Source organism: Vibrio sp. 10N.286.55.E10, from assembly GCF_002872555.1.
GTDB classification, from domain to species: domain Bacteria; phylum Pseudomonadota; class Gammaproteobacteria; order Enterobacterales; family Vibrionaceae; genus Vibrio; species Vibrio crassostreae.
Genome location: NZ_MCSD01000060.1, coordinates 1 through 57,671 on the forward strand (window position 1 = coordinate 1; position 57,671 = coordinate 57,671).

General features: G+C 43.9%; 50 protein-coding genes, 1 tRNA gene and 1 riboswitch. Of the genes, 29 read left to right on the forward strand and 22 right to left on the reverse strand.

What is annotated here, in order from left to right; all coding sequences use genetic code 11:
* Positions 1–60: 60 nt before the first annotated feature.
* Both BCV39_RS21180 and rnt read right to left on the reverse strand, forming a co-directional pair.
* Positions 61–1,386, reverse strand: coding sequence for a Na+/H+ antiporter family protein (locus tag BCV39_RS21180; protein WP_048659751.1), 1,326 nt, complete (start codon positions 1,384–1,386; stop codon positions 61–63).
* Between the two features lie 65 nt (positions 1,387–1,451).
* Entirely contained in the window at positions 1,452–2,096 is a 645-nt protein-coding gene (gene rnt / locus BCV39_RS21185; protein ID WP_017061178.1) for a ribonuclease T, read from the reverse strand.
* 188 nt (positions 2,097–2,284) lie between these two features.
* Between rnt and BCV39_RS21190 the strand changes: the two genes are divergently transcribed.
* A complete protein-coding gene (locus BCV39_RS21190; RefSeq protein ID WP_004734048.1) occupies positions 2,285–3,166 on the forward strand; it encodes an OmpA family protein in 882 nt (293 codons plus the stop codon).
* Between the two features lie 95 nt (positions 3,167–3,261).
* On the opposite strand, the gene BCV39_RS21195 is transcribed toward BCV39_RS21190, so the two are convergent.
* The 9 genes from BCV39_RS21195 to rsxA form a co-directional block, all read right to left on the reverse strand.
* Entirely contained in the window at positions 3,262–3,696 is a 435-nt protein-coding gene (locus BCV39_RS21195) for a DUF2753 domain-containing protein (protein WP_004734047.1), read from the reverse strand.
* A gap of 201 nt (positions 3,697–3,897) precedes the next feature.
* Positions 3,898–4,314: a lactoylglutathione lyase gene (gloA, locus tag BCV39_RS21200; protein WP_004734046.1), complete on the reverse strand. Its 417-nt coding sequence runs from the start codon at positions 4,312–4,314 to the stop codon at positions 3,898–3,900.
* A gap of 127 nt (positions 4,315–4,441) precedes the next feature.
* A complete protein-coding gene (gene nth, locus BCV39_RS21205; RefSeq protein ID WP_010437137.1) occupies positions 4,442–5,077 on the reverse strand; it encodes an endonuclease III in 636 nt (211 codons plus the stop codon).
* 164 nt (positions 5,078–5,241) lie between these two features.
* On the reverse strand, positions 5,242–5,934 hold the full coding sequence (locus BCV39_RS21210; RefSeq protein ID WP_012603531.1) for an electron transport complex subunit E: 693 nt from the start codon (positions 5,932–5,934) through the stop codon (positions 5,242–5,244).
* Complete coding sequence (gene rsxG / locus BCV39_RS21215; RefSeq protein WP_048662060.1) at positions 5,934–6,563, reverse strand: electron transport complex subunit RsxG; 630 nt, start codon at positions 6,561–6,563, stop codon at positions 5,934–5,936. The genes BCV39_RS21210 and rsxG overlap by 1 nt, the downstream gene beginning before the upstream one ends.
* A gap of 12 nt (positions 6,564–6,575) precedes the next feature.
* Entirely contained in the window at positions 6,576–7,622 is a 1,047-nt protein-coding gene (rsxD, locus tag BCV39_RS21220) for an electron transport complex subunit RsxD (RefSeq protein ID WP_102431663.1), read from the reverse strand.
* On the reverse strand, positions 7,622–10,192 hold the full coding sequence (gene rsxC / locus BCV39_RS21225) for an electron transport complex subunit RsxC (RefSeq protein ID WP_102431662.1): 2,571 nt from the start codon (positions 10,190–10,192) through the stop codon (positions 7,622–7,624). The genes rsxD and rsxC overlap by 1 nt, the downstream gene beginning before the upstream one ends.
* Positions 10,193–10,199: 7 nt before the next feature.
* The gene (rsxB, locus tag BCV39_RS21230; RefSeq protein WP_017103577.1) at positions 10,200–10,793 is read right to left on the reverse strand and encodes an electron transport complex subunit RsxB; all 594 of its coding nucleotides are present in this window, start codon (positions 10,791–10,793) and stop codon (positions 10,200–10,202) included.
* 2 nt (positions 10,794–10,795) lie between these two features.
* Entirely contained in the window at positions 10,796–11,374 is a 579-nt protein-coding gene (gene rsxA / locus BCV39_RS21235) for an electron transport complex subunit RsxA (protein ID WP_004734039.1), read from the reverse strand.
* An 874-nt stretch (positions 11,375–12,248) separates the two neighbouring features.
* Here rsxA and BCV39_RS21240 point away from each other — a divergent pair.
* The 5 genes from BCV39_RS21240 (at position 12,249) to BCV39_RS21265 (ending at position 17,587) form a co-directional block, all read left to right on the forward strand.
* Positions 12,249–13,016, forward strand: coding sequence for a winged helix-turn-helix domain-containing protein (locus tag BCV39_RS21240; protein ID WP_240699189.1), 768 nt, complete (start codon positions 12,249–12,251; stop codon positions 13,014–13,016).
* A 145-nt stretch (positions 13,017–13,161) separates the two neighbouring features.
* Complete coding sequence (locus tag BCV39_RS21245) at positions 13,162–13,527, forward strand: hypothetical protein (RefSeq protein WP_241902320.1); 366 nt, start codon at positions 13,162–13,164, stop codon at positions 13,525–13,527.
* Positions 13,528–13,629: 102 nt separating this feature from the next.
* On the forward strand, positions 13,630–15,117 hold the full coding sequence (gene sph / locus BCV39_RS21250) for a sphingomyelin phosphodiesterase (protein WP_241902319.1): 1,488 nt from the start codon (positions 13,630–13,632) through the stop codon (positions 15,115–15,117).
* Between the two features lie 678 nt (positions 15,118–15,795).
* Positions 15,796–17,127 carry an excinuclease ABC subunit B gene (locus BCV39_RS21260; protein ID WP_102433500.1) on the forward strand — a complete coding sequence of 444 codons (1,332 nt, stop codon included), beginning with the start codon at positions 15,796–15,798 and terminating at the stop codon, positions 17,125–17,127.
* A 19-nt stretch (positions 17,128–17,146) separates the two neighbouring features.
* Positions 17,147–17,587: a hypothetical protein gene (locus BCV39_RS21265; protein WP_102286074.1), complete on the forward strand. Its 441-nt coding sequence runs from the start codon at positions 17,147–17,149 to the stop codon at positions 17,585–17,587.
* Positions 17,588–17,792: 205 nt separating this feature from the next.
* Here the strand turns inward: BCV39_RS21265 and BCV39_RS21270 are convergent.
* Positions 17,793–17,868, reverse strand: a tRNA-Asn gene (locus BCV39_RS21270).
* A 509-nt stretch (positions 17,869–18,377) separates the two neighbouring features.
* Here BCV39_RS21270 and uvrB point away from each other — a divergent pair.
* The 3 genes from uvrB (at position 18,378) to luxU (ending at position 22,468) form a co-directional block, all read left to right on the forward strand.
* The gene (uvrB, locus tag BCV39_RS21275; protein ID WP_055319718.1) at positions 18,378–20,408 is read left to right on the forward strand and encodes an excinuclease ABC subunit UvrB; all 2,031 of its coding nucleotides are present in this window, start codon (positions 18,378–18,380) and stop codon (positions 20,406–20,408) included.
* 302 nt (positions 20,409–20,710) lie between these two features.
* Entirely contained in the window at positions 20,711–22,099 is a 1,389-nt protein-coding gene (gene luxO / locus BCV39_RS21280) for a quorum-sensing sigma-54 dependent transcriptional regulator LuxO (protein ID WP_004734031.1), read from the forward strand.
* A 24-nt stretch (positions 22,100–22,123) separates the two neighbouring features.
* Complete coding sequence (gene luxU / locus BCV39_RS21285) at positions 22,124–22,468, forward strand: quorum-sensing phosphorelay protein LuxU (RefSeq protein ID WP_102433499.1); 345 nt, start codon at positions 22,124–22,126, stop codon at positions 22,466–22,468.
* A 108-nt stretch (positions 22,469–22,576) separates the two neighbouring features.
* On the opposite strand, the gene BCV39_RS21290 is transcribed toward luxU, so the two are convergent.
* Positions 22,577–23,464 (reverse strand): YvcK family protein, encoded by an 888-nt coding sequence (locus BCV39_RS21290; protein ID WP_102433498.1) that lies wholly within the window; start codon positions 23,462–23,464, stop codon positions 22,577–22,579.
* Positions 23,465–23,658: 194 nt separating this feature from the next.
* A riboswitch (molybdenum cofactor riboswitch) is annotated at positions 23,659–23,811 on the forward strand.
* On the opposite strand from BCV39_RS21290, the gene moaA reads away from it, so the two are divergent.
* The 11 genes from moaA (at position 23,800) to BCV39_RS21350 (ending at position 34,249) form a co-directional block, all read left to right on the forward strand.
* The gene (moaA, locus tag BCV39_RS21295) at positions 23,800–24,789 is read left to right on the forward strand and encodes a GTP 3',8-cyclase MoaA (RefSeq protein ID WP_017632500.1); all 990 of its coding nucleotides are present in this window, start codon (positions 23,800–23,802) and stop codon (positions 24,787–24,789) included. It overlaps the preceding riboswitch by 12 nt.
* Before the next feature lie 356 nt (positions 24,790–25,145).
* Entirely contained in the window at positions 25,146–25,658 is a 513-nt protein-coding gene (gene moaB / locus BCV39_RS21305; protein WP_004734027.1) for a molybdenum cofactor biosynthesis protein B, read from the forward strand.
* 12 nt (positions 25,659–25,670) lie between these two features.
* Positions 25,671–26,150, forward strand: coding sequence for a cyclic pyranopterin monophosphate synthase MoaC (gene moaC, locus BCV39_RS21310; RefSeq protein ID WP_017093480.1), 480 nt, complete (start codon positions 25,671–25,673; stop codon positions 26,148–26,150).
* The gene (gene moaD / locus BCV39_RS21315) at positions 26,147–26,392 is read left to right on the forward strand and encodes a molybdopterin synthase sulfur carrier subunit (protein ID WP_048662065.1); all 246 of its coding nucleotides are present in this window, start codon (positions 26,147–26,149) and stop codon (positions 26,390–26,392) included. Before moaC ends, moaD begins: the two co-directional genes overlap by 4 nt.
* 2 nt (positions 26,393–26,394) lie before the next feature.
* Entirely contained in the window at positions 26,395–26,868 is a 474-nt protein-coding gene (gene moaE / locus BCV39_RS21320) for a molybdopterin synthase catalytic subunit MoaE (protein WP_102433497.1), read from the forward strand.
* 650 nt (positions 26,869–27,518) lie between these two features.
* A complete protein-coding gene (locus tag BCV39_RS21325) occupies positions 27,519–29,150 on the forward strand; it encodes an ABC transporter substrate-binding protein (protein WP_102433496.1) in 1,632 nt (543 codons plus the stop codon).
* 114 nt (positions 29,151–29,264) lie between these two features.
* Positions 29,265–30,185 (forward strand): oligopeptide ABC transporter permease OppB, encoded by a 921-nt coding sequence (gene oppB, locus BCV39_RS21330; protein ID WP_017062174.1) that lies wholly within the window; start codon positions 29,265–29,267, stop codon positions 30,183–30,185.
* A gap of 12 nt (positions 30,186–30,197) precedes the next feature.
* A complete protein-coding gene (gene oppC / locus BCV39_RS21335; RefSeq protein WP_048662067.1) occupies positions 30,198–31,100 on the forward strand; it encodes an oligopeptide ABC transporter permease OppC in 903 nt (300 codons plus the stop codon).
* Between the two features lie 42 nt (positions 31,101–31,142).
* The gene (locus BCV39_RS21340) at positions 31,143–32,114 is read left to right on the forward strand and encodes an ABC transporter ATP-binding protein (RefSeq protein WP_048659733.1); all 972 of its coding nucleotides are present in this window, start codon (positions 31,143–31,145) and stop codon (positions 32,112–32,114) included.
* Positions 32,111–33,103, forward strand: coding sequence for a murein tripeptide/oligopeptide ABC transporter ATP binding protein OppF (gene oppF / locus BCV39_RS21345; RefSeq protein WP_017632507.1), 993 nt, complete (start codon positions 32,111–32,113; stop codon positions 33,101–33,103). Before BCV39_RS21340 ends, oppF begins: the two co-directional genes overlap by 4 nt.
* Before the next feature lie 198 nt (positions 33,104–33,301).
* Positions 33,302–34,249, forward strand: a complete 948-nt coding sequence (locus BCV39_RS21350) for a glutathione S-transferase family protein (RefSeq protein ID WP_102433495.1) — start codon at positions 33,302–33,304, stop codon at positions 34,247–34,249.
* A gap of 103 nt (positions 34,250–34,352) precedes the next feature.
* Here BCV39_RS21350 and pta read toward each other — a convergent pair whose 3' ends face one another.
* Together pta and BCV39_RS21360 are read right to left on the reverse strand one after the other, a co-directional pair.
* Positions 34,353–36,518 carry a phosphate acetyltransferase gene (pta, locus tag BCV39_RS21355; protein ID WP_048659731.1) on the reverse strand — a complete coding sequence of 722 codons (2,166 nt, stop codon included), beginning with the start codon at positions 36,516–36,518 and terminating at the stop codon, positions 34,353–34,355.
* 147 nt (positions 36,519–36,665) lie between these two features.
* Positions 36,666–37,862: an acetate kinase gene (locus tag BCV39_RS21360; protein ID WP_017107306.1), complete on the reverse strand. Its 1,197-nt coding sequence runs from the start codon at positions 37,860–37,862 to the stop codon at positions 36,666–36,668.
* 343 nt (positions 37,863–38,205) lie between these two features.
* Between BCV39_RS21360 and yfbV the strand changes: the two genes are divergently transcribed.
* From yfbV to BCV39_RS21375, 3 genes are all read left to right on the forward strand, one after another.
* Positions 38,206–38,658, forward strand: coding sequence for a terminus macrodomain insulation protein YfbV (gene yfbV / locus BCV39_RS21365; protein WP_017062168.1), 453 nt, complete (start codon positions 38,206–38,208; stop codon positions 38,656–38,658).
* A gap of 317 nt (positions 38,659–38,975) precedes the next feature.
* Entirely contained in the window at positions 38,976–39,941 is a 966-nt protein-coding gene (locus BCV39_RS21370; RefSeq protein WP_102433494.1) for an ABC transporter substrate binding protein, read from the forward strand.
* 253 nt (positions 39,942–40,194) lie between these two features.
* A complete protein-coding gene (locus BCV39_RS21375; RefSeq protein WP_102433493.1) occupies positions 40,195–41,661 on the forward strand; it encodes a sensor domain-containing diguanylate cyclase in 1,467 nt (488 codons plus the stop codon).
* Between the two features lie 30 nt (positions 41,662–41,691).
* On the opposite strand, the gene dusC is transcribed toward BCV39_RS21375, so the two are convergent.
* Positions 41,692–42,648 (reverse strand): tRNA dihydrouridine(16) synthase DusC, encoded by a 957-nt coding sequence (gene dusC, locus BCV39_RS21380; protein WP_048659728.1) that lies wholly within the window; start codon positions 42,646–42,648, stop codon positions 41,692–41,694.
* Positions 42,649–42,826: 178 nt separating this feature from the next.
* Between dusC and BCV39_RS21385 the strand changes: the two genes are divergently transcribed.
* The gene (locus BCV39_RS21385; RefSeq protein ID WP_102433492.1) at positions 42,827–43,447 is read left to right on the forward strand and encodes an SEC-C metal-binding domain-containing protein; all 621 of its coding nucleotides are present in this window, start codon (positions 42,827–42,829) and stop codon (positions 43,445–43,447) included.
* A 107-nt stretch (positions 43,448–43,554) separates the two neighbouring features.
* Here the strand turns inward: BCV39_RS21385 and dsbB are convergent, their stop codons facing one another.
* Both dsbB and nhaB read right to left on the reverse strand, forming a co-directional pair.
* A complete protein-coding gene (gene dsbB, locus BCV39_RS21390; protein WP_230682264.1) occupies positions 43,555–44,079 on the reverse strand; it encodes a disulfide bond formation protein DsbB in 525 nt (174 codons plus the stop codon).
* Positions 44,080–44,211: 132 nt separating this feature from the next.
* Complete coding sequence (gene nhaB / locus BCV39_RS21395) at positions 44,212–45,804, reverse strand: Na(+)/H(+) antiporter NhaB (protein WP_048659726.1); 1,593 nt, start codon at positions 45,802–45,804, stop codon at positions 44,212–44,214.
* A 640-nt stretch (positions 45,805–46,444) separates the two neighbouring features.
* Here nhaB and fadR point away from each other — a divergent pair.
* Positions 46,445–47,284 carry a fatty acid metabolism transcriptional regulator FadR gene (fadR, locus tag BCV39_RS21400; protein WP_017062161.1) on the forward strand — a complete coding sequence of 280 codons (840 nt, stop codon included), beginning with the start codon at positions 46,445–46,447 and terminating at the stop codon, positions 47,282–47,284.
* Between the two features lie 187 nt (positions 47,285–47,471).
* Here the strand turns inward: fadR and BCV39_RS21405 are convergent, their stop codons facing one another.
* Together BCV39_RS21405 and metG are read right to left on the reverse strand one after the other, a co-directional pair.
* Positions 47,472–47,951 (reverse strand): DUF1456 family protein, encoded by a 480-nt coding sequence (locus BCV39_RS21405; RefSeq protein ID WP_010437231.1) that lies wholly within the window; start codon positions 47,949–47,951, stop codon positions 47,472–47,474.
* 220 nt (positions 47,952–48,171) lie between these two features.
* Positions 48,172–50,232 carry a methionine--tRNA ligase gene (gene metG / locus BCV39_RS21410; protein ID WP_102432561.1) on the reverse strand — a complete coding sequence of 687 codons (2,061 nt, stop codon included), beginning with the start codon at positions 50,230–50,232 and terminating at the stop codon, positions 48,172–48,174.
* 158 nt (positions 50,233–50,390) lie between these two features.
* Here metG and apbC point away from each other — a divergent pair, with 158 nt between their 5' ends.
* From apbC to BCV39_RS21425, 3 genes are all read left to right on the forward strand, one after another.
* A complete protein-coding gene (apbC, locus tag BCV39_RS21415) occupies positions 50,391–51,467 on the forward strand; it encodes an iron-sulfur cluster carrier protein ApbC (RefSeq protein WP_102432560.1) in 1,077 nt (358 codons plus the stop codon).
* A 257-nt stretch (positions 51,468–51,724) separates the two neighbouring features.
* A complete protein-coding gene (udk, locus tag BCV39_RS21420) occupies positions 51,725–52,366 on the forward strand; it encodes a uridine kinase (RefSeq protein WP_004734002.1) in 642 nt (213 codons plus the stop codon).
* Positions 52,367–52,472: 106 nt separating this feature from the next.
* Positions 52,473–54,599 carry an AsmA family protein gene (locus BCV39_RS21425; RefSeq protein ID WP_102432559.1) on the forward strand — a complete coding sequence of 709 codons (2,127 nt, stop codon included), beginning with the start codon at positions 52,473–52,475 and terminating at the stop codon, positions 54,597–54,599.
* 221 nt (positions 54,600–54,820) lie between these two features.
* On the opposite strand, the gene cobO is transcribed toward BCV39_RS21425, so the two are convergent.
* On the reverse strand, positions 54,821–55,426 hold the full coding sequence (gene cobO / locus BCV39_RS21430; RefSeq protein WP_048659722.1) for a cob(I)yrinic acid a,c-diamide adenosyltransferase: 606 nt from the start codon (positions 55,424–55,426) through the stop codon (positions 54,821–54,823).
* An 84-nt stretch (positions 55,427–55,510) separates the two neighbouring features.
* On the opposite strand from cobO, the gene BCV39_RS21435 reads away from it, so the two are divergent.
* Positions 55,511–55,960, forward strand: coding sequence for a low molecular weight protein-tyrosine-phosphatase (locus BCV39_RS21435; protein ID WP_102432558.1), 450 nt, complete (start codon positions 55,511–55,513; stop codon positions 55,958–55,960).
* Between the two features lie 114 nt (positions 55,961–56,074).
* Here the strand turns inward: BCV39_RS21435 and BCV39_RS21440 are convergent, their stop codons facing one another.
* Positions 56,075–57,622 carry a SulP family inorganic anion transporter gene (locus tag BCV39_RS21440; RefSeq protein ID WP_060982310.1) on the reverse strand — a complete coding sequence of 516 codons (1,548 nt, stop codon included), beginning with the start codon at positions 57,620–57,622 and terminating at the stop codon, positions 56,075–56,077.
* Positions 57,623–57,671 lie beyond the last annotated feature (49 nt).

Sequence of the window (57,671 nt, forward strand, 5' to 3'; positions counted from 1 at the left end):
TTAACTGACTGGCATTACGCACGAGGCGGTCTTTATAAAAGATAGCGTAGGACTCTTTAACTACAGAACCATAGCTGCAATCCAACCGAATACGATCAGTGGGATGTTGTAGTGCAAGAACGTCGGTACTACGGTTTCCCATACGTGCTCATGTTGACCATCAGCATTTAGACCAGACGTTGGACCTAATGTTGAGTCAGAAGCCGGAGAACCTGCATCACCAAGTGCTGCTGCTGTACCTACTAGAGCGATCGTTGCCATTGGTGAGAAACCAAATGCTGCTGCTAGTGGAACGTAGATAGTTGCAAGGATTGGAATCGTAGAGAACGAAGAACCAATGCCCATTGTTACCAGTAGACCAACCACTAGCATAAGTAGCGCTGCTAGTGGTTTATTGTCACCGATGCTAGTTGAAAGAGCTTCAACCAGAGATTCAACGCCACCCGTTTGCTTCATAACTGCCGCGAAACCTGCCGCTGCAATCATGATGAAACCGATCATTGCCATCATATGAACGCCCTTGGTGAAAACATCTTGTGTCTCTTTCCAAGCAATGACGCCACCGAAGGTAAATACCATGAAGCCCGCTAGAGCACCGATGATCATAGAACCCGTCGACAGTTGAACTGTTAGCGCTGCTACGATACCAGCCGCTGCAACTAGGATGTGCTTCTTGTTGATCTCTTTCACTTCTGTTGAAACAACAGTGTGAGAGGTTTCTTTGTATTGGCGAGGCTTACGGTAAGTAAAGAATACTGCGGTAAGAAGGCCGAAGATCATGCCTGCTGCTGGTAACAACATTGCCATAGGTACTTGGCTCGCTACAACGTTTTCAAGACCATTGTCGTGAAGGTTTTTAAGCAGGATGTTGTTTAGGAAGATGCCGCCAAAACCAATCGGTAACACCATGTAAGGCGTAATCAGACCAAAAGTAAGCACACACGCAACTAGACGACGGTCTAGGTTCATTTTTGCGAATACGCCTAGTAGAGGTGGGATTAAGATTGGGATGAAGGCGATATGTACAGGAATCACGTTTTGTGAAGACATGGTCACTAAGATCAACGACGCAAGGATGCCGTATTTAAGACCAGTCGATGCTGCACTGTTCTCTTTACCGTGAATGCGTTTGATAACACTTTGAGCAAGGAGATCTGTGATACCAGAACGTGAGATAGCAACAGCGAATGTACCAAGCATAGCGTAGCTAAGTGCGATAGTTGCACCGCCACCTAATCCACTTTCGAAAGCCGCGACTGCGTCGTTCAAGCCCATACCAGAGGCTACGCCACCGATAATTGCGCTGAACGTGAGAGCAACGACTACGTTTACGCGCATCAAAGCTAAAACAAGCATGATGCAAACTGAAATTACAACAGGATTCATATTATTCTCGGGATGTTGTGTTTTTTATGAAGGCAATACGAGTGAACGTTTACCGACTCTATTTTTTATTCTTCGTCAACAAGAGGCCAACCACCAAGGGCTTTCCATTTGTTTACAATGCCGCAAAATAACTCTGTGGTTTTTTGCGTATCATACAAAGCAGAGTGTGCTTCTTTGTTGTCAAATTCCATCCCTGCAGTGCGGCAAGCTTTAGCCAAAACGGTTTGACCGTAGGCAAGACCACTAAGAGCTGCAGTGTCAAAAGTAGCAAATGGATGGAAAGGGACGCGTTTAAGCTTACAGCGCTCACTTGCCGCATTAACGAAGTTCAAATCGAATGTAGCGTTGTGAGCAACCATGATTGCGCGACTGCAATCTGAAGCTTTTTGTTCTTTTCTCACTAGCTTGTAGATTTCTTTAAGGGCTTCTTGTTCCGACACAGCACCACGTAATGGGCTAAATGGGTCTTTAATTCCGTTAAAGTCTAATGCTGCCTGCTCTATATTTGCGCCTTCAAAAGGCTCAATGTGAAAATGAAGCGTTGATGCAGGGTGCAGATCTCCGTTCTCATCCATTTTTAACGTAATGGCACAGATTTCTAATAATGCATCGGTTTCAGCGTTAAACCCTGCGGTTTCCACGTCGATGACCACTGGAAAATAGCCACGAAAGCGTTTTTTTAGGGTCAGAGCTTCGTTTTCTACAGTCATGTTAGCCCAAATAAGTGTGATTAAGGCTGCATTATTGCAGATAATAGCAGTGATAAAAACTAGGGAAGGGCAATAAATCATAAATTACCTAATCCATTGCGGCTTGATAATTGCATATTTAAACGTGAGAGAAAAATGCGGCAATTGGCTGCATTGTTAAACGAATTGCTTAAGAGATACTCCACTTTATGAAGAAACAACTCATAACAGGTTCAATGCTATTTTCGCTACTTATGTCGTCACCAGTAATGGCACAAGAAAAGCGTTACGGAGCATCTCCTCAACAGTCAACGTGGGAGATGGTGGCCAACACGCCACTCGAATGCCGCTTGGTTCACCCTATCCCAAATTTTGGTGATGCTGAGTTCTCATCTCGCGCGAGTAAAAAAATCATTTTGGACTTTGAGCTTAAAATGCGTCGCCCGATGGGTGCTACGCGTAATGTCAGCTTGATTTCGATGCCGCCACCTTGGCGTCCGGGTGAAAGTGCTGATCGCATGACAACCATTAAGTTCTTCCAACAATTTGATGGCTACGTTGGCGGTCAAACGGCGTGGGGAATCTTGAGTGAGTTGGAGAAAGGGCGCTACCCGACATTCAGTTACCAAGAGTGGCAGAGCCGCGACCAGCGAATCGAAGTGTCGCTGTCATCGGTGTTATTCCAAGAAAAATACAATGTGTTCAGTGACTGTGTTGCTAACCTGCTGCCTTACAGCTTTGAAGATATCTCTTTCACTATTTTGCACTATGACCGTAACAGTGATCAGCTGAACAAGTCGTCGCGCAAAAGGCTGAGCCAGATCGCCGATTACGTTCGCTATAACCAAGACATCGATCTTGTGCTGGTGGCAACGTACACCGATTCTGTCGACAGCAAAGGTATTAGCCAAAACCTTTCAGAGCGCAGAGCGGAATCGTTAAGAGAGTACTTCAAATCTTTAGGCTTGCCAGAAGATCGTATCCAAGTTCAGGGCTATGGTAAACGTCGCCCGATTGCAGACAACAATTCGCCAATTGGTAAAGACAAGAACCGACGCGTTGTTATCTCTTTAGGTCGTACGCAGGTTTAAGCAGAATAATTGCTTGTTTTGAAATCAGATAGCCCGTCGTAATGACGGGCTTTTTTGTCTTTAAAATTTGGAGCCATTGTCTAAACGCAACTCGTTTAGTTCAAGCGGAAACGAGCGATCATTTCACAGTTGGTCGCGGTATCGATCTTTTCTACCATAGAAGCAATTTTAGGATTGGGATGGCGTTTCATGAAATCGATCAGCGCTTTCTTACAGCAACCAATAGAATCGATAAAGCTGGAACATTGAGTGTTTGGGCACTGCGGGATCAGTGTCAGCACTTTTTCTGAAGCCAATTGAAGATACTTGAGCTCGTATTCGGTATCACCAGCCCATCGCCAGAATTGCGCGAGATTGTGGCAAGAGATCACAGAGATCAGTAGGCGTTCGTCAGCCTGAATATCGGTACGCTCAGTGATTTCTTCGCTCAAGTTCAATGCTTGCTGATAGTGGAGAATACTTCGTACAGGATCGTCGAGCTGCAATGCAGTATCGGCAAGTAACGTGTGTTTTTCCCATTCGCTAATCATTGTGTTACCTCACTAATCAATAGGTGTTTAATTTAAATGATAATCATTATCATGTAAAGTTTCATTGGTGAGATTGTTAATAATAATTGGTGAAGGGTATTGTTCGTGCGTGGAAACATAAAAAAGAAGCGAGCACAGTGCTCACTTCTTTTTTTCATTTCATCAGGCGTTCAAGCCCAAATTCGCAAAGAGGTTGAGGAATTAACCTTCTAGACCGGCACTTGCTTGTTTGTTCTGAATAAGCTCAATCATGTAACCGTCAGGATCTTTAACGAATGCGATGTGAGTAGAGCCGCCTTTAACCGGGCCAGCTTCACGTGTCACATTACCGCCTGCTGCTTTAATCGCATCACACGTTGTGTAGATGTCATCAACACCGATAGCAACGTGACCAAAAGCTGAGCCAAGGTCATATTCAGTCGTGCCCCAGTTGTAAGTCAGCTCAATCACAGCACCTTGAGATTCGTCACCAAAGCCAACGAAAGCCAGTGTGTATTCGTACTCTTTGTTTTCGTTCTTACGTAATAGCTGCATGCCCATTACATTGGTGTAGAACTCGATAGACTTGTCTAGATCACCAACGCGTAGCATGGTGTGTAAAATACGACCGTTTGACATGATTTGCTCCTAGCTTTAATTATGTATACGTTTTTGTAATTCTGTTTTATGCCGCAGGATAAACGCGGTGCTTTTTTGGCCAATAGGCTTGTTAGCTTCTTTCGCTTAGGGCTAACAGCTTATGAGCCTAGACGTCCGTTTTCTCTTTGAACTCACACAAGTCTTCAATGATACAGCTGCCACAGCGTGGTTTACGCGCGACACAGGTGTAACGACCATGAAGAATGAGCCAATGGTGGACATCCAGTTTGAATTCTTTGGGAATAACTTTGAGCAGCTTTGCCTCGACATCGTCGACGGTTTTACCCATCGCTAACTTAGTGCGGTTTGATACACGATAGATGTGTGTATCAACGGCAATGGTTGGCCAACCAAAGGCTGTGTTCAATACTACGTTTGCTGTTTTACGACCAACGCCTGGAAGGGCTTCTAATGCAGCGCGATCTTCCGGTACTTCACCATTGTGTAGGTCAAGCAGCATACGACACGTTTTGATAGTGTTTTCTGCTTTTGAGTTAAATAAGCCGATAGTTTTGATGTACTCTTTTAAGCCATCAACACCTAAGTCGAAAATTGCTTGTGGAGTATTAGCCACAGGGTAAAGCTTATCCGTGGCTTTGTTGACGCTGACATCGGTTGCTTGCGCAGATAACAGCACAGCGATCAGCAACTCGAAAGGGCTGTTCCAGTTAAGCTCGGTTTCTGGTTTTGGGTTGTTTTCTCTTAAACGCTCAAGTATTTCTACTCGTTTTACATTGTTCATAGCGACATTACTTTCAAATAGTTAGGGCATGAAGCTTGGATTGCTTCTTCTTTATCATCGGTTACGCGCTCTTATGAGCGTCATTATTATATATAATGTTTAGATCTGATTTTCCCCGCTGAGTGATTGAGCTAGATCAGCGGAGTTTAAGCTAATTTAACTTATTAGGCATTGGTAACGCGAGCGCGTTCAATGACTGGTTTCTCTTGTTTTGGTTGTCTAGATTTTGCTTGGTTATCGATGATGTTTTTCAAAGCAATTAAGAAACCAACACCAATAAAGGCACCCGGTGGAAGCAGGGCTAACAAGAAGCTGTTATCAAATTGGAATATCTGGATTCGTAACACAGAAGCCCAGTCACCAAGCAGCAGGTCTGCGCCATCAAATAGGGTCCCGTTACCAATAATCTCACGCATCGCACCTAACACGACCAATACTGATGTCATGCCTAGACCCATCCAAAAACCATCTTGAGCCGCTGGTAGCACTTCATTTTTTGAAGCGAAGGCCTCTGCACGACCGATGATTATACAGTTGGTTACGATCAGCGGGATAAATATACCCAAAGATAGGTAAAGCCCATAGGCGTATGCGTTCATCAGTAGTTGAACACACGTTACTAGCGATGCAATGATCATTACGAATACTGGGATACGCACTTCTTTTGGTACATGGTTACGAACCAAAGAAACAGAAACGTTTGAGCCGACCAGTACAAGTAAGGTAGCAATGCCGAGCCCAAGCGCGTTAGTGACTGTTGACGATACAGCCAGCAGTGGACATAACCCAAGAAGTTGCACTAGGGCGGGGTTATTGGCCCACATGCCATTTTTGATCAGTGTTTTATGGTCACTCATTATTCACCACCACAATTTAGAGGTTGAGCAAGCAATGCTTGGTTGTTTTGGTTAACGTACTGAACCGCTTGTTTGACAGATTTCACGACCGCTCTAGGAGTAATGGTCGCGCCAGTAAACTGGTCAAAGTCACCACCGTCTTTACGAACCTTCCAACGGTCAAGATTAGAATCTGTTACTTGTTTGCCTGCAAACGAAAGAATCCAATCACTTACACGCAAATCAATCTTATCACCCAAACCTGGAGTTTCTTGGTGAGAAAGCACACGAGTACCTAAAATAGTACCGTCGATCTTCATTCCAACAATGACTTTAATCGCGCCATTGTAGCCGTCTGGTGCAATCGCTTCGATCGCAATCGCGCTTGGCTCACCGTTAAGTTTAGCGATGTAAGCTGGCATCGCTTGCTCAGTACCAAGCTCTTCTGCTTGTACTAAAGTACAAGACGAAAACAGTTCGTTGTCGTGAAGATCGTGCGGGATCACTTGGTTAAGAACAGACAGTAACTGAGCTTGTTCTTGCTGTTTGATCTGATCTTTTGTTAGGTAGTGGGTTACCGCCACTAAACCTGTCGATGCACACGCAAAAATCGCGAGTACAAGGCCGTTTTTCTTAATTGCATTTAGCATGGCATCCGCTCCTTAGTGACCGTATGTACGAGGTTTGGTGTAGTAGTCAATCAGTGGAACACACATGTTGGCTAACAATACAGCAAACGCCACGCCATCAGGGAAACCACCCCAACTGCGGATGATAAATACCAAACCGCCGATCAGAGCGCCAAACACTAAGCGACCTTTCACTGTTGTTGATGCTGAAACTGGGTCGGTCGCAATGAAAAATGCGCCTAGCATAGTCGCACCAGACAATAGATGAATGGTTGGAGAAGCAGTTTCACCTGGAGTTAAGATTAAGAACACTAGGCTAAACAGCGCAAGGCTGCCGATGAAAGCCACAGGAATATGCCATTGAATCACGCGTTGCTTAATAAGTACCAAGCCACCAATTAGGTAGGCAAGGTTCACCCACTCCCAACCCACGCCAGCTAGCCAGCTGAATTGCGGTTGAGACAGAGCTTCATAAGCGGTGTTGCCTGCCGTTAATGCGGTTTTAAATGCATCAAGCGGCGTCGCCATTGTGGTGCCATCTATACCTAAACGAGCTTGCTGTAGAGACAGCCCCTCATTGTTGAAGCCTGTAAAGATCATCAAAAATGAGTCAACAAAACTTGTTGCTTCAGCTGTTAAACTGCTCGGTGCATTCCAACTGGTCATTTGAACAGGGAATGAGATCAACAAAACAACGTAAGCGACCATCGCTGGGTTAAATGGATTTTGCCCAAGGCCGCCATATAGGTGCTTAGCGATGATAATTGCGAAGAACATACCTATCACTAGAACCCACCACGGTGAGTGTGGAGGAATAGCGACACTGAGTAGCCAAGCAGTAACAACAGCACTGTAATCACGTAGCGCCATTACTGGTGGACGTTTTCTCAACAGCATTACGGCAGCTTCAAAGGTAACAGCAAGTGCGATAGCAAATACTAACTGGATGAGCGTACCCCATCCAAAGAAGTAGGTTTGAGCTAGTAGACCTGGCAATGCACAAATAGCCACCCATTTCATGAGATCTGGGGTGCTTCTACGATTGTGTGCGTGCGGTGAGCTGGCGATAAAGAAGGCCACTACTCTTTCTCCTCATTGTTCTTTTTATCTTGCTCTTGCTGCGCTTTTCTTGCTTTAGCACGAGCAATTGCGGCAGCAATGGCTGCTTTCTTAGGGTCGGCGGGTTCTGATTGAGCCTCAGCTTCAACCACAGTCTCTTTTTCAACTAAAGGTTCAGCCACAGGTTCGGGAGCGACTTCTTGAGCTTCGACCTGCTTAGCTTGCTGTGCTTTCTTCGCTTTAGCGCGTGCGATAGCGGCAGCAACAGCAGCTTTCTTAGGATCGACAGCTTCTGGTTGAGTTTCAGCTACCACTTCGAGTACTGGCTTAGGAGTTTCTACTGTCTCAGCCTGTTTCGCTTGCTGCGCCTTCTTCGCTTTGGCACGAGCGATAGCTGCAGCAACGGCGTCTTTCTTAGCGTCGCCAGAGCTTTCAACCGGAGTTTCACTTTCTGTTTGAGTAACGGCTTCAGCTTGTTGCGCTTTCTTCGCTTTAGCGCGAGCGATAGTGGCAGCAACTGCATCTTTCTTGGCATCGCCAGTACTTTCAGCCGGAGCATCAGAAGCTGACTCCGCTTGTTGAGCTTTCCTGGCTTTAGCACGAGCAATGGCCGCAGCAACTGCGTCTTTCTTAGCATCGCCAGAGCTTTCAGCTGGAGCGTCAACAGCCGATTCAGCTTGTTGAGCTTTCTTCGCCTTGGCGCGCGCAATAGCGGCAGCGACCGCATCTTTCTTGGCATCGCCAGAGCTTTCAACCGGAGCGTCAGCAGCAGATTCCGCTTGTTGTGCTTTCTTGGCTTTAGCACGAGCAATGGCCGCAGCAACGGCATCTTTCTTGCCATCACCAGAGTTTTCGGCTTGAGTCTCAGCTGAAGCTTGTTGTGCTTTGCGTTCTCTAGCTTGTCGTTTACGCTCTTCGCGCAGTTTTGACATTTCAGAATTGTCAGGTTCAGTGCTATCCGCTTTCTGAGCCGCAGCTTGTTTCGCTTTTGCCTTCGCAATTGCAGCGGCTACCGCAGGTTTCACTGCGGATTCCGTATTAGGAGCTTGGTCTGCCGCAGCTTTTTGCGCTTTAACGCGAGCAATTGCAGCTGCAATCGCATCATCCCCATCCGCAGACTTCATATCTTTACGACGGTTGTCAGCAGCTTTCTTGAAGCGGTTTTCACGTTCTGCTTTGTCACGCTCCATACGAGCGTTTTTCTCTTCGAAACGAATCTTGGCGCGCTCTGCAGCAGCGGCTTCATCTTTTCGAGTTTTGATTTCGGCTTTCGCTTGGCGATAGTACTGAACAAGAGGGATTTCACTTGGGCAGACAAACGCACAAGCACCACATTCAATACAGTCTTTAATATTCAGCTCTTCACACTTATCCAACTCGTTGGCTTTGGCATGCCATTGCAGTTGTTGAGGAAGTAGAGACGCAGGACAAGCTTCAGCACACGCGCTGCAACGAATACATTCCATCTCGTAAGTGCTTGGTGAGATCTCACGACGCGTTGGCGCTAAAATACAGTTCGACGTTTTAGTGATTGGCACATTGGCATGCGGCAAGGTAAAGCCCATCATCGGGCCGCCCAAAATCAAACGTGGCAGTTTTTTATCCGCTTTGTAGCCAAACTCTTCTAGTAACTCGTGTACTGGTGTACCTAATAGTGCCCACACGTTACGAGGTTGCTTAAAGGTTTTACCGGTTAAAGTCACCACGCGGTTGACCACTGGTTCACCGTCGATTACCGCTCTCTTAATTGAGTAAAGCGAGCCGACGTTTTGAACCAAAACACCAATGTCTGCAGGAATGCCGCCAGCCGGAACCTCTTTGTTGGTGAGGATCTTGATCAGCTGTTTCTCACCACCAGAAGGATACTTAGTTGGGATAACACGAATGACGATATCTTTGTCTTTCGCTGCAATCTCAAGCGCTTTTATCGCGTTTGGCTTGTTGTCTTCAATACCGATAACCGTCAGCTTTGGCTGAAGGATGTGTTCAACGACTTCGATGCCTTTTAATACTTCGTCGGCATGTTCTTGAAGCAACTTGTCATCAGAGGTGATGTAAGGTTCACATTCCGCAGCGTTGACGATCAAAATGTCGGTACGACCAAGGCCTGATTGAAGCTTCTTAGCCGTAGGGAAGCCTGCGCCGCCCATGCCTGAAATACCGGCTTGGCGAATCACATCAAGCAGTTCGTCAGAAGTCTTTGTCGAGAAATCTTCAACTGGATTTTTTTCAATCCAAGTGTCTAAGCCATCAGGTTTAATAACTACGCACATTTCGCTCAAGCCTGAAGGGTGAGCGGTAGTTCTTGGTTCGATAGCGGTAATCACACCTGACGTTGGTGCGTGTACAGGTAACGTAAAACCAGTATCTAAGGCAGTAAGTTGTTGGCCTTTTAGCACGGTGTCACCCGCAGCAACCAATAAGTTACCTGGCTTACCGATGTGTTGTTTTACAGGAAGAACGATTTCCTCGGGAAGTCTGGCATGAACGATGTCAGTGGTATTGGACTGTTTCTTGTTTTCAGCAGGGTGCACGCCGCCCGGAAAGTTCCAAATAGAGCCCGTGCGAATTTGTTCAATTAAAGAGATCATACTAACCCTATGCCTTAGGCTCTGACGCAGTCGCATCAGTCGCTTGGTTAGTGATGTCAGTAACAGGAATGATGTTCATCTGCCATTTCCAATTTTCAGTCGTTGTTGCCACTGGAATCATTTCGATACAGTCAGTAGGGCACGGTGCGACACATAAGTCACAACCTGTACATTCGTCTTTGATTACTGTGTGCAGAGCCTTGGTACCGCCAACAATAGCGTCGACAGGGCAAGCTTGAATACACTTAGTACAACCGATACACATGTCTTCATGAATGAAAGCAACAGTTTTTACTTTGTTATCTAAGTCGTGAGCGGAATCTTCAACTTCTACGCCCATTAAGTCTGCTAGCTTCTCAATGGTTGCTTGGCCGCCAGGAGGACATTTGTTGATCTTGTCTCCGTTAGCGATCGCCTCTGCGTATGGGCGACAACCTGGGTAGCCACATTGGCCACATTGAGTTTGCGGTAAAATGGTATCGATTTGATCAACGATAGGATCGGCTTCTACTTTAAAACGGATAGAAGCAAAGCCTAAAATAGCGCCAAAAATAGCGGCTAAAACGGCTAGCGCAATGATCGCAATTAAAATGGTACTCATGCTTATTTCACCAACCCAGTAAAGCCCATAAATGCCAGAGACATTAGGCCTGCTGTGATCATCGCAATCGAAGCACCTTTGAATGGCATTGGAACATCAGCAACCGCAATACGCTCACGCATCGCAGCAAACAGGATCAGAACAAGAGAGAAACCCACCGCTGCGCCGAAACCATAGATGATCGACTGAATGAAGTTGTGGTTTTCATTGATGTTCAAAAGTGCCACACCTAACACCGCGCAGTTGGTAGTGATAAGAGGTAGGAAGATACCCAATAGGCGATAAAGAGTCGGGCTGGTTTTGTGAACCACCATTTCCGTAAATTGAACAACCACCGCGATAACCAAGATGAAGCTCATGGTACGCAGGTATTCAATACCCAGAGGGGTAAGGATGTAGGTTTCTACTAGGTATGCAGAGACCGACGCTAACGTCAGAACGAAAGTCGTCGCGAGGCCCATGCCAATCGCAGTCTCCAGTTTCTTGGAGACTCCCATGAAAGGACATAGCCCTAAAAACTTCACTAGCACAAAGTTATTGACCAGCACTGTGCCAACCAACAACAAAAGGTATTCGGTCATAATGGATTAATTCTTGAGATTCCGATCCCGATATTATCCTGCTTTGCTCACCTAATAACAACCAGTGAACGGTGTGGTTTTGTATGTCTGATGGAAATTTATACGCTTAATAAGAGGATAGCAGATGTAATCGCAACAAATCGGTTGGGCTAAAACCTACGACAAACGCTCGCGGCATGGAAGTACAACGGCTGTTGGGTATGGTTTTCTTGAGCATGAAATTAACAATTTTAACGAGTATGTTGTCAATCTTTCTTGTTTAAAGCTAGGAGTTTTACTTTGATTTAGGACTTATACGCATCAGCTTTTAAGAAATCGGTTTCACGATAGAGATGGTGGTGATAGCCAATATAGTCAGCCTAAAATGAGCCTAACGTGCGCAAAAACTTAATCTGTAAACATTAATTTGTTGTAAGTGAAACCTTTAGTGAACGTAGATAACCGGATGTGCTTATAAGTAAGAAAAAAAATTAAAAGACATTTCTTGTCATTATTAGTCAATTTTTGAACTAAGTTTAAATATTTCTTAATAATCCAATGTAATTATCTGTTATTTTTTTATGAATTAGTTGTCAATTTTTAAATATCTGTATTTTAGTTTTTTTTGTTTCATGACGGTGTTTTTTTTATATATAGTTGCGTTTACAAAAAAGTTACTTATTTTGCCTTTTTAAATAACCATTTAATTAATCCTGTTAACGTTCGGTTAGTGGTAAATGGTTGAATGAATCAAGTGACATATAAAAATTATTTTAAATAACCCCAATATTTATCCATGGAAAATATATTTGTATAAATATTATGGTTATTCATTTTTCAAGGCTAATTTATGTACAAAGTAAATGATTGGTTAATCCACTTAGACCACCCGTTAGTGACTGATTTACTCAAAAATGAAGAAAAGCGCATCGGCTATCACGATCATCTTGTGATTCTAATGTTGTGTGAAAACGCTGGAAAAATTAATACTAAAGAAGATTTGTTGAAAAGAGCTTGGCCAGGAAAACATGTCTCTGAAGGCTCACTGACACAATCGATCAGCGCGATACGTACTTTGCTTGAGGATAATGGGAAGCAACAAAAGTATCTAAAAACGGTCGCTAAGGTTGGTTATAAACTCGAAAGTGAGGCGGTGTTGTGGCTAGAAGACGATGATGATAAATCAGATAACCAAGACAACTTATTAGCTGGAGACCCAAGTTGTAAGACTGAGAGCTTTGAAGAGAGTTCCGAAAAAAACACACGATTCACATTCGGACGTAATCAAATCTATATTGTTCTAGGCTGCTTATTCATAGCGATTGCGGCATTGTTTCCGTTGGTGTTCACTGCAAAAGCCCCTAAGTTAACGAGCTGGCTTCCACTGACTAAAATGTTTTCTAGCGAAGCTTTAACTGTCTATTGTGATAATGAAGAAGAGGCCAAATTGGTTGCAAAAGGCGTTAAGCTTTTGGTTTCTCAAGAAGTTAAACAAGGTAGGTTAAGCCGATTGATCCTTGCTCATTCTCAAGAAAGTTTATCTATTGTAATACTCAAGCCACTGGCACCGCCTGTCAATTTAGTGGTTTTGTTTGAATCTCCTCAATCAACGGATGATCTGGTTGGTATGGTTAAAGCGGAGCTTAGTCGCTATGTTCACTAAAAATAAAAGTGTTTACTTTCTTCTGTGTTGTCTTTGTTTAATGCTGGTTTCCATTGCATATAGTCTACGTTCGAAAAATAATGTTTTGGTCAACTCTACGACCCTTTATATGACAATAGATGGTGACTATATGGCCACGGAGCACATGGACGTCGTGATCAGTGATGAAAATTTTGAGGCGGTTACGATTATAAAAGAAGCTGGACTCAATAACACCTTAGATATTTACACAAAAGGAAAATTTATTCGCAAGAGTAATGGGCTATTTAATGTAAGCTTGCGTGAAGAACGCGTTGATCATGGAGACATTGATTTTGAACATGATGACGACATGCTCGTTTATGATAAATATATTGAAGCGCGAAAAAAGCTATCGTTTTTTAAATCGGTTCAAGTTGTTGAAGAGTTGCCGAACCAATATATGCTTATCATTTCAAATAGTCCTGTAAAGAAAATGGTTGCTGTAAAAGTTGAGGATTTACCAATTGAAGGTTTTTATGATGACTATTAATATTTTAACTATGGTTTGATATTTTTTTTAGGTCTATTTCATTATTATCAATTGTGTCATTATGGGAGGATGCATCTCAGTTTAATAGGAGATGCACTAACCATGACTAAATATCTAATATCAGTCTTGCTCATACTGATCAGTCTTAATTCGCTAGCTGAGGAGATCAGCTCACCCCCCAAGATAATGAATTATAACATTTATATGCTGGATCATCGTCTCGGCGTTTTCGTTGGTGGGACTAATCCAAATAAACGAGCACAGTTATTGGCGAACTCTTCGGTTTTTGATGATACTGACGTGGTTATATTTAACGAAGTGTTCGACAACCAAGCGAGCCAAATACTTATCGATGCACTCGCTCAGAAGTTTGGATATTTAACTCCTGTCTTAGGCCGTACAAAAAATGGCTGGGATCACACTGAAGGTTGGCGATCGACATCTCTTGATGATGGCGGCGTGATTGTATTCAGTAAATATCCGATTGAGTACAAGTCACAAGTGATCTTCAGAGATGGGTGCGGTGCAGACTGGGCATCTCAAAAAGGTTTTATACATACCGTCATTAATAAAGGTGGAGAGAGATACAATATTATCGGCACTCACGTTCAAGCTGATGATGATACCTGCAAAACTCCTCCCTCTGTGGTTAGACAAGACCAGTTTGCACAAATAGAGAATTATATTTTCGGGGCAAATCGCTCAGCTGACGAAATGTTTTTTATTGCTGGTGATCTAAATGTAGCAAAAGAGTCACAAGAGTTTTCTTCAATGCTCGAGACCTTAAATGTAGCAGAGCCGACCAATTACGCCGGTGCGCCTTACTCATGGGACCCTGCAGTAAATGGTTTAGCACACGCAAACTATTCTGATCTAAAAGGGCAATTACTTGACTATGTTCTGGTCGAGCGTAGTCACAAGCAACCCAAGAACTGGCACAACCAAGTGTTAGATATCGCATCGGATAGAGTTGCTTTACCTGGCACACAGGAGCCGTATTACTTTTATGAGTATTCAGACCATTTCCCTGTCGCTGCGTTTGAGTATGCAGATGAAAGCACGCCAATTCATAGTGTGCGTCCAATCAATAAGCCATATAACTCAATCAGGCTAAAGCATCGATCGACTGGTGAATATGTTTACGCGGATCCAAATGTGCCTAATGGCTGGCTTACCTACGGTCGCGATGGAGAGCAATCCAACGCTAAGTTTAAGTTAGATAACTGGCATCCATATAATGGTACTTGTATTCACGACAATGACTATGTTCAGATCTCAAGGAAAGATGATTATAAAGATTACTACTGGACCTATAGTAGTAATACGTATTATACCGAAGATCACGACTCTTCTGACTTCATGAAGATCAGCCGCCCAACAGAATCCGAAAGCTGCATCCAGAATGGTGATGTCGTATATATTTATGATCATGCGCATCATTTTTGGACATCAGCGGACAAATATCTTGAGCCTATAAATACGTACATCAAAGCGACTAAGGAGCTGCCAGTTAGCGAAAATGGGCTGTTCATTATTGAGATGGATAACTTTGAATTCTCTGACTGGGAATTGAGTCTAACTTATAAATGAACATATTCTAAATGTTGATTTTTCTTGAAATTACTTGATTTTCAGTACTACTTGACTCATTTGGTTTATTGTAAATAGTGAAACATTAGAGTGTGTTTGGTGATAGTAAGCTGTGAGGTTGATTAGCCATCAATGCAGCCCAGAGGTCACCATCGTTAAATAAAAAGCCACTTTAGTGTGGCTTTTTACATTATAAAAAAATAATTCTCTCAATTATCGGTTGGTTAGTGATTGGCTAACCGAATTTTTGAAATTTGGTTTTTATAAGTACCTTAATTATAAAAACTAGTTGGTATGGTTTTTGGCTTTGGTAAGATGTTGAATTATGAACTTTGATGGATACTTTGAAAAAATACAAATTCAAATAGAGAAGGTAGATTCACTTGAAGACCTACTAATATGGCGGAAGAGAATTAACATAGGACATTCAGGCCTCTCGTATCGTGTAGAACAAGGTCGGCTTATTTCCCATTGTTATCGGAGGTTTAAGGACGAAGAATCTAAAATGAACGGTCTTAACTTCTCCTGCGATATATAAAATGTCCAATTTGGTATTTTCAGGTATATTCAACGATAAATAGATTTTTTTATTACAACTTTATTGTGAATATATTTTTTTTACTCGCTAATTTTAAAAGGCATCGATATTGGTGCAAATGCAGTTAAAAGGAACGAGTGATGAAATTAAAACACTTCAGTTTGAGCTTGATAACAGTCTCTATGTTATCTGGCTATGTTAATGCATCTCCTATCCCTGGAATTGATGATGCCTACTTCAAAGGGGCTGATGAGTATGTTGCGTACGATGATCCTGCGACAGCCTGTGATATCTTTAATGCCAAAGTAGAATACATTAACAATCACCTAGAGCAGCAGGGTTTACCTGGAAAAATTGCGAACCTCTGTCAGCATGCCAGAATAGAAGATGGTCAAATTGAAGAGCAATTTATTATCACTTCTCAGAATGGTGCTTATAGCTATGGTAAGGAGAAGTACAAAATTCATGAACAGGTTGATGTCGCACGTACCATCGATTTGTTGATGTTTTCTCAGTCAAATAAGACTAACTATATTATGGCGGTTGACGGTAGCATGAATGTCACGCGTCAAACCCTTGCCGACGGAGGCTATTTTTTCGAGTGGGAAGATGAGAAAGTTGCGCCACACTTTTATTACCCAGAAGGATACTTAGGTCAGATCTTCCATGGTAATTCTCAATTTAATTTCATGTCAGGTGACAATGCCTACAATTGGGCTCACAAGAAAGCCGTTGATGAGGCTCCTAATAATGCGAAAGAGCAATCAAGGCTGACTTGGAAGTACTTGTCTGAAGAGTGTGAAAACGATAAAAACAACGATTACTGTCTCCCTCAAAGACGACATGGAAATCTGTTTGTGAACCAGCAAAGCTTTCCAAGTTCGAGTAATTTGAACAAAGAGATTTCGTTAGCTGAGAGTACGTCTTTGAGTTTCGATATTACTGGCTCTTTTGAAGCGAGCAAATCAGATGGTCCGTCTGCTGGTCTGGGTGTTGGGTTTGGTTTTAGCCAAACTAAAGAATCGAGTCAGACACACAATATGTTGAATTACACCTCGGTTGATGAAGGCAATGATATCGGCCACTCGGTTGTCCAGACTATTAATACAAAAGCTGTGGGAGAAGCTGGGTATTACAGAGATGCTCCATCTGCAGAATTTTGGCATGTAAAGAACGCTGCTGAAATTTGGGGTGAAGACCTGTACCGAGTTTACGACCTAAAGAGCTATGAGACGTGGCAAGAAAACTACACTGCTGATTGGAATACTTGTGTTGACCAAAAACTGGTATTCGGCAATGCGGTGACGGTTTCGCGCGCCTATCTCAATATGTATGGCAGTAGTTGGTCAATTAATGAGAATGAGTCAACTTTATACCAAAGAGATTCTAACTACGGCATTACGATCGATACCGATTGCGATATTGACGATAAAGGTCAAACGTTCCGCATCATGAAAGAAACAATTCTTTAGTTATTAGAGGGTAAAGAGAATGAATTTTGTTAAAAGTACTGTTTTTGCTAGTACACTGCTATTGTCTTTGGCTTCTAATGCTGCGAGCCTATCTACCATTGGAACGCAAGATAATGGTGTGTTCAATGAGATGCAGCAAATCCAACTGAAGTCTGCTGGAGAGCGAAGCTCTGCGAAATCTGCGGATATCTTTTTTATTAATAGTAATGATGTTCAAGTTGAAGATCTGACTAAAGAGCTACTGAAAGATTTTAACTCTATCGTGATCGTTGGCGACTCATTCAAAAATAAAGAATTGATGATTAAGTTGGTTGGATTTGGTATTGAGAGAGAAGTGGTAGCCATCACTAATATCCACGATTCATCGAAGCGTCAGATCAATACCTACAGTAAAGGCGATCAAGCTGGCGATGATAAGGTAGCTGCGGTTTTGACGGACACGATCGCTCGTCACCTATAATGCAATATAAATGGATTCTACGAGATACCCATTACTTCTCGGGTAGTTTGTAGTCTCAAAAGTTAAGTGAGCCACGGATTAGTTCGTGGCTTTTTTGATCAACGATGAACGTGAGCGGCTAAGTTTGTGACATTAACTTGGAACAAGTTAGTCGCAGTTACATACGAAAAAAGCCCAATCGAAAGATTGGGCTTTTTTCTGAATTTGGCTCCCCTTGCAAGACTTGAACTTGCGACATACGGATTAACAGTCCGCCGTTCTACCAACTGAACTAAAGGGGAATTGCTTGTTAGCGACGCGAATTCTAATAATTGTCCGAATTTCTGTCAATAAAAAATATCAGAAAAAAGTAAGATAAAAAACTTTACTTTCTTGAACACCTTATTGGATTTAGCTTTGCTTTAGTTATCCACCAAAATTGTGGATAAGTGTGTGTGTGAAACTTTAACAACAATCATTGGGATAAATCGAAAAATGTAAAAATTTTATCTAACTCAATGTATTTAAAAGATTTATATCAAAATATCGCGATTGTATAACTTTTGTAGATTATAAACCGAACAGTAAAACAAGCGGTATTTTTAGATTTTTTGGGGAAAAGTAGTGGATTAAAAATCGAGTAATTTAGCTGAAGAGATCTTGCAGGGGCACGGATAATACCAAGTTCTAAAAATAAAAGCTATAACTGATATCTGATCTTAAGATGCATTTCTCTAGATAATAGTTGCAACGACACTCCACCTAGAGTGACAATGACCTGATTAAAAAAACAGTATGGAAATGGCGACCTATGAGCAAACTCTTTGACTTGGTATCGGACTACAGCCCGTCCGGTGACCAGCCGACGGCGATAACCAAATTATTAGATGGACTAGATTCTGGTTTGGCACATCAAACTCTATTAGGGGTAACGGGCTCTGGTAAAACCTTTACCCTTGCCAACGTCATTTCCCAATCTCAAAGACCTGCGATCCTATTAGCGCCTAACAAGACATTGGCGGCTCAACTTTACGGTGAGATGAAATCTTTCTTTCCAAACAATGCCGTTGAGTATTTCGTTTCTTACTATGATTACTACCAACCTGAAGCCTACGTTCCAACCACGGACACGTTCATCGAGAAAGATGCGTCTGTGAACGCTCATATTGAACAGATGAGGCTCTCGGCAACCAAAGCCTTACTAGAACGAAAAGACGCCATCATTGTGGCTTCTGTGTCGGCGATCTACGGTCTTGGTGACCCTAAGTCGTATTTGAAGATGATGCTTCACTTGAGTCGTGGTGAGGTGATGGATCAGCGTGATATTTTGCGCCGTTTGGCTGAACTGCAATATTCAAGAAACGACGTCGCTTTTGAACGTGGTCAGTTTCGAGTTCGTGGTGAAGTGATCGATATCTTTCCGGCTGAATCTGACCAAGATGCGGTTCGAATTGAGATGTTCGATGACGAAGTCGATTGCATTAGTATCTTTGATCCACTGACTGGTGCGATTAAGCAAAGAGACTTACCGCGCTTTACCGTTTATCCAAAAACTCACTATGTAACCCCAAGAGAAAAAATCCTCGAGGCGATTGAGAACATCAAGGATGAATTGCGAGATCGTGCTCAATACTTAAAAGACAACAATAAGCTTCTCGAAGAGCAGCGTATTTCTCAAAGAACTCAGTTTGATATTGAAATGATGACTGAGCTTGGCTTCTGTTCCGGTATCGAAAACTATTCACGATACTTGAGCGGCCGTGCGGAAGGGGAAGCGCCTCCAACGTTATTTGATTACCTGCCTGAGGATGGTTTGCTGATCATCGATGAGTCACACGTGACTGTGCCGCAAATTGGTGCGATGTATAAAGGTGACCGTTCTCGTAAAGAAACCTTGGTCGAGTTTGGCTTTAGATTGCCTTCTGCATTGGATAACCGTCCAATGAAGTTTGAAGAATTTGAGTCTATAGCTCCACAAACGATTTTTGTGTCGGCAACGCCGGGTAATTACGAGATTGAAAAATCAGATGGCGAGATTGCTGATCAAGTGGTGCGTCCTACTGGCCTGTTAGACCCGATCATTGAAGTAAGACCGGTCGCGACTCAGGTGGATGACTTGTTGTCTGAAATCAGAATCCGTTCAGTGAAAGAAGAGCGCGTGTTGGTCACAACATTAACTAAGAGAATGGCGGAAGACTTAACCGAATACTTAAGTGAGCATGGCGTTAAAGTGCGTTACTTGCACTCTGATATCGATACCGTTGAGCGTGTCGAGATCATCCGAGACTTACGTTTGGGCGAGTTTGACGTGTTAGTGGGTATTAACTTACTTCGTGAAGGTTTGGATATGCCGGAAGTATCGTTGGTGGCGATTCTTGATGCAGACAAAGAGGGCTTCTTGCGTTCTGAGCGTTCTCTGATCCAAACCATTGGTCGTGCCGCGCGTAACCTCGAAGGTAAGGCGATCTTATATGGTGACTCGATTACTAAGTCGATGAGAAAAGCGATTGATGAAACCGATCGTCGTCGTGAGAAACAACAGGCCTACAACGAAGAGCAAGGTATTACACCACAAGCGCTGAAACGTAATATCAAAGATATTATGGAGCTGGGTGACATCACCAAGTCGAAACAGCAGCGTCAATCTAAGCAAGTTCCACTATCTAAGGTGGCTGAGCCATCTGAAAGTTATGCAGTGCTTACGCCACAGCAGCTTGATAAAGAGATCAGTAAGCTAGAAGCTGCGATGTATCAGCATGCTCAGAATCTGGAGTTTGAGTTGGCGGCGCAAAAGCGTGATGAGATTGAACAGATGAGAAAGCAATTCATTACCAACAGCTAGTCTCACTTCTTACTCAAGAAGTTCATACCCTCAAGATAAGAATTGAGAGTGGTTCAGACAAAAAAACAGCCAGTAGTAATTGTTCTACTGGCTTACGTTTGTGAACACTCGGTTCACTAACAACGTCAGTTGGCTAGGTGACCCGAAGGTCATTTATATTACTGCATCGTTCGTGCCAGATAGATAAAACATTGATTGTTTGAAGTAAGTAAAAAAATACATCACAAATATTGTGGCTAATTTGCATAATGCAAAGCGGAATGCGACTATAATAAGAAATGCAAATTATAAATGGCTAGGATATGCAATCAAAAACGTTAGATAACAAATCAAAGTATTTGTTGATGGTGGAGGATACGGCTTCAGTCGCAGCGTTATATCGCTCGTATCTTACACCGCTCGAAATTGATATCAACATTGTCGGCACTGGCCGCGATGCAATTGAGAGTTTGAATCATCGAATCCCTGACCTTATTTTATTAGATCTACGTCTGCCTGATATGACGGGTATGGATGTGCTCTTTGCTGTAAAACAAAAGTACCCTGAAGTGCCCGTTATCTTCATGACAGCGCACGGCTCTATCGATACCGCCGTAGAAGCAATGCGTCATGGTTCTCAAGATTTCCTTATCAAGCCATGTGAAGCCGACCGACTTCGTATTACGGTGAACAACGCAATCCGTAAGGCTACCAAGCTTAAGAACAGTTCGGAACATCCGGGAAACCAGAACTATCAAGGTTTTATTGGCAGTAGCCAAACTATGCAGCAGGTTTACCGAACTATCGATTCCGCCGCATCGAGTAAAGCGAGTATTTTCATTACCGGTGAAAGTGGTACGGGTAAAGAGGTATGTGCAGAAGCGATTCACGCGGCGAGTAAGCGTGGTGATAAGCCTTTCATCGCCATCAACTGTGCGGCAATTCCTAAAGACTTGATTGAAAGTGAGCTGTTTGGCCACGTAAAAGGTGCCTTTACTGGCGCGGCAACGGATCGCCAAGGTGCTGCTGAATTGGCTGACGGTGGAACACTGTTCCTCGATGAGTTGTGTGAGATGGACCTTGAACTGCAAACCAAGCTTCTGCGTTTTATTCAAACCGGTACTTTTCAAAAAGTCGGCTCTTCGAAGATGAAGAGTGTGGACGTTCGTTTTGTGTGTGCGACCAACCGTGACCCTTGGAAAGAAGTACAAGAAGGTCGCTTTAGAGAAGATTTATACTATCGTTTATACGTGATTCCGCTGCACTTGCCGCCATTACGTGAGCGTGGTGAAGATGTCATCGAGATTGCGTACTCGTTACTAGGCTATATGTCGGTAGAGGAAGGGAAGGCGTTTGTACGTTTTGCTCAAGAAGTACTTGATCGCTTTAATCAATATGAGTGGCCGGGTAACGTTCGTCAGCTACAAAACGTGTTGCGAAACGTGGTGGTTTTGAATAACGGTAAAGAGATTACTCTAAACATGCTTCCGCCCCCATTGAACCAACCGATTGAAAACAGCCTGCGATTGAAAGAAAAGCAGAATGAAGACATCACGGTAAAAGATATTTTCCCATTGTGGATCACTGAGAAAACGGCCATCGAACAGGCCATTAAAGCGTGTGATGGCAATATCCCCCGAGCAGCAGGCTTCTTAGATGTGAGTCCTTCGACCATATACCGTAAGTTGCAAACGTGGAATGCGAAGCAGTAATCACCAAACAATAAGAAAATAATAATGACGAAAGTATTAAATCAGCAAAAAGTTGATGAACTTGCCGGCGAAATAGGGCAAGAGAATGTCCCAGTATTACTGGAAATATTTTTAGGTGAATTGAAGGGATACCACGAGCACCTAGAGCTAAACAAAGATACCGATACGTCTAAGTATTTGGCCGATATCAGCCATGCGTTGAAGAGCAGTGCTGCGAGTTTTGGTGCCGATTCTTTGTGTAGTTTTGCTATTAGCTTAGACGCAAAAGTGAAGCAAGCATTGCCTGTGACAGATATTGATTTTCAAGATATGCAGGAACTTCTACTATCGACTTATACTGAATATCAGCAGTTGATGACTGATCTCTAAAGCGGTTAATCGCTAAATCTACAGGTAGAGATACAGAGACTAAAAAAGGAGCATGATGCTCCTTTTTTGTTTTTACTGGTTTCTGTGGTTTAGCCTAGGCTGCAAGCATTAAGCGAGTTGAGCCCGAATTGCTTGTTGAAGTTTTAAACGGTCATGTCGCCAATCTCGGTTAGGAGAGGCAAGGTCAGTGGTCACGCAGTTCCAAAGACCTTCAAGTTCAGGGTGCGGCGCATTGCCCAGCACAACATCAATTTTTCTCGCTTTGCAGGTACGTTCACACCATTCAAGCTGTTCTTGAAGCGTCATTTTTCCTGCAGGACCGTGTTCTGGAGATAGGTTTTCAATGAAGATAACCTTAGCCTTGGTGTTCTCAGCGATGGCTTTCCCAATCTCTGGAAGGAGAAGAGGGGGCATCACACTGGTCAGGAAGCTGCCAGGGCCAAGAACGATACAGTCGGCTTGTTCGACGGCTGCAACGGCTTCTTTGGTTGCGGGCACTTCTGGAGACAGATCCATCATGCGCAGTTTTTCTGTCATGTCATCAACGTTGGTTTCGCCGGTTACCCAACGTCCGTCCATTGATAGGGCTGTGAGGTCAGAAGGGTGCTCGGTCATCGGCACGATATTGACGTCGACCTTGAGCATATTTCGAATTAGGTTAATCGCTTCTAGTGGGCGAACCGAGAGGTTGTCTAATGCTGTGAGCATCAGGTTACCCAAGTTATGACCGTCGAGTTCACCTTGGCCGCGAAAGCGGTATTCAAACATCATCGAGCTGATTGAAGGTTCAGTGATCAATTGGTTGATACAGTTACGAGTATCTCCCCAAGCGATACCACCTTGGCAGTCTCTAATTCGTCCGGTTGAGCCGCCATTATCCGTTGTTGCAACAATGCCAGTTGCGTTGTTACCAAAGTCTTTTAGTGCAGCAAGCATACGACCTAAGCCATGGCCTCCACCGATTGCTACGACCTTCTTTGAAGCGTAAATATTCATTTTTTGTTCTTGTTAGGTTATTACCAACTATAATTTAGGTTAAATGCTTCTCGCTATATACTCAACAAGAGTTATTTTGAGCGTTTGATACGTTTTTTTTGCCGATGTGACCCGTTTTTTACCATCAGAGCTAGATTCACGTACAAATATTAAGTATTTTATTACTCAGCTACTGCACGTATGAATATGACGTGCGGTTGCCATAACTCCGAGCTCTCGCATGCTAAGTCGCACAGTGGTATTTGCTGTACCGATACGCATCAAGAGCCAGTGACATGTTGTCACAAGGGCTTAATTGGAAATGATTATGCCTCCCGTGTTTGGAAAGGTGTTCCGTGGCGCAACAATTCGAAGATAGATTCCATCGCAAGTTTTATTACTTGCGCTTGTCGGTTACAGACGTCTGTAACTTTAAATGTACTTACTGCTTGCCGGATGGTTACAAACCGTCAGGGCAAAAAAACTCGTCTTTTTTAAGTGTTCCCGAGATCAAACGCGTTGTAAAAGCGTTTGCAGATTGTGGTACCTCAAAGATCCGCATTACAGGCGGAGAGCCGAGTCTGCGTAAAGACTTTCCTGAAATCATACATACCGTTGCTTCTACTCCAGGCATCGAAAAAGTAGCCACGACAACGAATGGCTACCGCATGGAGAAACAAGTAGGGCAATGGCGTGATGCTGGTTTAACCCATATAAACGTTAGCGTGGATAGTTTAGATTCACGTATGTTCCATCAGATCACTGGTGAGAATAAGTTTACTGAGGTTATGCGAGGCATTGATAAAGCGTTTGAGGTTGGCTATGAACAAGTCAAAGTCAACGTTGTATTGATGAAAGACCTCAACAGTCAGGAATTACCAGCCTTCCTTAATTGGATCAAAGACAAACCTATTCAATTACGTTTTATCGAGCTGATGAAAACCGGCGAGATGGACGAGTTGTTCGATAAACATCATGTGTCTGGCGTTGCGATTCGCAATCAGCTTATTGCTAACGGTTGGCTGTTAAAAGTCAAAGCGGTTAACGATGGTCCAGCACAAGTGTTTGTCCACCCAGACTACAAGGGTGAAATTGGTTTGATCATGCCTTACGAGAAAGACTTCTGTGAGAGTTGTAACCGACTGCGTGTTTCTGCGACTGGTAAACTTCACCTATGTCTGTTTGGCGACCACGGTGTTGAACTGCGAGATCTGATTCAAGAAGATCAACAAGAGCAAGAGCTCATTGATCGAATTCAGGCTCAGCTTCAAACCAAGTCTGTTAGCCACTTCTTACATGATGGCAACAGCGGCATGACTCCAAACTTGGCGTCAATCGGCGGTTAACCCGCTATATACTCTAAAGCATTTTATCGCTCAGCTTCTTTAGGCTGGGCGAATCAGTCTAGGGCGTGTTGCTCTTTCGAGCTGATTTTTGCAGCGAGTTGCTGGGTATTTATACAAGGCAGAGGCTTTGATGTGTAGCTAGCCTACATGAGAAGCCGATAACGTAGTAGAAATGACCAGCAAACGCTGCCCGAAGGGTTCGGCTAAAAGCGTTTTACTCTTTGTTGAGGGAGATTTGCTTAGAATGACTAGGCTACTTCCCCCTCGCCGCGATTAAAACGCTTTTATCTCGAACAAAATTTAATCACGAAAGGTCAACACGCCCTCACAATTGAAAAATTTATATAGGTGAACAAATGGGTCACGCAGAAAGCAAATTCCAAGCAGCAAACATCGCAGTACTAACCGTTTCAGATACTCGTACAGAAGAAAATGACACGTCCGGTGGTTACCTAGCTGAGCATGCTAAAGAAGCAGGCCACAACGTGGTTGATAAGCAAATTGTTATCGATGACATGTACAAGATCCGTGCGATCGTATCCAAGTGGATCGCTGATGAAAGCGTACAAGCGATCATGATCACTGGCGGTACTGGTTTTACTTCTCGTGACAGCACGCCTGAAGCGCTTAAGCCACTATTTGACAAAGAAGTAGAAGGCTTCGGTGAGCTATTCCGTCAAGTATCTTATGAAGAGATCGGTACATCGACAATTCAATCTCGTGCGATTGCGGGCTTTGCTAACCACACAGTTATCTTTGCGATGCCAGGTTCTACAGGTGCTTGTCGCACAGGTTGGACTAAGATCATCAAGCAACAAATGGATGCTAGTCACCGCCCTTGTAACTTCATGCCACACCTTTCTGTATAAGGCGGTTTGAGTATGAGCCAATTTACACACATTAACGCGTCTGGCGAAGCAAACATGGTCGATGTATCGGCAAAAGCTGAGACAGTACGTGAAGCGAGAGCGGAAGCTTTCGTAAAAATGTCTGCTGAAACGCTAGAGCTGATTGTTTCTGGTAGCCACCATAAAGGCGATGTTTTCGCAACGGCACGCATTGCGGGTATTCAAGCGGCTAAGAAGACGTGGGATCTGATTCCACTGTGTCACCCTCTGCTATTAACCAAAGTAGAAGTGCAGCTTGAAGCTATCGAGTCTGAAAACAAGGTTCGCATCGAATCTGTTTGTAAGCTTGCGGGTAAGACAGGCGTAGAAATGGAAGCGCTAACGGCTGCTTCTGTTGCTGCGTTAACGATTTACGATATGTGTAAAGCTGTTCAGAAAGATATTGTTATCGAGAATGTACGTCTGTTAGAGAAGACGGGTGGTAAGTCTGGTCACTTTAAGGTGGAATCATGATTACAGTTCTTTTCTTTGCTCAAACTCGTGAACTTGTTGGTGTGGACAGCGTTGAAGTTGATGCACAGTTCAAGACGATTGCAGCGATTCGCAGCCACCTTGTAACACAAGAAGGCAAATGGGATATCGCATTGGAAGAGGGCAAGCTTTTGGCTGCGCTTAACCAATCAATCGTACCTTTGACGACTGAAGTGAAAGACGGCGATGAAGTGGCTTTCTTCCCACCAGTGACTGGAGGCTAGTCATGAATGATTCTCGAGTTATAGATCTAAGAGTAGTAGTTACTGCAGAAGACTTTTCTGTGGGTGACGAATACGATTATCTAGCTCAAGGCACAGCTGCAGGAGCGGTAGTGACGTTTGTTGGTAAAGTTCGCGACATGAACCTTGGCGACAACGTGATTGGTTTGTCTCTAGAGCACTATCCGGGTATGACAGAGAAGTCGCTGAGCGAGATCTGTGATCAAGCTGAAGCGCGCTGGCCTATTCAGAAGATGCGAGTGATTCATCGCGTTGGTGACCTAGATATCGGTGACCAGATTGTTTACGTTGGTGTATCAAGTGCACATCGTGGCGCTGCCTTCGAAGCGTGTGAGTTTGTTATGGACTTTCTGAAAACCAAAGCGCCGTTTTGGAAAAAAGAACGTACCACTGAAACAACTCGTTGGGTTGATTCTCGCGATTCAGATACCAAAGCTGCGGAGCGTTGGGAGAAATAATTCTCGCAATATGATGTTGCTTCAAAAATTTGTTCTGTTGATTGAGACAGTAAAAAGCCGACTATTAAGGTCGGCTTTTTTGTGCGTGCTATAAAGCTATTTATAAATGAGTGGTGTATTAATAAATGATTACTCATTCAGGTTGCATATAAATTCGATACGTGATTTTGTCTGTCTTGGTGCATTTCTAAATCTGTTTTGGTGCAGTGCATTATGCTGTTTTGTATAAAGTGATAACCCTCACAAATAGTGGAGTCGATTTAGGGGATATGTGATGTGCAATTAGATTTCATGTGGCATTAATGTTAATTTGCCGACAGTGTTCTAGCATAAGATGCTAAAAAAAAGTATCAATACAGATACATCAACACTAAAGGCTGTTTTTTAATTAATCCCTATGTGTAACTAACTATTCATAAGGTTTTTATTAGAGATTTACACTATTACCTTGAGTAATTCGGAGAATTATCCGATTTTTTGCGACTTGTTTATGGCAAATTACTTCAATGGTTGATAGTGTGTGCCTCAATCTTTGTAAGGTTTTAGATTTTTGTGCTTAAATTTTGAGCTAAATAAATCTAAATCACTGCCGTTCAGTGAACCAAGCAAAGAAGTCATGGATGCAATACATAAAACTTGGAGTTTATTAAATGTACAAGAATAAAATCACTCAGGCCCTTCTTCTAGGTGCTGGTTTGGCAGTGGCTGCCTCTTCTACTCTTTCTATCGCTGCTGAAGTTCCAGCAGGCACAGAACTAGCAAAAGTTCAGGAACTTGTTCGTGGTAACGGTACTGAAGTTGCGACTATCGACCCACACAAATCTCAAGGTGTACCAGAATCTCACGTAATTCGTGATCTTCTAGAAGGTCTAGTGAACCAAGATGGCGACGGTAATACTATCCCTGGTGTTGCTGAAAGCTGGGAAACGACAGACAACAAAACATTCACTTTCCACCTACGTAAAGACGCAAAATGGTCTAACGGCGATCCTGTAACAGCTGAAGATTTCGTTTACAGCTGGCAACGTGCAGTTGATCCTGCAACGGCTTCTCCATACGCTTGGTACATGGAATATACCAAGATGGCGAATGCGAAGGACATCGTAGCGGGTAAGAAAGACAAGAGTGAGCTAGGCGTTAAAGCTGTAGATGCAAACACGCTTGTTGTTGAATTAGAAGCAGCGGTACCATACTTCGTAATGATGATGGGCCACACAACAATGAAGCCAGTACACAAGGCTACTGTTGAAGAATTCGGTGATCAATGGACTAAGCCTGACCACTTCGTTGGTAACGGTGCATTCTCTGTTGATAAATGGGTTGTTAACGAGCGTTTAGTTCTAAAGCGTAACGACCAATATTGGAACAACGATAAGACGGTTCTAAATAAAGTAACCTTCCTACCAATCGAAAATCAAGTAGCGGAAATGAACCGCTTCCTATCTGGCGAAATCGATTTCACAAACGAACTTCCAACTGAGCACTTCAAGCGTCTTCAAAAAGAGTACGCGGAAGATGTATCTGTAGCGGGTAACCTATGTACTTACTACTACATCTTCAACACGAAGAAAGCACCATTTGATGATGTTCGTGTTCGTCAGGCAATCTCTTACGCGATCGACCGTGATATCGTAACAGGTGCTATCCTAGCGCAAGGTCAAAAACCTGCGTATTTCCTAACGCCTGAAATCACAGCTGGCTTCGATCCTGAGCTGCCTGCTTACGGCAAGATGTCTCAGAAAGAGCGTAACGCAGAAGCGGAACGTCTTCTTGAAGAAGCGGGTTACGGAAAAGATAACCCACTTAAATTCAACCTACTTTACAACACTTCAGAGAACCACAAGAAGATTGCTGTAGCGCTAGGTTCTATGTGGAAGAAAACACTGGGTCTTTCTGTAACACTTGAGAACCAAGAGTGGAAAACGTACCTATCTTCTAAAGATTCTGGTGACTTCGAAGTAGCACGTGCTGGTTGGTGTGGTGACTACAACGAAGCGTCTTCGTTCCTAACGCTAATGAAGAGTAACAACACTACCGGTGGTGTTCACTACGACAGCGCGGCTTACGACCAAATCATCGATAAAGCACTTAACTCAACTTCAGAAGAAGAGCGTAAAGCACTTTACCTAGAAGCTGAGGCGCTAATGGCAAACGACATGCCAATCGCTCCTATCTACCAATACGTTAAATCTCGTCTACTTAACCCGCATGTTGGTGGTTTCCCAATCAACAACGCGGAAGATAAGATCTTCTCGAAAGACCTATACATCAAAGCTCAATAATAAGCTTCGATTCTAAAAAGTTAATATAACTATAACGATACAGACACTACATGCGCAGGGCGCGCATGTAGCGTCTTTCTAATTTTAATTGTCACAGACTGAAAGAGTGAGTTTATGCTTAAATTCATTATGAAAAGGATATTTGAAGCGATTCCAACCATGTTGGTGTTGATCACTATATCTTTCTTTCTCATGCGTTTCGCACCGGGTAACCCGTTTTCAAGCGAGCGTCCATTACCGCCAGAAGTTATGGCTAACATCGAAGCTAAATACGGCTTAGATAAACCAGTATTTGAACAATACACCACGTATTTGACAAATATCTTACAAGGTGACTTCGGTCCCTCTTTTAAATACCAAGATTACACAGTAAATGAGCTGATCGCGGTTGCACTTCCAGTATCTGCGAAGGTAGGTTTCGTTGCCTTTATCTTCACACTATTGATGGGGGTCACCGTCGGGACGATTGCTGCCTTGAAGCACAATACCTGGGTCGACTACACCATAATGTCGACCGCCATGCTCGGGGTGGTGATGCCATCCTTCGTGTTGGCACCGGCGCTTATTTACCTTTTCTCCCTGCACTGGAACATATTCCCAGCAGGTGGTTGGCATGGCGGTACATTCATGTACATCGTGCTGCCTGTTATCGCGATGTCTCTTCTTTACGTAGCAACCTTTGCTCGTATTACTCGCGGTAGCATGATTGAAACGCTAAACAGTAACTTTATCCGAACTGCACGTGCAAAAGGCCTAAGCTACCGTTACATCATTCTAAAACATGCACTTAAGCCAGCAATGCTACCTGTTGTTTCTTACATGGGCCCTGCGTTCGTAGGTATCATCACAGGTTCAGTTGTTGTTGAAACCATCTTCGGCCTACCAGGTATCGGTAAGCTGTTTGTTAACGCCGCGTTTAACCGTGACTACTCGCTAGTAATGGGTGTAACCATCTTGATTGGTTTCCTATTCATCTTGTTCAACGCAATCGTTGATATTTTGCTAGCGCTGATTGACCCGAAAATTCGCTACTAACAGGGACTGGTTATGTTGAAGAAAAAAGAAAATTTAGAAGCGATCGAAAAGTTCTCTGAGAGTTTAGAGATTGAAGGTCGTAGTTTGTGGCAGGATGCTCGCATTCGTTTTATGCGTAACAAAGCTGCGATGGTCAGCCTGTTCATCCTTACTATTATGGTACTGGCGGTTATCTTCTTACCGATGCTAGCTCAGTATACTTATGATGATACTGACTGGTACGCAATGCACGTGGGTCCTAATGCGGATCACTGGTTTGGTACTGATAGCTTAGGCCGTGACTTGTACGTTCGTACGCTTATCGGTGGCCGTATCTCACTGATGGTTGGTGTGATGGGTGCATTCGTAGCGGTACTGATTGGTACGCTTTACGGTGCCGCTTCTGGCTTCATCGGTGGTCGTACTGACCGAGTGATGATGCGTATCCTAGAGATCTTGTACGCGGTTCCATTCATGTTCCTAGTTATCGTTCTAGTAACATTCTTTGGTCGTAACATCATCCTAATCTTCGTTGCTATTGGTGCGATTGCTTGGCTAGATATGGCGCGTATTGTACGTGGTCAAACGCTGAGCTTACGTAGTAAAGAGTTCATTGAAGCAGCACACGTATGTGGTGTGAGTAAATGGAAGATCATTACACGTCACATCGTACCTAACGTACTGGGTATCGTAGCGGTTTACTCTACGCTGCTTATTCCAAGCATGATCCTTACAGAATCATTCTTATCTTTCCTTGGTCTTGGTGTTCAAGAGCCTATGACAAGCTGGGGCGCATTGCTTCAAGAAGGTTCGCAAACAATGGAAGTTGCAATCTGGCAACTGACGTTCCCTGCGGCATTCATGGTAGTTACGCTGTTCTGCTTTAACTACGTAGGCGATGGTCTGCGCGACGCGCTTGATCCAAAAGACAGATAAAGAAATAGCAATTAAAAGCTATAAAAGATTAAGGAAGCAATAATGAGCTTATTAGATGTCAAAGATCTGCGCGTCGAATTTACCACGCAAGATGGTATCGTAACCGCAGTAAACGATCTGAACTTCTCACTCAACCAAGGCGAAACGCTGGGTATCGTGGGTGAGTCAGGTTCAGGTAAATCACAAACTGTATTCTCTATCATGGGTCTGCTGGCTAAGAACGGCATCATCTCGGGTAGCGCGAAGTTTGAAGGTAAAGAGATTCTTAACCTTCCAGAGAAAGAACTGAACAAAGTTCGTGCTGAACAGATCGCGATGATCTTCCAAGATCCGATGACATCACTGAACCCTTACATGAAAGTAAGTGATCAGCTGATGGAAGTACTTATGCTGCACAAAGGCATGGGTAAAGCAGAGGCGTTTGAAGAATCAGTACGCATGCTTGAAGCGGTGAAAATCCCTGAAGCACGCAAGCGTATCACCATGTACCCACACGAGTTTTCAGGTGGTATGCGTCAGCGTGTGATGATCGCAATGGCACTATTGTGTCGTCCTAAACTGCTTATCGCTGATGAACCAACAACCGCTTTGGATGTAACTATTCAAGCGCAAATCATGGAATTGCTGAACGAATTGAAAGATGAGTTCAACACGGCAATCATCATGATCACCCACGATTTGGGTGTAGTTGCAGGTTCATGTGACAAGGTACTTGTGATGTACGCTGGTCGTACAATGGAGTACGGCACGGTTGATGAAATCTTTTACGAGCCAAGCCACCCATACGCAGAAGGCCTACTGAAAGCGATTCCTCGTTTGGATACAGAAGGTGAAATTCTACCGACGATTCCAGGTAATCCACCAAACTTACTTCGCCTGCCAACAGGCTGCCCTTACCAAGACCGTTGTCACCGTGTAATGGACCGTTGTAAGCAAGAAGCACCTATTTTGACGCCATTTGGTAATGACCGTCAGCGTGCTTGTTTTTCTGACTGGGAGACTTGGACAAAATGAGTGTAGATAAGCAGTTATTATTAGATATTAAAGACCTGAAAGTTCACTTTAGCATCGCAGCTAAATCAGCGTGGCCTTGGGCAAAACCGTCAAACCTGAAAGCTGTTGATGGCGTTGATATTCACCTTTACGAAGGGGAGACGCTGGGTGTAGTAGGTGAGTCTGGTTGTGGTAAATCGACATTTGCTCGCGCAATCATTGGTTTGGTTGAAGCGACAGACGGCGAAGTCATGTGGTTAGGTCAAGACCTAACTAAAATGCAGGAAGTACAGCGTCGTGAAACTCGTAAAGAGATTCAGATGATCTTCCAAGACCCACTAGCATCGCTTAACCCGCGTATGTCTGTTGGTGACATCATTGCTGAGCCTCTAGAGACTTTTTACCCAGAACTTTCTAAACAGGAAGTGAAGGACCGAGTTAAAGAGATGATGGCAAAGGTTGGTCTACTACCAAACGTAATCAACCGTTACCCGCATGAGTTCTCAGGCGGTCAGTGTCAGCGTATCGGTATCGCACGTGCACTTATCTTAAAGCCTAAAATGATCATCTGTGACGAACCTGTTTCGGCATTGGATGTATCTATCCAAGCTCAAGTAGTTAACCTTCTGAAGGAGCTACAAAAAGAGTTAGGTTTGTCTTTGGTATTCATCGCACACGATTTGTCGGTTGTTAAACACATTTCTGACCGCGTGTTGGTGATGTACTTAGGCAACGCGGTAGAACTTGGCGAGTCAGATGCCTTGTTCTCTGATCCTAAGCACCCGTACACCAAAGCGTTGATGTCTGCAGTTCCAATTCCAGATCCTCGCTTAGAGCGCAGCAAAACCATTCAGATGTTGGAAGGTGATCTACCATCACCAATAAATCCGCCATCAGGTTGTGTGTTCCGTACTCGTTGCCCACAAGCAACAGAGGCGTGTGCGCAAACTAAGCCAACGATTCAAGGCGATGACGTTCACGCAGTATCTTGCTTGCACGTACAAGTCTAGAGCCTATTTAAAACGGTTCAGCCTGTGACAGGCTTAAGCGCGACTAGTTATTAGAGTCGCGCTTTTTTTGTCTTAGGCTTATTGGTCCGCTCAACAAGCTTCATCAAAATATTCGAACAACTAAGCCAACTTCTTCTAGTTTTGAAAAAGTTGGCTTTTTTTATACTAGAGAAAAGTAAGCATCACAGAGGTTTGGATATGGGCAAGTTAGTTGAAGGTGTTTGGCACGATGTGTGGTACGACACCAAAGAAAGCGGTGGTAAGTTCGTTCGTGAAGATGCGGGCTTTCGCAACTGGGTTGAAAATAAAGCCGGAGCGCAATTTGAGCCAGAAAGTGGTCGTTACCACCTATACGTATCGTTAGCTTGTCCGTGGGCGCATCGCACGCTGATCTTCCGTGAACTGAAAGACCTAACCGATCATATTGATGTGACGGTGGTTTGCCCTGACATGATGAGTGAAGGTTGGCAAATGGGCTTGCCTGAGCCTCTGTTCGGTCACACTCGAATGCACCAAATCTACACCCAAGCCAAACCGGACTATTCAGGTCGAGTCACGGTTCCTGTTTTATGGGATAAGAAAACCAATACCATTGTGAGCAACGAGTCGTCTGAAATCATCCGCATGTTCAACTCAGAGTTTAATGAGCTAACGGGCAACACTGATGATTACTACCCATGGGAATTGGCGAGCAAGATTGATGAATGGAACGACTACGTCTATCCGAACATCAATAACGGCGTTTATCGTACCGGCTTTGCGACCACACAAGAGGCCTACGAAGAAGCGTATGACGCGTTATTTGAAGCGTTAGACAAAGTGGATGCCCATCTTAGCGAACACCGTTATCTGGCGGGTAACGAGATTACAGAAGCGGATTGGCGGTTGTTTACGACTTTGGTTAGATTCGATGCTGTGTATGTGGGTCACTTCAAGTGTAACAAGCAGCGAATTGCGGACTATGCAAATATCCAGGGTTACCTAAAAGAGTTGTATCAGATCGAAGGTATTAAAGAGACGACCGATTTTTACCATATCAAGCGTCACTATTACTATAGCCACACAGGTATTAATCCTACTCAAGTTGTACCCAAAGGACCGGAGTTAGACCTTGAATCAGCGCACGGTCGAGAAAAATTGGGCTAATTTCCCGATGACCAAACCGCCGTAAATCAAAAAAAACAAATCTGTCAGACATAAAAAAACCCTAGATAAAAATCTAGGGTTTTTGCTTTCTACAAAAGAAAAATTAGTTAATTACTTTTTCTTCAGCTTGTGCAGCTTGGTCTGCTTGGATAGCTGTTAGAGCTACTGTGTAAACGATATCGTCTACTAGAGCGCCACGAGACAAGTCATTTACTGGCTTGCGCATACCTTGAAGCATTGGACCGATAGATACAAGATCTGCTGAACGCTGTACCGCTTTGTAAGTCGTGTTACCCGTGTTTAGGTCTGGGAATACGAATACTGTCGCTTTACCTGCAACTGGAGAGTTAGGCGCTTTAGAAGCGGCTACGTTTTCCATGATTGCTGCATCGTACTGTAGAGGACCGTCGATCACTAGATCAGGACGTTTCTCTTGAGCAAGTTTGGTTGCTTCACGTACTTTATCTACGTCTGCACCCTTACCAGATTCACCAGTAGAGTAAGAGATCATAGCAACACGTGGGTCGATACCGAATGCCGCAGCAGAATCTGCAGATTGGATAGCGATTTCAGCAAGCTGTTCAGCTGTTGGATCTGGGTTGATCGCACAGTCACCGTATACAAGAACTTGATCAGGCAGAAGCATGAAGAAGATTGAAGATACGATAGAAGCATCAGGAGCAGTCTTGATGATCTGGAACGGAGGAACGATAGTGTTCGCCGTTGTGTGAACAGCACCAGAAACTAGGCCGTCAACTTCACCAGCTTCAAGCATCATAGTACCTAGGAATACTGAATCTTCTAGCTTCTCACGAGCTACAACTTCAGTCATACCTTTAGCGCCACGAAGTTCTACTAGACGAGCTACGTAGTTTTCGCGAACTGATGCAGAATCGATGATTTCAACGCCAGCGCCAAGCTCAACACCTTGCTGTGCAGCAACACGACGAATTTCTTCTGGGTTACCTAGAAGTACACAAGTCGCGATACCGCGCTCAGCACAGATAGCCGCAGCTTTAACTGTACGTGGCTCGTCACCTTCAGGAAGAACGATACGCTTAGCTGCTTTACGAGCGAATTCAGTTAGCTGGTAACGGAATGCTGGTGGACTTAGACGGCGGATGCCTTGAGTACCTTCAGATAGAGAATCAATCCAAGGGCCATCGATGTGGCTTGCAACGTGATCGTTAACGAACTCGATACGCTCTTTATCGTCTGCAGGAACTTCTAGGTTGAAGCTCTGTAGGTTTAGAGACGTCTGCCAAGTGTTACCTTGAGCTTTGAAGATTGGTAGACCTGAAGCGAATGCCGGCGCACAAAGGTTAGCAATGCTTTCTGGAATGTCGTAACCGCCAGTAAGTAGGATTGCGCCAATCTCAACACCGTTTTTCGCAGCAAGAGCCGCAGCAACGATAACGTCAGGACGGTCTGCAGAAGTTACTAGCAGTGAACCTGGCTTAAAGTGCTCAATCATGTGCGGTAGAGAACGTGCACAGAAAGTGATGCTCTTAATACGACGAGTCGCGATTTCACCTTCGTTGATGATTTCAGCGTTAAGGTGCTTAGCCATATCAACCGCACGAGTTGCGATTAGGTCGATGCTCCATGGCACGCAGCCAAGAACACGGATAGGGCTAGAGTTGAAGATTTGCATTACTTCAAGGTTCGCTTGCTGAGCGCTGTCTGCATCATCAAAGATTTCAGATAGGTCAGGGCGAGTACGGCCAGCTTCATCAACAGGAGCGTTAAGCTTGTTGATGATTACGCCTTTGATGTTCTTGTTCTTCGTACCGCCGAAGTTAGAACATGCTACTTCGATACGCTCTTTAAGTTGCGTAGGGTTGTCAGTACCAGGAGTCGCAACGAATACGATCTCCGCGCCAAGTGTTTTCGCGATTTCCGCGTTCACTTGGTTAGCAAATGGGTGCTTACGAGTAGGTACTAGACCTTCGATTAGCGTTACTTCTGCGTCTTTGTTGATCTTGTTGTATTGCTCAACAACAGACTCAAGAAGTTCGTCCATTTTTTCGCTACCGATCAAAGCTTCAGCTTTAGTCATTGCGATTGGCTCACCAATCTTAATGTCGCTGTTTGCGCTGATGATAGTAGACGTTAGATCTGGCTGGTTACCACCGCTGCGAGGCTGAGCGATTGGCTTGTAGAAAGAAACACTTACGCCCTTACGCTCCATAGCGCGAAGAACACCCATGCTAACACTAGTAAGACCAACACCAGCGCTTGTAGGGATAAGCATAATAGTACGTGACATTGACGAACACCTTTGACTATTGGAAATAAAAAAAGCTCAACTGCTATTCCCACCGATATTTAAATTGGGGTAGGAATAGAAGTTGAGCCCCATTTTCTTGATATGAAAAACTGACTAGCTTCGAGTGAAGCTAGTCAGGAAAATCAATTAAAGACCTGCTAGTTTCGCAGTGTCTTCAGCAATTACTAGCTCTTCGTTAGTAGAGATAACCATTGCAGGGATACGGCTGTTAGCTGTAGTGATAGTACCTTCGCCGCCGAAACGAGCTTTAAGGTTAGCTTCACCGTCAACTTCGATGCCGAAGATGCCTAGGCGGTTAAGAACCATTTCACGGATTGGGCCAGAGTTCTCGCCGATGCCGCCAGTGAAAGTGATTGCGTCTAGACGACCTTCTAGAGTTGCAGTGTAACCAGCAACGTATTTAGCTAGACGGTGACAGAACACGTCCATTGCACGAGTTGCTTCTTCTTTCTCACCGTAGTTGTCTTCAACGAAACGACAGTCAGAAGTCACTTCAGTTAGACCAGCAAGACCAGACTCTTTAGTTAGCATGTTGTTGATTTCTTCAACAGAGTAACCAAGAGCGTCGTGTAGGTGGAAGATGATCGCAGGATCTAGGTCACCACAACGAGTACCCATTACAAGACCTTCAAGAGGAGTAAGACCCATAGAAGTATCTACAGATTGACCGTTCTTGATAGCACATACAGAAGCGCCGTTACCTAGGTGACAGTTGATGATGTTAACTTCTTCAACTGGCTTGTTTAGTAGACCTGCAACTTCACGAGTGATGAATAGGTGAGAAGTACCGTGCATGCCGTAACGACGGATGCCGTGCTCTTTGTACAGGTTGTACGGTAGAGCGTATAGGTAAGACTCAGAAGGCATTGTTTGGTGGAACGCAGTGTCAAATACAGCAACGTTTTGTAGACCAGGGAAGTTCTGTTGAGCCGCTTCGATACCGATAAGGTGAGCTGGGTTGTGAAGAGGTGCGAAAGTCGCAGCGTCTTGAATACCCTTAAGTACTTCATCAGTGATAAGTGCAGAAGAAGTGAACTGCTCGCCGCCGTGTACGATACGGTGACCGATAGCGCCAAGGTTAGCTTTAAGCTCAGGCTTAGAAGCAAGAATAGTTTCTACCATGAAAGATAGTGCTTCTACGTGAGCTGCGCCCGCGCCTAGTTGTGCTTCATGCTTGCCATCAAGTTTCCACTTCATACGAGCTTCTGGAAGACCCAGACACTCAGCAAGACCAGTTAGGTGCTCAGCACCTGTTTCTGCATCAACCACAGCGAATTTAAGAGAAGAACTACCACAGTTTAAAACTAAAACTAGCTTAGACATTAATGACTACCTGTTAATTTTTCTGATCGAAATCAGTTAAGGATGAAAATTAATCTCAAGAATAGACGAAGCACGGTAGCTTGCGTACTAACCTTGGTCAAAAAAACGTTAATTTCCGTATAAAGTGAAAGCGCACTTTTTCAAAAAAAGAGGCTTGTGCATTCCTTGCAGAAGTCTTCTCAAAGTTGCTTAAATTGTAAATAAGGGCAACAATGAGATTGAGGTCTGCAAATAATAGCGATATTGTGCAAATATAACAAAAAAATTTGAAAGAATATTATTTTTCGTCAAATTTTTGTGTTTTTAGTTGATGGTTTCAACTTTTTTTTAATGGGAGACTCATATGAGCAATAGAGTTGGTTTAGCTAGCAGTTTAAAAGATGGCCAAAAGTACATGGATCTCTGGCCTGTTCGAAAAGAGTTAAACGCTATTTTCCCTGAGCAACGCATCATTAAAGCGACGCGCTTTGGTGTTAAGGTGATGCCCGCGATAGCTGCTATCAGCGTTCTTACGCAAATGGTCTTTAATAATTACCAAGCGATGCCACAAGCTGTGGTTATGGCTTTGTTTGCTATTAGTTTGCCGCTTCAAGGCATGTGGTGGTTAGGTAACCGCTCAAATACACAACTTCCGCCAGCGTTAGTATCCTGGTACCGCGAACTGCACGAGAAGATCACTGAAACGGGATTTGCGTTAGAGCCAATGAAGCCACGCCCTCGTTATAAGGAATTGGCGATCATTCTGAATCGTGCATTCCGTCAGTTAGACAAATCTTCAATGGAACGCTGGTTCTAAGAAAACCTCACTTCTCCCTATCTTCTGAGAACAGCTGTACATTGTGATGGCATGTTCTCAGATTCGTTCCTCTTGATCCTGTTGGTTCATCTTACTCTTTGTTGATCGTTTCATTTACCTCTTGTTATTCACTTCGTTTCTTACCTACGGATTCAACCCAACTAGCCTTTTGACGCATAATTCGAGCTTTGTTGTGTTTTTGTTAAATATCACTTCAAGTCATCAAAGCTTACTGGTAATAATGTCAATAGTGAGTTTAATGTTGTGTTCTCTCTAGAGCGAGCAACAACAATGAGCGCTTGATGAAGGAAGTATTGATGGGTTTTGTAAGAAAAGTATTAACGACGGCGTTGAGTGGTTGTCTGTTGTTGTGGGCTAGTAGTGCGGTAGCAAATATTGCCAAGGTATCGGTGTCACAGGTCGTAGACCATCCAGATTTGAATGCGACACGTCTAGGGCTTCTTGAAGGATTAAGAGCTAAAGGTTATGAATCCGGTAAGAACTTAGAGTTTTCTTATGAAATGGCGGACGGAAATCCAGCGCAAGCCGCCAAAATTGCCAGAGAGCTTGTCAGTGAAAATCCTCATGTATTGGTTGGTATTGCAACACCGACTTCACAAGCCCTAGTTTCGGCGACTCGCTCTATTCCTATCGTGTTTACTGCGGTTACCGATCCTATCGGCGCTAGGCTAGTCAAACAACTGGAAAAGCCGGGGCGCAATGTTACGGGACTTTCTGATTTATCTCCGATCACTCAACATGTGTCATTAATCAAAGAACTGCTTCCTGAAGCTAATTCAATTGGTGTGGTGTACAACCCTGCAGAGGCAAATGCAGTTGCCTTGGTTGGGCTGTTAAAGAAAGCGACGCGAGACTTTGGTTTTACTCTTTACACAGAAAGAGCACTCACCATTGATGATGTGGAATCAAAAGCAGAATCAGTGGCAAAGAAATCGGATGTTATCTACGCCTTAACGGACAATACTGTTGCGAGCGGCATGGAAGGTCTTATCAACGCGGCTAACCAAACGGATACACCCGTCGTCGCAGGTGCGACATCTTATGTCGGAAAGGGCGCGATTGCAGGTTTAGGCTTAGATTACTATGACGTTGGTGTACAAACCGCAGACTATGTGGCTGCCATTCTGAACGGACAGAAGCCCGGGAAGCTAAGTGTCAAAACTGCGCAGAGTTCTCAGCTGGTGGTGAATTTAGAAGCTGCTCGTGAGCTTGGCGTGACAGTGCCTCAGTCTGTGATTGATCGTGCAATCGTTAGCCGGTGAATTGAGTTTGGTGTTAGGTGAACTAATAGGTCATAAGTCATATTATTAACAGTATAGGAATGGGCTCAGATAAACAGGACTAACCTGCTCTATATGTTCGCGCTTCTCTATTTTATTCATTTGTAAGCGGTTATTTGACCGTTAGGTGTGTCGTTAATATCAATTTACATTATTTTACGTCGAGCGAATTGCCGATTAATGTAATAATATTAATGGGACAAATGAAAATAGCTGAACGCTAAGAGCACACTATATGAAAGTAAATAGGCACTTTAGCCTTACCTTTGTCTTCGGGTTTCCCGCAGTGATCGCCGCGATGTTACTTGGCCTAATAGGAAAGAATCATTTTGACGCGGTAGAAAAAGATATCAGTAGTGAGTTTCATCGTATTGAAGATGTGTTCAAAAGAACCACAAAAGTGGTGACTGCCCTAGACTACAGCTTCTCCAACTACTACAAATCTGGAAACCCTCTCTTTCTCGATCACAACAAACAAGTTGTGGATGGGCTTTGCCAAATCTGGCCTATTGATGTGTTACTCCTCGCAGATGGTAAAACTTCAGACATTCCTTCTGTCGATATCGACTATATGCTAATCGGTCAAGAGTCTCTTTGTTCTGAAAGCAGTGATAGTTATAAGAGCGCGTCAGAAAAAATAGCGTTAGCTCCTATTCTTTCATTTTTATCCCAGCTTGATGAATACCATGACGGCGTGCACTTTATTGATACGAGCGGCTATGTGATCTCTTCACCAGAAGATTTTGCCAAAGGGCTGAGCAAAGAGCTGCTCTCGACTATAAAGAGTCGTCCTTACTGGCAGAAAACAGCCAACAACCCTGACCAACTCACCCTTTCAGGCCCTGGTTATCGTTTTGATTCCCTTGACCGTATAATTAGTATGACGATCCCTGTATTCCATAAAGGCGTTCACCAAGGGATGCTGTCGGTGGATATTAATGTTGGCAGGCTGCTTGCTAATTCGAACCAACATCTAGCAGGTCGGATCGATATTATTGACACCACTTTAGCTACCCCGATAGATTCTGCAGCTTTCTACCATGAGATCAAACTAGATGGTGTCGCGTCTCACCATGCGATGTATTACGAGTTAGACATCGAGAAAGAGGTTGAGCACTTTTTCGTTTATGAGAAAGACAGTCTTATTGTTGCCATCATTGTCTATCTGTTCTCTGTAACTATCTTTTTCTACGTCAATTCCAATATTGAACGTGGTTACTTCAAAGATCTCGCGGCCAAAGACTCAATGACAGGTTTATTGAATCGTCGCGGTTTAGAAGCATTCTGGCGCAGCGTAGAGCACGATCAATTGTTTGCCTTAACTGTATTTGATATCGATGATTTTAAGTCAATTAACGACACCTACGGCCACGACAAGGGTGATGATGTGATTCGTTATATGTCACGTCAGATAGGTAACAGTGTACGAAGCAGTGACGTAGCAGCACGATTTGGCGGTGAAGAGTTTGTCGTTTATATGAGAGGCGAAGATCGTGAAACTTTGATGAGAACTTTAGAGCGGGTGAAGAATGCGATTTGTTCCACTTCAGCCGACATTATTCCAAATGGATTTACGGTATCTGGCGGTGTCTGCATTGTTGAAACTGAGCAAAGTAAGCTTAACTTCGATGAGATATTTAAGTACGCCGATGAAAAGCTGTACGTGGCTAAGACGACGGGTAAAGATCGTCTCGAATTTTAGCCACGTTGTTAAATCATTAAGTGCTTCGTCTTAAACAGGTTGACGGCGTTCTTCTTGATAACGTTGAAGACGTTCTACAATCGGCGGCGCCTTCTTGAAAGTGCGAATTTCTTTAAATAGTTCGTTCGCTTCAGGGTAGCCTTTGCTTAAATAAACAAACCACTGCTTCACTCTATTGGGGTAGTACATACCTTTGTCCCCTTTAATTTGAAACTCTGAATAGCGCAGCAAAAGTTCAATGACTTTATCCCACGGCATTTTCTGGTGGTTGTGCTTAACGACGTTACCAAGGTTTGGAATATTGAAAGCACCACGGCAGACCATCAAGGAATCGACGCCTGTTGCTTCTATGCAATCTTGACCATCTTGATAGTTCCAGATTTCCCCGTTAGCAATCAATGGCAGAGATGTTTTCTCTCTTATTTGATTGATGTAATCCCATTTAATTTCGCTGGCTTTATAGCCGCCAACTTTGGTTCTTGCGTGCACGGTGAGTTCGTCAGCTTTAGCTTGTTCGATGGCGTCGACAATTTCAAAGCACTCTTCCGGATGCTCCCAACCTAATCGGATCTTTGCGGATACAGGAATGTGTGCAGGTACCGCTTCTCGACAAGATTTCACCACTTGATAGATAAGTTCTGGTTCTTTTAGCAATGAAGCGCCACCATTACTTTTGTTTACCGCCTTTGCTGGGCAACCAAAATTAAGATCGATGCCTTTAGCGCCTAAGCTAGCAGCTTGAAAAGCATTCTCGGCCATCCAATTTGGGTGTTGACCTAGAAGTTGAAGATGGATTGGCACACCAGCCATGGTCTGAGAACCTTGGTGCAGCTCTGGGCAAATACGGTGGAACACATGCGGAGGAAGAAGTTGATCCACGACGCGCACAAACTCTGTCACACAGAGATCGTAATCATTTATCTCTGTGAGAATTTCACGCATTAGGTGGTCTAGAACGCCCTCCATAGGGCCAAGTATTACGCGCATGTTGCTTTACCTAAACTGAGTGAACCGAAAAAATCGAGGCGTGATTGTACGGTTTGCTTACAGGATTGTCACTATGAGTGTGGTGTGTCTACCTTAATGATGGTTTCGTCTCTTAATAGCGACATCTTGGAGAGTATGGCGTTATAATATCGAAAATGCCCAAATATCCAGAGCTTTCATGACATACCAATTATTAAGCCTACCAGAATCTATTTCAGACATTACGCCGCAGTTTATTGAAGGTGCAATCCTTGCGTCTAACTTAGCGACCAAGCCACTCGATCCTGAAGAATGGATTGCTATCGTAGCACCTGAAGCGGGCAAAGAGCTTGTAACATTAGTGACGGAACAGATTAACCGCCAGCACAATCTGATTCAGCGTAGTGAATACTTACTGACTGATGTGTTTGCAGAAGGCGACTTCAATGAGCAGTTCGCAGATTTTGCGGAAGGTTTTATGATGGTTTGGCCGACAGTGGAAGAGCAGTGGCAAAGCATTACGGTTGCGGACGGCACTCTGCGCATGCTGCAAGCTCTGCTGACTACATTAATGCTCGCGATTGATGAAGAGCAAACTCAACAACAAATGGTTGCGGCTGGGCTTCAAACCCCACCATCGCTTGCTGATTTAGTGGGCCAGGTCGATCTGATGATCTCAGAAGTGGCAATGGCAGCGGATGAAGCTATGTTGGGCAATAAGTCCCAGAGCGTGAACCCGTTTAAAGATATTGGTCGAAACGACCTTTGTCCTTGTGAAAGCGGCAAGAAGTTTAAACAATGCTGTGGTAAAAACAGCTAATCACGGCTTGTTGAGTAACAGACTTTCTTTAAGTGATAAAAAGTTTAAGTAATAAAAAGTCGACCTTTGGGTCGACTTTTTTGTTTCTGAAGATGATGAGCTAATTGTTAGTCATTTTTTGATTTAACGAATTGAGAAAGCGCTACAAAACCGAAAGCAACTAAGTTACCCGCGAAGATAATCACAAGCCATTGTGGCATCGAAAGTTCTAAGAACTGCCACACAACCTTGCTACAGTCGCCGTAAGCTTCAAACATCCACGGAGCCCATTGGTTTAAAGGTGCCCAACTTGGGAAGGTCACGAACAGGTCACAAGTAGCAAAAGGAGACGGATTAAACTGGTAGTCAACGTGCTCTAAAGCCAGCGTCAAACCTTTGTATGCGCCAAATCCCCAGCCAGCAAGGCCTAACCAACGTGATATTGGGTTATTCGGGGAAATAGCACCAATCATGGCTGCAACACCGATAGCAAGCATCGCAACGCGCTCATAGATGCACATTACGCAAGGGCCAAGCATCATCACGTGTTGAAAGAAGAGAGCACATGCCTCAAAAAAGACAATAAAAGCCAGCAGTAAAAGCCAAGATAAACGTCCCTTAGAGAAGTCTTTGATCATTGCTAAAAAGTTCACGAATTTAATCCCGTCTATAAAATAAAAAAGCCCTGATTACTCAGAGCTTTTTATCTTGGATAAGTTTCCTAATCAACTAATATTTTTGATTAGTTAGTTATAGTTATTTTGGTTTGCGACACAGTGTTTAGCTTAGTGACCACCAGAGATAACTGGAGCAACGACTTCACCAGTGCGTTGAATGATCCAACCTGCGTCGTAGAACCATGCTGTCATTGGCTCTACGAAGAACACGATACCTGCAAGGCCAACCAGTGCTAATACGATGGTGTATGGCAGTGCCATGATAACCATGCGGCCGTAAGACAGTCGAATTAACGGAGCAAGTGCTGATGTTAATAGGAATAGGAATGCAGCCTGGCCGTTTGGCGTAGCAACAGAAGGTAGGTTAGTACCTGTGTTGATAGCAACAGCAAGTAGGTCGAACTGGTCACGAGTGATGATGCCTTCTACTAATGCAGTTTTCACTTCGTTGATGTAAACCGTACCGACGAATACGTTATCTGAAACCATCGATAGAATACCGTTGGCAACATAGAAGAGAGCGAGTTGTGCACCTTTATCTTCAACGTGAAGTACTGCATCGATTACTGGCTTAAATAAAGCTTGGTCGATGATTACAGCAACAACCGCGAAGAAAACGGCAAGAAGTGCAGTAAATGGCAGAGCTTCTTCAAAGGCTTTACCCATAGAGTGCTCTTCTATAACACCAGTAAATGCAGTTGCTAAGATGATTACAGAAAGACCAATTAAACCTACTTCAGCAACGTGAAGTGCAAGGCCAACAATCAGCCAAACTGCGATTGCACTTTGAACCCATAGCTTTGCTACGTCTTGCTTTGTACGGTTTGCACGTTCTTTGTTGTCAAATTCAACCAAGATTTGGCGAACATTCGTTGGTAGCTCTGCGCCGTAACCAAACACTTTGAATTTCTCTACAAGTGCACAAGTTAGAATGCCGCAGAAGAAAACAGGCAGTGTTACTGGCAGCATACGGATGATAAATTCACCGAACTCCCAACCCGCTTGCTTAGCAATTACCAAGTTTTGTGGTTCACCTACCATGGTCATTACACCACCCAGTGCAGTACCAACACCGGCATGCATAAGCAGTGAACGTAGGAAAGCACGGTAGTTTTCTAGGTCATCACGAGTTAGCTCAGAGATCTCTTCATCATGAGTATGATCGTGTGCAGACGTCGTGCCCTTGCCCGATGCAACCTTGTGGTAGATAGAGTAGAAGCCTACCGCAACGCTAATAACTACAGCGATTACTGTCAGCGCATCTAGGAAGGCAGACAAAAACGCTGCAGCGACACAGAAAGCGACAGAGAGTAAGATTTTTGATTGGATGCCGAGCAGGATCTTCGTGAAAATGAACAGAAGTAGTTCTTTCATGAAGTAGATACCAGCAACCATGAATACAAGTAAGAGTAATACTGGAAGGTTTGCTTGTAGCTCGTGATAAACCATTTCTGGTTTGGTCATGCCAATGGCGACGGCTTGAATTGCCAATAAGCCACCCGGTTGAAGAGGGTAGCACTTTAGAGCCATAGCTAGAGTGAAAATAAACTCAACCACCAACAGCCAGCCCGCAACAAATGGGTCAACTAGGAAGAAAACAAACGGGTTGATGATTAAAAAGGAAATGATGGCAAGTTTATACCAATCAGGAGCTTTACCAAGGAAGTTCTTGATAAAAGCGTTTCCGAGAGACATCGGCATGTTAATACTCTTTTATGTTGATTATGAATAGACAAGCAATACAACATTTTGAGAATCGAGCTATAGAAATTGTTAAAAACTATAACTAACAGTGACTTAGAAAAACTACATTCCATGTAATGTTCTGTGGTCTTGCCAAGTCACTCCCTTAGAAACTCAAGCACTGCTTATTTTTGAGCGCAACTCTACTCTTCGATAACATTTAGTCAACAGGAAAAGCCCTGTAGCACTAAAAATACCTCTTTTTTGTTGAGAAACGCGATCAAAGTAGCGCAAGCATACCACTTAAAATGTGATAAAAACCGACTAGAATCAATATTTCAGCGAAATGATTGAAATTTACAGAATAACGACGGTTTATATATGATTATTACAACTTAATATTGCAAATTAATAACTTTGAAAATATGAATAATCTCATTGATTTAAAAGAAAATTTATTGTGTTAATGGTTTGTTGAAATGGTGATTTATAGTCGCTTGCTTTCCAAACCTAGGGTGCAAACGTGTGCTGAACTTTAGAGTTTTAACTCTACTGCTATTTTGAGTGAGTAAAATTTTTGCGGGTGTTTCCGCTAGGTGTGAACTAGTGGTATGATGAGTAAATTAGAACAGAATAATTAAATTGGATTGAAGTGTAGATGGTCATTAAGGCGAAGAGCCCGGCAGGATTTGCAGAAAAGTATATCATTGAAAGTATTTGGAATGGCCGTTTCCCTCCAGGTTCTATCTTGCCCGCAGAGCGTGAGCTTTCTGAGCTGATTGGTGTTACACGTACTACGCTTCGTGAAGTACTACAACGTCTTGCTCGTGATGGTTGGTTGACAATCCAGCACGGCAAACCCACTAAAGTTAACCAGTTTATGGAAACCTCAGGTCTTCATATCCTTGATACGCTAATGACGTTGGACGTTGATAACGCAAGCAAAATGGTAGAAGACCTACTTGCTGCCCGTACTAATATCAGCCCGATCTTTATGCGTTATGCATTTAAAGCAAACAAAGAAGCTTCAGAGCGTACTATCAGCAACGTGATTGAATCTTGTGAAGCGCTACTTGCGGCACCGACTTGGGATGAGTTCTTAGAATCGTCGCCATACGCTGACAAGATCAAGCAAGCGGTAAAAGAAGATTCAGAAAAAGATGAAGCGAAACGTCAGACGATCTTAATCGCGAAGACTTTCAACTTCTATGATTATATGCTTTTCCAACGTTTGGCATTCCACTCAGGCAACCAGATTTACGGCCTAATCTTTAACGGTGTGCGTAAACTGTATGACCGTATCGGTAGCTACTACTTCTCTAACCCAGAAGCACGACGTTTAGCGATGGACTTTTATAAAGAGTTGTTCATTATCTGTGAAAGTGGTGAGCGCGAAACTTTGCCATTAGTGATTCGTAACTACGGTATCGCAAGTGCACAAGTTTGGAATGAAATGAAAACGACATTGCCAACGAACTTCACTGAAGACGACAGCTAAGCTATAGGTTTACTATTGTTGCTCCTGTTTAGTCAGTGACGTAAAGAAAACGAAAAAGCGGCGAGATAATTCAATTATCTCGCCGCTTTTTATTTATCTGTCGTTGCTAGAAAATTACCCGTGGGGCATTAGTTTACCTACGAGTAGTTACTTACCTATGACGAGTAATTTATCTATGAGTAGCGACTTAACCCGCAAACTCTTCTGAGTCTGGACGGTTGGTAAATTGCACACCGTTTAGAAAATCGCAAAGTAGTTGGTCTTCACACACTTTGTAGTTTTTGTTTTCTGGCTTGCGGAAGTAAGCGCCGATTTCGTACTTGCTCAAGCTAATGCCAACCACTTCTAGTACGTCCAAAACATCTTCTGCTTTCATGTTTAATGCGATGCGAAGCTTCATGAAGATCATGTTGTTCGTCAGTGCAACTTCAGGTTTAGGTTGCTCGCCTTCTTTTTTGCCACGCTTAAGGTTGATGAAACCATTTAGGAATACCGCTAACTCTTTGTCTTTCATCTTAGAGCATGACTTGTCGTTGTCGTCTTTTAGCCAGTTAATCACTTGGTCATGAGCAACGGTCACATCAGCTTGTTCGATAGCTTTGATGATTTGTGCATTTTTAAGGTTTAGTGCGTGTTGAATACGACGCAAGATTTCGTTGTTAGTCACTGGGGATTCCTAAAAAGGGTTTTAGAGTAAAGAGGTGTTGGTTAGTCCATTATCGTCGACAAACCAATTTCTACTCTACATAGCATAGTTGACGGCGACTCTAACAGAGAACGTAAATTTTCGGTAGATATAAAAAATCCCCAATGCTTATTAACTCTTTCAAGTTATAAGTGCATTAGGGATTTAGCGATGAGTGCTTGTTATCTGACTGAAATCAGAATTACATTACACGCATACCAGGTTGTGCACCTTCGTGTGGCTCAAGGATCCATAGGTCGCTGCCGCCAGGGCCCGCGGCTAGGATCATGCCTTCAGACATACCAAACTTCATCTTACGAGGTTTTAGGTTTGCTACCATTACAGTTAGCTTACCTTCTAGCTCTTCAGGTTTGTATGCTGATTTGATACCAGAGAATACTTGGCGAGTCTCACCACCGATGTCCAGTTGGAACTTCAGTAGTTTGTTCGCTTTTGGTACTTCTTCACAAGAGATGATACGAGCAATACGCATGTCTACTGCAGCAAAGGCATCGAACTCAATCTCGTCTGCGATTGGCTCTTTGTCTAACTCAGTTTGGCTTGCTTGTTCTTTTTCAGCTTCTGCTTTTTCTTTCGCTGCTACTTCAGCGGCTGCATCTTCTTTAGAAGACTCAACCATTGCTTCCACTTTCTTAGGATCAATACGGCTGAATAGCGCTTTGAACTTAGTGATCTCGTGATCAGTTAGCGGAGTAGCAATCGCTTCCCACGTTAGCTCTTCGTTTAGGAAAGCTTCAGTGCGAGCCGCAAGCTCAGGCATCACAGGTTTCAGGTAAGCCATTAGTACGCGGAATAGGTTGATACCAACAGAAGAAACTTCTTGAAGTTCTTTCTCTTTACCTTCTTCTTTTGCAAGAACCCAAGGTGCTTTCTCATCGATGTACTGGTTAGCTTTGTCTGCTAGTGCAGTGATTTCACGGATAGCGCGGCTGAACTCACGAGTTTCGTATAGCTCACCGATACGCTCAGCAGCAGCAACGAATTCGTTGTAAAGTTCTGGTTCGGCAAATTCAGCAGAAAGCTTGCCTTCAAAACGCTTAGTGATGAAGCCAGCGTTACGCGAAGCTAGGTTAACAATCTTGTTTACTACGTCAGCGTTTACACGTTGAGTGAAGTCTTCAAGGTTAAGGTCTAAATCATCGATACGGCTGTTTAGCTTAGCTGCGTAGTAGTAACGTAGACACTCTGGGTCTAGGTGGTTTAGGTACGTGCTTGCTTTGATGAATGTACCTTTTGACTTAGACATTTTCGCGCCGTTTACAGTCACGTAACCGTGTACGAATACGTTGTTTGGCTTGCGGAAACCTGCGCCGTCTAGCATTGCTGGCCAGAATAGGCTGTGGAAGTAAACGATGTCTTTACCGATGAAGTGGTAAAGCTCAGTTGTGCTGTCTTTCTTCCAGTATTCGTCGAAGTTTAGATCGTCACGCTTGTCACATAGGTTCTTGAAAGAAGCCATGTAGCCAACAGGTGCGTCTAGCCATACGTAGAAGAACTTGTCTTTTTCGCCTGGGATTTCAAAGCCAAAGTAAGGTGCATCACGTGAGATATCCCACTGTTGCAGGCCAGACTCAAACCATTCCTGCATTTTGTTTGCAGTTTCATTCTGTAGAGAGCCAGAACGAGTCCACTCTTTCAGCATGCTTTCGAACTGAGGTAGGTCGAAGAAGAAGTGCTCAGAGTCTTTCATTACTGGAGTTGCGCCAGAAACCGCCGATTTAGGGTTAATCAGTTCAGTTGGGCTGTATGTCTCACCACAGTTATCACAGTTATCACCATACTGGTCTTCTGACTTACACTTAGGGCAAGTGCCTTTTACGAAGCGGTCTGGTAGGAACATCTCTTTCTCAGGGTCGAAAAGCTGAGAAATAGTACGGCTAGAAATGAAGCCGTTCTTTTTAAGTTCTAGGTAGATGTGAGAAGCCAGTTCACGGTTCTCTTCGCTGTGTGTGCTGTGGTAGTTATCAAAGCTGATATCAAAGCCAGCGAAGTCTTTTTGGTGCTCTTCACTAACAGCAGCGATCATCTCTTCTGGTGTGATACCCATCTGTTGAGCTTTAAGCATAATTGGCGTGCCGTGAGCATCGTCAGCACAGATGAAGTTTACAGTGTTGCCACGTAGACGCTGGTATCGAACCCAGATATCAGCTTGGATATGCTCAAGCATATGGCCAAGGTGAATAGAGCCGTTAGCGTACGGAAGCGCACAAGTTACCAAAAGTTGTCTTGGATCAGTTGCCATACTTAATAATTCGCTTTTTTGATAGGTATAAATTTTGAGAGGTAATACTACTTTATAACGTGTGATACGCCAAGGTATCAGACAAAGGATTCCCCTAGTTTTTTAGGGGTTCAGTCTTCATCTCGTGGTTGATAGCATAAATAAAAAAAGGAGCCTCAATGCGTAACTTTACTTCTAAGCAAGATTTCTGTTCATGGTTGAATGAGTTCGAGTCACCAATCCTCATACCAGAGTGGGCGCTACACCAAAATATTGTATCGGTTGATCCGCGTGGATCATTTGTTATTACCTTGCCTTTTGCTGCCAATCAGCTTGCTGTTGATCTTGAAGATTGGATTAATGCCCAGATTGAGCAAAAGCTTGTGAGTGCTTTCCAATTTGAAGTGAAGGTGAAGCCATCTGCGTTAGAAACAACCGTCACGACACCTTTGAAGGGCGTTAAGAACATTATCGCCGTGACGTCGGCAAAGGGTGGGGTAGGTAAATCCACAACCTCTGTAAACCTTGCGCTTGCTTTATCTAAGTCTGGTTCAAAAGTGGGCTTATTGGATGCAGATATCTATGGTCCATCAGTGCCTATGATGCTCGGCCAATTAGACGCAAAACCAGAAGTACAGAACAATAAATGGATGATGCCAATCGAGGCTCATGGCATTTTCACTCACTCTATTGGCTATCTTGTGTCGAAAGACGATGCTGCAATCTGGCGTGGCCCTATGGCAGCGAAGGCTTTGGGGCAGCTAGTTAATGAAACTGTATGGCCAGAGTTGGATTACCTTGTTATCGACATGCCACCGGGCACCGGTGATATTCAGCTGACGTTGTCGCAACAGATCCCAGTGACGGGCGCAGTAGTGGTGACCACCCCTCAAGATTTGGCATTAGCGGATGCGCGTAAAGGCGTAGCGATGTTTGATAAGGTGAGTGTGCCAGTCGCAGGCTTAGTTGAAAACATGAGCTATCATATTTGTAGTCACTGTGGTGAGAAAGAGCATATCTTTGGTGCTGGTGGTGCAGAAGCTATGTCAGAAGAGTTTTACCTCGATATCTTGGCCCAAATCCCTCTTCATATTGACGTGCGAGAAGATATCGATGCTGGTTGCCCGACGGTGATTCGTCGTCCTGATAGTGAACATACACGTCACTACCTAGAGCTCGCAGAAAATGTGGCTGCGAAAATGTTCTGGACAGGGAAAGCAAGGCCAGAAGCGATTAACTTCTCTATGGTTGAATAGCGCAAGTTAATTACTGGGTCGTTTAAATACAGTTTGGATTAGATAAACAACGGTTGGATTGGGCAGATAGCCATTGGGCTTGTGCAAATAGTTGTAGGCAAGTTATTTGAAAGCAAACGATTGTTTTAAGTAAATGTATTGAGATCATCAATTTGACTGCAATTAGCTAAAATCGCGACTAGAATCTATGTGCTTTAGCCCCTATAATCAGGCGGTTTATCTCTTCCCACCACCAAACCATATCGGGTGCAAAATTAATGTCTGATAATAATCAATGTGTCATCGTAGGTATCGCTGGCGCTTCAGCTTCAGGAAAAAGTCTGATTGCTAGTACAATTTATAATGAATTGCGCGAAAAAGTAGGCGACCATCAAATTGGTGTTATCACGGAAGATTGCTATTACAGCGACCAAAGCCACTTGAGTATGGAAGAGCGTGTTAAAACTAACTACGATCACCCAAATGCACTAGATCATGATCTTTTATGTGAACATCTACAGCAGCTAATGAGTGGCAACGCCGTAGAAGTTCCTGAATACAGCTACACAGAGCACACACGTACTTCTGAAACGACTACACTTACTCCAAAGAAAGTGATCATTTTAGAGGGTATTCTGCTTCTAACAGACCCGCGTCTTCGTAAACTAATGCACGCAAGTGTGTTTATGGATACACCATTAGACATCTGTCTACTACGCCGTGTTAAGCGTGATGTAGAAGAGCGTGGCCGTACAATGGACACTGTACTTAAGCAATACCAAGAAACAGTACGTCCAATGTTCATGCAGTTTATCGAGCCTTCAAAACAACATGCAGACATCATCGTTCCTCGTGGTGGTAAAAACCGTATTGCGATTGATGTACTAAAAGCGCACATTGCGAAGTTGTTGAAGTCTTAATCGAATAAAATTTTGCCTAAGTGACTCACTTAGCTTTATTTTTTACCGAATCAGTGGCACTTTTATAGTGCCACTTTCTTTTGGAATCTAAGCAAGGAATATGCGGATGAAGAAACTACTCATTTTCATAGCTGTACCAGTGTTTGTTGTCGTTGCAGCAATTCTGGCACTAGTGCTGTTAGTGAATCCCAATCAATTTAAGCCATTAATTGTCGAACAAGCTCAAAAACACACAGGCCTAGAGCTTGTGATTGAGGGGGATATCAGCTGGCAATTCTTCCCATCTATTGGCTTCGAACTTGGTCAAACTGAATTACGTAACCCTGAAGGGTTCACCCAACCAAACCTATTTAAGGTTGATACCGTTGGCGTTGATGTTTCGGTTACTCCGCTATTTAGCAACCAACTAGAGATAGGCAACATTACTCTAGATGGTGCAGAATTTTACTTAGAAACGCTTAAAGATGGTCGTAAGAACATTGATGCGCTAACGCAAGCGTCAGCGCCTCAAGAGTCTGAGCCTGTCGCTGGCGCAAGTTCTGAATCAACACCTGCACCTCAAGAGCAAAGTGCTACAGACGCATCTGCTTGGACGATCAACCTTGCAGGTGTAACTGTCTCAAACGCATTGTTTGAAATGGACGACAAGCAAGCGGGTTCATTCACTAAGCTATACGATGTGTCTTTGAACCTTTCTGAGTTTGCCGTTGATACATGGACAACCGCGACATTTGCGGCTTCTGGTGAAAACAACCAACAGAAGTTCTCAGCGGAGGGCAGTGCCGAATTCAAATTAGCTGAAGGCTTTGCAAGTTACGCACTTCGTAACATTGATTTAAACGCTAAGTTCAATGATCCAGCGACGTCGATTGAGTCAGCAAAAATTGGCTTGAATACGTTTGAGTTCGATAAGGTCAACCAACTGACTTACGCTGTAATCGGTAATGCAGCGGGTCTTGACCTTGATCTTAAAGGTGGCGGTGAACTTACGGTTGATAGCGCGATCTCAAAAGTAACGTTGAACAAATTGACGTTAGACTCAACATTCAAAGGCGACACGCTTCCTCAGTCTCCAATGAAAGTCGACATGCTGTCTGACTTAAGCTTTGATCTTAACAAGAGCCACCTGAGCTTTGTGTTAGAGAAGCTACAAGCTAACGCTATTGCATTAGACGGTAAAGCAGACGTAACCCTATCTGAAATACCAAAGGTGCGTTTCTCTCTTCATAGTCCGAACATCGACCTTGATGAGTTCTTAGGCTTAGGTAATACAACAGAAACGGCGAGCACGGCTCCCTCTGAGTCTGCTGGTGGTTCAACGTCAAACTCAGGCAGCTCTGCACCTGCGAAAGAAGTAGAACCTGATCTGTCGGCACTGAAAACATTAGATGTGAAAGGTGACATCACGATTGATAAGTTTAAGGCGAACAATGCGAAAATGCAGAATGTTAAAACAGCATTCTCGGTTAACCGTGGTATCGCAGAGCTTACCTCATTCACATCGAACCTTTACCAAGGCTCTATTTCTGCGACAGCTAAGTTAGACGCACGTAAAACACCAGCGACTTACACAGCTAAGAAGAAAATCAAAGGTGTGAAAGTTCAGCCGTTACTGGTTGATGTTGCAGATAACGATATGCTGGAAGGTACCGGTAATATCGATGTCAACGTGAAAGGTAAGAGTCTGACTCCGACGGGTATCAAGAAAAACCTAGTCGGTACTATCGCGATTAACTTTGAAGATGGTGCAGTTAACGGCATCAACGTAGCTCAACTGATTCGTGAGAATTACGCGAAGATCAAAGGCGAAAAAGTTGAAAGCACAAATGAAGCTCAAAAAACGGACTTCAGTGCAATGAAAGCGACGCTGAAGGTCAACAAAGGTTGGGTTTCAACAAACGACTTATCAGCACAGTCGCCACTGTTACGCGTGACAGGTCAAGGTAAAGCAAACTTCATCAATGAGACGGTCGACTTCCTTGTACGTACATCAATTGTGGGTTCACTTGAAGGTCAGGGCGGTAAGAGCATTGACGACCTGAAAGATGTGACCATCCCAATTAAGGTAACTGGCCAGTGGGCTGACCCGAAATTCGCACTTGTTTTTGATGATGTGTTGAAACAGAAAGCACAGAAAGAAATTGACCGTGGTGTGAACAAGCTAACGGACAAGATCAAAGACGAGAAAACTAAAGAAGCAGTCGATGGTTTATTGAAAGGTTTCTTTAACTAAACGTTTCTAACTCGTATATAAAAGAAGCGCCATTCCTGTTGTAGGAATGGCGCTTTTTTTTGGATGCTTATAATACTTTCGAGAGATTCCCTATGACACTCGGCCCTCGTTCTAGGGAATGACGACAGGTACTCGTCCTTTGTTTAAGGGCGTGCCAGTCTAGTGGTCGTCATCCTCGAGAGGGAAGAGTGGCCGAGTCGGGGATCTCTGGTTGCATGTGATTACCAGTCAACGCCTTGAAGCGCTTTAACACCAGATTCGAATGCGTGCTTCACATTACGAACTTCAGACACGGTATCGGCCATGTCCGTTAAAGTGCGGTGCGCTCCACGGCCAGTAATGATTACTGATTGCATTTTCGGACGGTTGTTTAGAGCTTGTACCACTTCATCCAGTTCAATGTAGCCATAACTCACCATGTAAGTCAGCTCATCAAACAGAATTACATCAATCGACTCATCGGCTAGCATGCGCTGACACTCTTTCCACACGCGCTGTGCGGCTTCGATATCTTGAGCCTTGTTTTGAGTTTCCCAAGTAAAGCCGGTACCCATCACTTGGAACTCTACGTCGAGCTTTTGGAGAACGTTCTTTTCGCCGTTATCCCAAGTGCCTTTAACAAACTGAGCGACGGCACACTTTTTACCATGACCGACTGCACGTGTAATCGTACCAAAACCGGATGTTGATTTACCTTTACCGTTACCCGTGATGACCAACAATAGGCCTTTGACTTCTTGGGCAGCAGCCACACGTGCATCGACTTGTTCTTTTACTTTCTGTTGTCTTGCTTTGTGGCGTTGTTCTTTGTTGTCTTCAGTCGACATAACAAATCCTTTTAAGTTGTGATTGCGCCTATCATAGCCTAACTTAACGATAGCAAAAACCATCGGAAGAACAGGTGATTAGGGATGAAAAAGATACTCGTAGTTTGTATGGGGAATATTTGCCGTTCGCCAACAGGTGAAGCGGTGCTAAGGAAGAAAGCGCAACAGCTGGATATTGACGTTGTGGTTGACTCTGCAGGGACGATTGGTTTTCATCAAGGCAACCCGCCAGACTCGCGTTCGAAATCTGCAGGAGAGAAGCGAGGCTACAGCTTTAAGGGGATTACTTCTCGTAAAGTGGTTGGTCATGACTTCGAAGAATTTGACCTGATACTTGCGGCAGATAGGGACAATTTAGACGACTTAATGAGCCAGTGCCCCGCCCACCTCCAATACAAGCTAGCGTTATTTTTAAGCTTTGGAGAGTCACAATATCAAGAGATCCCCGATCCATATTATGGTGAGGGAAATGGTTTTGAATTGGTGTTGGACTTAATCGAAGAGTCTAGCGAAGCGATATTACGTTCAGTGTAGTGTGGAAACAATGTACGTCGTTGGGTTATAAGTCTAAGGGCTGAGCGACAGGTATAAAAAAGGCCGACATTGAATGTCGGCCTTTCTAAATCTAACTTAAAGCTACAGCTAAGATTACTTAGACATTACTTTGTAGATTGGGTCTTCTGCAACGTTCGCTTCAACTAAGCTACCTGCTTTGTGCAGCATAGCAACACAGTCTTGGCTTAGGTGGCGAAGGTGAAGTGTTTTACCTAATGCCGCGTAACGTTCAGCAATCGTATCGATCGCTTCAATTGCAGAGTGGTCGGTAACGCGTGAGTTTGCGAAATCAACGACCACATCTTGTGGATCGTTGTATGCGTCAAACAACTCTAGGAAGTTAGCCGTTGAACCAAAGAAGATTGGACCGTTAACTTTGTACTCTTTAGAGCCTTCAGCGTTTACAGACGTGTCGGCGTAGATGTGTTTAGCATGTTGCCACGCAAACATCAGCGCTGAAGCTACAACACCAACGCCCACTGCTACAGCAAGGTCAGTCAGTACTGTTACTACGGTAACAAGAACGATAACGAAGAAGTCTTGCTTAGGAACGCGACGTGCAAGCTTGAAGGTTGCCCACTCAAATGTACCGATAACAACCATGAACATTACGCCCACAAGTGCTGCTAGAGGAATCATTTCAATCAGTGCAGAACCGAACAGGATGAACATCAGTAGTGCAACTGCCGCTACAATACCTGAAAGGCGACCACGACCGCCTGAGTTTACGTTGATCATCGATTGACCGATCATCGCACAACCACCCATCGCGCCAAATACTGAACACGTTACGTTAGCCATACCTTGACCAACACATTCACGGTTAGATTGACCACGAGTGTTTGTCATTTCATCTAGTACTGTCAGTGTCAGTAGAGACTCGATCAGGCCGATAGCCGCAAGGATAATTGCGTACGGTAGGATGATCTGTAGTGTCTCAAAAGAAAACGGAACAGCAGGAATAGAGAACGTTGGTAGAGAACCCGCTAGCGTTGCAGCTTCGTCACCAGACATTGTACGTAGGAAGTCGACAACAGTTCGAGTTTCAAGGTCAAGACCGACAACCAAAGCCGTTACTGTAACAATAGCAACCAGTGAAGATGGTACCGCTGTTGTTAGCTTAGGTAGGAAGTGGATGATAGCCATTGTAAGGGCTACTAAACCCAGCATGAGTGTCATTTGACCGCTTGGTAGCCAAGTTAATGCACCTGTTACGTCTGGCGCTTTAAACTGACCAAGCTGAGCTAGGAAGATAACAATTGCCAAACCGTTCACGAAACCAATCATTACTGGGTGTGGAACGATACGGATAAATTTACCCAACTTGAATACACCCGCCGCAATTTGCAGAAGGCCCGCGAGCATGACTGCTGCGAATAGGTATTGAACGCCATGGGTTGCTACTAGGCTAACCATTACAACGGCCATTGCACCGGTAGCACCAGAAATCATACCTGGACGACCGCCGAAGACAGAAGTGATTAAACCTACGATGAATGCTGCGTAAAGACCAACCATTGGGTCAACGCCAGCAACAAAGGCGAATGCTACGGCTTCAGGTACCAGAGCTAGGGCTACTGTAAGACCTGAAAGCACGTCATTCTTTACAGAGTGCTTTGAAAATTGTGGGAATTCGAACATGTTTGCTCAGCTATGCTTAAGATGGATTTACCGACACGGGTGTATTGCG

Bases quoted from the DNA above. Each gene is read 5' to 3' on its own strand.
- BCV39_RS21180 (WP_048659751.1), bottom strand. From the start codon at position 1,386: ATGAATCCTGTTGTAATTTCAGTTTGCATCATGCTTGTTTTAGCTTTG.
- rnt (WP_017061178.1), bottom strand. From the start codon at position 2,096: ATGACTGTAGAAAACGAAGCTCTGACCCTAAAAAAACGCTTTCGTGGC.
- BCV39_RS21190 (WP_004734048.1), top strand. From the start codon at position 2,285: ATGAAGAAACAACTCATAACAGGTTCAATGCTATTTTCGCTACTTATG.
- BCV39_RS21195 (WP_004734047.1), bottom strand. From the start codon at position 3,696: ATGATTAGCGAATGGGAAAAACACACGTTACTTGCCGATACTGCATTG.
- gloA (WP_004734046.1), bottom strand. From the start codon at position 4,314: ATGTCAAACGGTCGTATTTTACACACCATGCTACGCGTTGGTGATCTA.
- nth (WP_010437137.1), bottom strand. From the start codon at position 5,077: ATGAACAATGTAAAACGAGTAGAAATACTTGAGCGTTTAAGAGAAAAC.
- BCV39_RS21210 (WP_012603531.1), bottom strand. From the start codon at position 5,934: ATGAGTGACCATAAAACACTGATCAAAAATGGCATGTGGGCCAATAAC.
- rsxG (WP_048662060.1), bottom strand. From the start codon at position 6,563: ATGCTAAATGCAATTAAGAAAAACGGCCTTGTACTCGCGATTTTTGCG.
- rsxC (WP_102431662.1), bottom strand. From the start codon at position 10,192: ATGATCTCTTTAATTGAACAAATTCGCACGGGCTCTATTTGGAACTTT.
- rsxB (WP_017103577.1), bottom strand. From the start codon at position 10,793: ATGAGTACCATTTTAATTGCGATCATTGCGCTAGCCGTTTTAGCCGCT.
- rsxA (WP_004734039.1), bottom strand. From the start codon at position 11,374: ATGACCGAATACCTTTTGTTGTTGGTTGGCACAGTGCTGGTCAATAAC.
- BCV39_RS21245 (WP_241902320.1), top strand. From the start codon at position 13,162: ATGGACGTCGTGATCAGTGATGAAAATTTTGAGGCGGTTACGATTATA.
- sph (WP_241902319.1), top strand. From the start codon at position 13,630: ATGACTAAATATCTAATATCAGTCTTGCTCATACTGATCAGTCTTAAT.
- BCV39_RS21260 (WP_102433500.1), top strand. From the start codon at position 15,796: ATGAAATTAAAACACTTCAGTTTGAGCTTGATAACAGTCTCTATGTTA.
- BCV39_RS21265 (WP_102286074.1), top strand. From the start codon at position 17,147: ATGAATTTTGTTAAAAGTACTGTTTTTGCTAGTACACTGCTATTGTCT.
- uvrB (WP_055319718.1), top strand. From the start codon at position 18,378: ATGAGCAAACTCTTTGACTTGGTATCGGACTACAGCCCGTCCGGTGAC.
- luxO (WP_004734031.1), top strand. From the start codon at position 20,711: ATGCAATCAAAAACGTTAGATAACAAATCAAAGTATTTGTTGATGGTG.
- luxU (WP_102433499.1), top strand. From the start codon at position 22,124: ATGACGAAAGTATTAAATCAGCAAAAAGTTGATGAACTTGCCGGCGAA.
- BCV39_RS21290 (WP_102433498.1), bottom strand. From the start codon at position 23,464: ATGAATATTTACGCTTCAAAGAAGGTCGTAGCAATCGGTGGAGGCCAT.
- moaB (WP_004734027.1), top strand. From the start codon at position 25,146: ATGGGTCACGCAGAAAGCAAATTCCAAGCAGCAAACATCGCAGTACTA.
- moaC (WP_017093480.1), top strand. From the start codon at position 25,671: ATGAGCCAATTTACACACATTAACGCGTCTGGCGAAGCAAACATGGTC.
- moaD (WP_048662065.1), top strand. From the start codon at position 26,147: ATGATTACAGTTCTTTTCTTTGCTCAAACTCGTGAACTTGTTGGTGTG.
- moaE (WP_102433497.1), top strand. From the start codon at position 26,395: ATGAATGATTCTCGAGTTATAGATCTAAGAGTAGTAGTTACTGCAGAA.
- BCV39_RS21325 (WP_102433496.1), top strand. From the start codon at position 27,519: ATGTACAAGAATAAAATCACTCAGGCCCTTCTTCTAGGTGCTGGTTTG.
- oppB (WP_017062174.1), top strand. From the start codon at position 29,265: ATGCTTAAATTCATTATGAAAAGGATATTTGAAGCGATTCCAACCATG.
- oppC (WP_048662067.1), top strand. From the start codon at position 30,198: ATGTTGAAGAAAAAAGAAAATTTAGAAGCGATCGAAAAGTTCTCTGAG.
- BCV39_RS21340 (WP_048659733.1), top strand. From the start codon at position 31,143: ATGAGCTTATTAGATGTCAAAGATCTGCGCGTCGAATTTACCACGCAA.
- oppF (WP_017632507.1), top strand. From the start codon at position 32,111: ATGAGTGTAGATAAGCAGTTATTATTAGATATTAAAGACCTGAAAGTT.
- BCV39_RS21350 (WP_102433495.1), top strand. From the start codon at position 33,302: ATGGGCAAGTTAGTTGAAGGTGTTTGGCACGATGTGTGGTACGACACC.
- pta (WP_048659731.1), bottom strand. From the start codon at position 36,518: ATGTCACGTACTATTATGCTTATCCCTACAAGCGCTGGTGTTGGTCTT.
- BCV39_RS21360 (WP_017107306.1), bottom strand. From the start codon at position 37,862: ATGTCTAAGCTAGTTTTAGTTTTAAACTGTGGTAGTTCTTCTCTTAAA.
- yfbV (WP_017062168.1), top strand. From the start codon at position 38,206: ATGAGCAATAGAGTTGGTTTAGCTAGCAGTTTAAAAGATGGCCAAAAG.
- BCV39_RS21370 (WP_102433494.1), top strand. From the start codon at position 38,976: ATGGGTTTTGTAAGAAAAGTATTAACGACGGCGTTGAGTGGTTGTCTG.
- BCV39_RS21375 (WP_102433493.1), top strand. From the start codon at position 40,195: ATGAAAGTAAATAGGCACTTTAGCCTTACCTTTGTCTTCGGGTTTCCC.
- dusC (WP_048659728.1), bottom strand. From the start codon at position 42,648: ATGCGCGTAATACTTGGCCCTATGGAGGGCGTTCTAGACCACCTAATG.
- BCV39_RS21385 (WP_102433492.1), top strand. From the start codon at position 42,827: ATGACATACCAATTATTAAGCCTACCAGAATCTATTTCAGACATTACG.
- nhaB (WP_048659726.1), bottom strand. From the start codon at position 45,804: ATGCCGATGTCTCTCGGAAACGCTTTTATCAAGAACTTCCTTGGTAAA.
- fadR (WP_017062161.1), top strand. From the start codon at position 46,445: ATGGTCATTAAGGCGAAGAGCCCGGCAGGATTTGCAGAAAAGTATATC.
- metG (WP_102432561.1), bottom strand. From the start codon at position 50,232: ATGGCAACTGATCCAAGACAACTTTTGGTAACTTGTGCGCTTCCGTAC.
- apbC (WP_102432560.1), top strand. From the start codon at position 50,391: ATGCGTAACTTTACTTCTAAGCAAGATTTCTGTTCATGGTTGAATGAG.
- udk (WP_004734002.1), top strand. From the start codon at position 51,725: ATGTCTGATAATAATCAATGTGTCATCGTAGGTATCGCTGGCGCTTCA.
- BCV39_RS21425 (WP_102432559.1), top strand. From the start codon at position 52,473: ATGAAGAAACTACTCATTTTCATAGCTGTACCAGTGTTTGTTGTCGTT.
- cobO (WP_048659722.1), bottom strand. From the start codon at position 55,426: ATGTCGACTGAAGACAACAAAGAACAACGCCACAAAGCAAGACAACAG.
- BCV39_RS21435 (WP_102432558.1), top strand. From the start codon at position 55,511: ATGAAAAAGATACTCGTAGTTTGTATGGGGAATATTTGCCGTTCGCCA.
- BCV39_RS21440 (WP_060982310.1), bottom strand. From the start codon at position 57,622: ATGTTCGAATTCCCACAATTTTCAAAGCACTCTGTAAAGAATGACGTG.